This is a genomic window from Peribacillus sp. CSMR9 (assembly GCF_033141925.1).
In the GTDB taxonomy this organism is placed as follows: domain Bacteria; phylum Bacillota; class Bacilli; order Bacillales; family DSM-1321; genus Peribacillus; species Peribacillus simplex_A.
In genome coordinates this window covers 1-57,671 of the sequence record NZ_JAOPHO010000003.1, presented here as the reverse complement: position 1 = coordinate 57,671, position 57,671 = coordinate 1, and the positions used below count along the sequence as shown (strand labels likewise).

48 protein-coding genes and 6 pseudogenes (1 of these 54 running past the window's edge) are annotated in these 57,671 nt (G+C 38.6%); 41 read left to right on the top strand and 13 right to left on the bottom strand.

Annotated elements, in window-relative coordinates; translation table 11 throughout:
- Positions 1–533, top strand: partial view of a PTS fructose transporter subunit IIABC gene (locus N9I19_RS03425; RefSeq protein ID WP_317776979.1) — the 3' end only. It extends 1,360 nt beyond the left edge of the window; 533 of the gene's 1,893 nt are visible here — the last part of the coding sequence; its start codon lies beyond the left edge, outside the window; it ends in the stop codon at positions 531–533.
- Positions 534–577: 44 nt separating this feature from the next.
- On the opposite strand, the gene N9I19_RS03420 is transcribed toward N9I19_RS03425, so the two are convergent.
- Positions 578–946 (bottom strand): VOC family protein, encoded by a 369-nt coding sequence (locus N9I19_RS03420; RefSeq protein ID WP_284470483.1) that lies wholly within the window; start codon positions 944–946, stop codon positions 578–580.
- A 186-nt stretch (positions 947–1,132) separates the two neighbouring features.
- On the opposite strand from N9I19_RS03420, the gene N9I19_RS03415 reads away from it, so the two are divergent.
- From N9I19_RS03415 to N9I19_RS03405, 3 genes are all read left to right on the top strand, one after another.
- Complete coding sequence (locus N9I19_RS03415) at positions 1,133–1,537, top strand: secondary thiamine-phosphate synthase enzyme YjbQ (protein ID WP_089364853.1); 405 nt, start codon at positions 1,133–1,135, stop codon at positions 1,535–1,537.
- A 39-nt stretch (positions 1,538–1,576) separates the two neighbouring features.
- The gene (locus N9I19_RS03410) at positions 1,577–2,152 is read left to right on the top strand and encodes a GNAT family N-acetyltransferase (RefSeq protein WP_317776978.1); all 576 of its coding nucleotides are present in this window, start codon (positions 1,577–1,579) and stop codon (positions 2,150–2,152) included.
- 110 nt (positions 2,153–2,262) lie between these two features.
- A complete protein-coding gene (locus N9I19_RS03405; protein ID WP_317776977.1) occupies positions 2,263–2,862 on the top strand; it encodes a cell wall hydrolase in 600 nt (199 codons plus the stop codon).
- A gap of 64 nt (positions 2,863–2,926) precedes the next feature.
- Here the strand turns inward: N9I19_RS03405 and N9I19_RS03400 are convergent, their stop codons facing one another.
- Positions 2,927–3,514, bottom strand: a complete 588-nt coding sequence (locus tag N9I19_RS03400) for a DUF2087 domain-containing protein (protein WP_089364850.1) — start codon at positions 3,512–3,514, stop codon at positions 2,927–2,929.
- 157 nt (positions 3,515–3,671) lie between these two features.
- On the opposite strand from N9I19_RS03400, the gene trhA reads away from it, so the two are divergent.
- Both trhA and N9I19_RS03390 read left to right on the top strand, forming a co-directional pair.
- Entirely contained in the window at positions 3,672–4,316 is a 645-nt protein-coding gene (gene trhA, locus N9I19_RS03395) for a PAQR family membrane homeostasis protein TrhA (protein ID WP_061463542.1), read from the top strand.
- A gap of 120 nt (positions 4,317–4,436) precedes the next feature.
- Positions 4,437–4,922, top strand: a complete 486-nt coding sequence (locus N9I19_RS03390; protein ID WP_317776976.1) for a YusW family protein — start codon at positions 4,437–4,439, stop codon at positions 4,920–4,922.
- A 298-nt stretch (positions 4,923–5,220) separates the two neighbouring features.
- Here N9I19_RS03390 and N9I19_RS03385 read toward each other — a convergent pair whose 3' ends face one another.
- A complete protein-coding gene (locus tag N9I19_RS03385) occupies positions 5,221–5,793 on the bottom strand; it encodes a biotin transporter BioY (RefSeq protein ID WP_061463539.1) in 573 nt (190 codons plus the stop codon).
- Between the two features lie 301 nt (positions 5,794–6,094).
- On the opposite strand from N9I19_RS03385, the gene N9I19_RS03380 reads away from it, so the two are divergent.
- The 13 genes and pseudogenes from N9I19_RS03380 to N9I19_RS03320 all read left to right on the top strand — a co-directional run bounded on the left by N9I19_RS03380 (position 6,095) and on the right by N9I19_RS03320 (position 21,154).
- Positions 6,095–6,616 (top strand): NfeD family membrane protein, encoded by a 522-nt coding sequence (locus N9I19_RS03380; RefSeq protein ID WP_317776975.1) that lies wholly within the window; start codon positions 6,095–6,097, stop codon positions 6,614–6,616.
- A gap of 17 nt (positions 6,617–6,633) precedes the next feature.
- Positions 6,634–8,166 carry a flotillin lipid rafts scaffold protein FloT gene (gene floT / locus N9I19_RS03375; protein ID WP_317776974.1) on the top strand — a complete coding sequence of 511 codons (1,533 nt, stop codon included), beginning with the start codon at positions 6,634–6,636 and terminating at the stop codon, positions 8,164–8,166.
- 511 nt (positions 8,167–8,677) lie between these two features.
- Positions 8,678–8,860, top strand: coding sequence for a YolD-like family protein (locus tag N9I19_RS03370; protein ID WP_034307388.1), 183 nt, complete (start codon positions 8,678–8,680; stop codon positions 8,858–8,860).
- Between the two features lie 574 nt (positions 8,861–9,434).
- Positions 9,435–10,064 carry an NAD(P)H-binding protein gene (locus N9I19_RS03365; RefSeq protein ID WP_284470522.1) on the top strand — a complete coding sequence of 210 codons (630 nt, stop codon included), beginning with the start codon at positions 9,435–9,437 and terminating at the stop codon, positions 10,062–10,064.
- 47 nt (positions 10,065–10,111) lie between these two features.
- The gene (locus tag N9I19_RS03360) at positions 10,112–11,728 is read left to right on the top strand and encodes an FMN-binding glutamate synthase family protein (protein WP_089365034.1); all 1,617 of its coding nucleotides are present in this window, start codon (positions 10,112–10,114) and stop codon (positions 11,726–11,728) included.
- A 40-nt stretch (positions 11,729–11,768) separates the two neighbouring features.
- Positions 11,769–12,293: pseudogene (locus N9I19_RS03355) on the top strand (EamA family transporter); the annotation flags it as partial.
- Positions 12,294–12,715: 422 nt separating this feature from the next.
- Positions 12,716–12,888, top strand: a pseudogene (locus tag N9I19_RS03350) (alpha/beta fold hydrolase); the annotation flags it as partial.
- A 23-nt stretch (positions 12,889–12,911) separates the two neighbouring features.
- Positions 12,912–13,400, top strand: a pseudogene (locus N9I19_RS03345) (iron chelate uptake ABC transporter family permease subunit); the annotation flags it as partial.
- 254 nt (positions 13,401–13,654) lie between these two features.
- Positions 13,655–15,484: a cache domain-containing sensor histidine kinase gene (locus N9I19_RS03340; protein ID WP_317776973.1), complete on the top strand. Its 1,830-nt coding sequence runs from the start codon at positions 13,655–13,657 to the stop codon at positions 15,482–15,484.
- On the top strand, positions 15,462–16,628 hold the full coding sequence (locus N9I19_RS03335; RefSeq protein ID WP_317776972.1) for a response regulator transcription factor: 1,167 nt from the start codon (positions 15,462–15,464) through the stop codon (positions 16,626–16,628). The genes N9I19_RS03340 and N9I19_RS03335 overlap by 23 nt, the downstream gene beginning before the upstream one ends.
- Positions 16,628–17,902, top strand: a complete 1,275-nt coding sequence (locus N9I19_RS03330) for an ABC transporter substrate-binding protein (RefSeq protein ID WP_061463509.1) — start codon at positions 16,628–16,630, stop codon at positions 17,900–17,902. Before N9I19_RS03335 ends, N9I19_RS03330 begins: the two co-directional genes overlap by 1 nt.
- Before the next feature lie 144 nt (positions 17,903–18,046).
- The gene (locus tag N9I19_RS03325; protein WP_317776971.1) at positions 18,047–19,510 is read left to right on the top strand and encodes a glycoside hydrolase family 68 protein; all 1,464 of its coding nucleotides are present in this window, start codon (positions 18,047–18,049) and stop codon (positions 19,508–19,510) included.
- 135 nt (positions 19,511–19,645) lie between these two features.
- Positions 19,646–21,154 carry a glycoside hydrolase family 32 protein gene (locus N9I19_RS03320; protein ID WP_317777079.1) on the top strand — a complete coding sequence of 503 codons (1,509 nt, stop codon included), beginning with the start codon at positions 19,646–19,648 and terminating at the stop codon, positions 21,152–21,154.
- Between the two features lie 286 nt (positions 21,155–21,440).
- Here the strand turns inward: N9I19_RS03320 and N9I19_RS03315 are convergent.
- Positions 21,441–22,635 (bottom strand): annotated as a pseudogene (locus tag N9I19_RS03315) (IS4 family transposase); the annotation flags it as partial.
- Positions 22,636–22,688: 53 nt separating this feature from the next.
- Between N9I19_RS03315 and N9I19_RS03310 the strand changes: the two are divergent.
- The 9 genes and pseudogenes from N9I19_RS03310 (at position 22,689) to N9I19_RS25130 (ending at position 33,733) form a co-directional block, all read left to right on the top strand.
- Positions 22,689–23,842, top strand: a protein-coding gene (locus N9I19_RS03310; protein WP_411730396.1) for an IS3 family transposase whose coding sequence is annotated in 2 segments (ribosomal slippage) — positions 22,689–22,941 and positions 22,941–23,842 — 1,155 coding nt in all. Because the reading frame shifts where the segments join, the coding sequence is not laid out codon by codon here.
- A gap of 331 nt (positions 23,843–24,173) precedes the next feature.
- Positions 24,174–24,926 (top strand): DeoR/GlpR family DNA-binding transcription regulator, encoded by a 753-nt coding sequence (locus N9I19_RS03305; RefSeq protein WP_317776969.1) that lies wholly within the window; start codon positions 24,174–24,176, stop codon positions 24,924–24,926.
- A gap of 546 nt (positions 24,927–25,472) precedes the next feature.
- The gene (locus N9I19_RS03300) at positions 25,473–26,453 is read left to right on the top strand and encodes an ABC transporter substrate-binding protein (protein ID WP_317776968.1); all 981 of its coding nucleotides are present in this window, start codon (positions 25,473–25,475) and stop codon (positions 26,451–26,453) included.
- An 80-nt stretch (positions 26,454–26,533) separates the two neighbouring features.
- Entirely contained in the window at positions 26,534–28,099 is a 1,566-nt protein-coding gene (locus N9I19_RS03295; RefSeq protein WP_317776967.1) for a sugar ABC transporter ATP-binding protein, read from the top strand.
- A gap of 80 nt (positions 28,100–28,179) precedes the next feature.
- A complete protein-coding gene (locus N9I19_RS03290) occupies positions 28,180–29,082 on the top strand; it encodes an ABC transporter permease (protein ID WP_250211843.1) in 903 nt (300 codons plus the stop codon).
- Positions 29,083–29,128: 46 nt separating this feature from the next.
- Positions 29,129–30,172 (top strand): annotated as a pseudogene (locus N9I19_RS25140) (glycoside hydrolase family 32 protein); the annotation flags it as partial.
- 78 nt (positions 30,173–30,250) lie between these two features.
- The gene (locus N9I19_RS25135) at positions 30,251–32,185 is read left to right on the top strand and encodes a glycoside hydrolase family 32 protein (RefSeq protein ID WP_411730401.1); all 1,935 of its coding nucleotides are present in this window, start codon (positions 30,251–30,253) and stop codon (positions 32,183–32,185) included.
- A 116-nt stretch (positions 32,186–32,301) separates the two neighbouring features.
- Positions 32,302–33,267, top strand: coding sequence for a carbohydrate kinase family protein (locus tag N9I19_RS03280; RefSeq protein ID WP_317776966.1), 966 nt, complete (start codon positions 32,302–32,304; stop codon positions 33,265–33,267).
- 268 nt (positions 33,268–33,535) lie between these two features.
- Positions 33,536–33,733, top strand: a complete 198-nt coding sequence (locus tag N9I19_RS25130; RefSeq protein ID WP_353957977.1) for a transposase — start codon at positions 33,536–33,538, stop codon at positions 33,731–33,733.
- 823 nt (positions 33,734–34,556) lie between these two features.
- Here N9I19_RS25130 and N9I19_RS03275 read toward each other — a convergent pair.
- Positions 34,557–34,829 (bottom strand): hypothetical protein, encoded by a 273-nt coding sequence (locus N9I19_RS03275; protein ID WP_317776965.1) that lies wholly within the window; start codon positions 34,827–34,829, stop codon positions 34,557–34,559.
- A 197-nt stretch (positions 34,830–35,026) separates the two neighbouring features.
- On the bottom strand, positions 35,027–36,646 hold the full coding sequence (locus N9I19_RS03270) for an ABC-F family ATP-binding cassette domain-containing protein (RefSeq protein ID WP_061463500.1): 1,620 nt from the start codon (positions 36,644–36,646) through the stop codon (positions 35,027–35,029).
- A gap of 339 nt (positions 36,647–36,985) precedes the next feature.
- Here N9I19_RS03270 and N9I19_RS03265 point away from each other — a divergent pair, with 339 nt between their 5' ends.
- Positions 36,986–37,387, top strand: a complete 402-nt coding sequence (locus tag N9I19_RS03265; protein ID WP_317776964.1) for an RDD family protein — start codon at positions 36,986–36,988, stop codon at positions 37,385–37,387.
- Positions 37,388–37,737: 350 nt separating this feature from the next.
- Here N9I19_RS03265 and N9I19_RS03260 read toward each other — a convergent pair whose 3' ends face one another.
- Positions 37,738–37,977: a hypothetical protein gene (locus N9I19_RS03260; RefSeq protein ID WP_317776963.1), complete on the bottom strand. Its 240-nt coding sequence runs from the start codon at positions 37,975–37,977 to the stop codon at positions 37,738–37,740.
- 582 nt (positions 37,978–38,559) lie between these two features.
- Between N9I19_RS03260 and N9I19_RS03255 the strand changes: the two genes are divergently transcribed.
- A complete protein-coding gene (locus N9I19_RS03255; RefSeq protein WP_317776962.1) occupies positions 38,560–40,818 on the top strand; it encodes a HelD family protein in 2,259 nt (752 codons plus the stop codon).
- Between the two features lie 38 nt (positions 40,819–40,856).
- Here the strand turns inward: N9I19_RS03255 and N9I19_RS03250 are convergent, their stop codons facing one another.
- Positions 40,857–41,378 carry a GNAT family N-acetyltransferase gene (locus tag N9I19_RS03250; protein WP_317776961.1) on the bottom strand — a complete coding sequence of 174 codons (522 nt, stop codon included), beginning with the start codon at positions 41,376–41,378 and terminating at the stop codon, positions 40,857–40,859.
- A 139-nt stretch (positions 41,379–41,517) separates the two neighbouring features.
- On the opposite strand from N9I19_RS03250, the gene N9I19_RS03245 reads away from it, so the two are divergent.
- Together N9I19_RS03245 and N9I19_RS03240 are read left to right on the top strand one after the other, a co-directional pair.
- Positions 41,518–41,712, top strand: a complete 195-nt coding sequence (locus N9I19_RS03245; RefSeq protein WP_061463495.1) for a hypothetical protein — start codon at positions 41,518–41,520, stop codon at positions 41,710–41,712.
- Between the two features lie 79 nt (positions 41,713–41,791).
- Complete coding sequence (locus N9I19_RS03240; protein WP_061463494.1) at positions 41,792–42,205, top strand: hypothetical protein; 414 nt, start codon at positions 41,792–41,794, stop codon at positions 42,203–42,205.
- A gap of 96 nt (positions 42,206–42,301) precedes the next feature.
- Here N9I19_RS03240 and N9I19_RS03235 read toward each other — a convergent pair whose 3' ends face one another.
- Complete coding sequence (locus N9I19_RS03235) at positions 42,302–43,492, bottom strand: alanyl-tRNA editing protein (protein WP_317776960.1); 1,191 nt, start codon at positions 43,490–43,492, stop codon at positions 42,302–42,304.
- A gap of 119 nt (positions 43,493–43,611) precedes the next feature.
- On the opposite strand from N9I19_RS03235, the pseudogene N9I19_RS25125 reads away from it, so the two are divergent.
- Positions 43,612–44,115, top strand: a pseudogene (locus N9I19_RS25125) (sensor histidine kinase); the annotation flags it as partial.
- Positions 44,116–44,720: 605 nt separating this feature from the next.
- Positions 44,721–45,593, top strand: coding sequence for a CvfB family protein (locus tag N9I19_RS03215; RefSeq protein WP_317776956.1), 873 nt, complete (start codon positions 44,721–44,723; stop codon positions 45,591–45,593).
- A gap of 48 nt (positions 45,594–45,641) precedes the next feature.
- Here the strand turns inward: N9I19_RS03215 and N9I19_RS03210 are convergent, their stop codons facing one another.
- Genes N9I19_RS03210 through N9I19_RS03200 form a run of 3 tightly spaced genes read right to left on the bottom strand, consistent with a single transcriptional unit; the run spans position 45,642 to position 46,724 of the window.
- A complete protein-coding gene (locus N9I19_RS03210; RefSeq protein WP_061463490.1) occupies positions 45,642–46,211 on the bottom strand; it encodes a manganese catalase family protein in 570 nt (189 codons plus the stop codon).
- 12 nt (positions 46,212–46,223) lie between these two features.
- Entirely contained in the window at positions 46,224–46,490 is a 267-nt protein-coding gene (locus N9I19_RS03205; RefSeq protein ID WP_061463489.1) for a spore coat protein CotJB, read from the bottom strand.
- Positions 46,491–46,724, bottom strand: coding sequence for a spore coat associated protein CotJA (locus tag N9I19_RS03200; RefSeq protein ID WP_317776955.1), 234 nt, complete (start codon positions 46,722–46,724; stop codon positions 46,491–46,493). It abuts the gene before it with no gap.
- Between the two features lie 257 nt (positions 46,725–46,981).
- Here N9I19_RS03200 and N9I19_RS03195 point away from each other — a divergent pair, with 257 nt between their 5' ends.
- The 4 genes from N9I19_RS03195 to N9I19_RS03180 all read left to right on the top strand — a co-directional run bounded on the left by N9I19_RS03195 (position 46,982) and on the right by N9I19_RS03180 (position 51,596).
- Complete coding sequence (locus N9I19_RS03195; protein ID WP_317776954.1) at positions 46,982–47,905, top strand: LysM peptidoglycan-binding domain-containing protein; 924 nt, start codon at positions 46,982–46,984, stop codon at positions 47,903–47,905.
- A gap of 156 nt (positions 47,906–48,061) precedes the next feature.
- The gene (gene recQ / locus N9I19_RS03190) at positions 48,062–50,185 is read left to right on the top strand and encodes a DNA helicase RecQ (protein ID WP_089364334.1); all 2,124 of its coding nucleotides are present in this window, start codon (positions 48,062–48,064) and stop codon (positions 50,183–50,185) included.
- Positions 50,186–50,316: 131 nt separating this feature from the next.
- Positions 50,317–50,523: a cold-inducible protein YdjO-related protein gene (locus N9I19_RS03185; protein ID WP_061463486.1), complete on the top strand. Its 207-nt coding sequence runs from the start codon at positions 50,317–50,319 to the stop codon at positions 50,521–50,523.
- An 878-nt stretch (positions 50,524–51,401) separates the two neighbouring features.
- Positions 51,402–51,596 carry a cold-shock protein gene (locus tag N9I19_RS03180; RefSeq protein WP_034307294.1) on the top strand — a complete coding sequence of 65 codons (195 nt, stop codon included), beginning with the start codon at positions 51,402–51,404 and terminating at the stop codon, positions 51,594–51,596.
- Between the two features lie 87 nt (positions 51,597–51,683).
- Here the strand turns inward: N9I19_RS03180 and N9I19_RS03175 are convergent, their stop codons facing one another.
- A complete protein-coding gene (locus N9I19_RS03175; protein ID WP_250211669.1) occupies positions 51,684–52,598 on the bottom strand; it encodes a YitT family protein in 915 nt (304 codons plus the stop codon).
- Between the two features lie 370 nt (positions 52,599–52,968).
- On the opposite strand from N9I19_RS03175, the gene N9I19_RS03170 reads away from it, so the two are divergent.
- The 3 genes from N9I19_RS03170 (at position 52,969) to N9I19_RS03160 (ending at position 57,559) form a co-directional block, all read left to right on the top strand.
- Entirely contained in the window at positions 52,969–55,104 is a 2,136-nt protein-coding gene (locus N9I19_RS03170; RefSeq protein ID WP_317776953.1) for a PAS domain S-box protein, read from the top strand.
- A gap of 104 nt (positions 55,105–55,208) precedes the next feature.
- Positions 55,209–56,405, top strand: a complete 1,197-nt coding sequence (locus N9I19_RS03165) for an MFS transporter (RefSeq protein ID WP_411730395.1) — start codon at positions 55,209–55,211, stop codon at positions 56,403–56,405.
- A gap of 182 nt (positions 56,406–56,587) precedes the next feature.
- Positions 56,588–57,559, top strand: a complete 972-nt coding sequence (locus N9I19_RS03160; RefSeq protein ID WP_317776952.1) for a bile acid:sodium symporter family protein — start codon at positions 56,588–56,590, stop codon at positions 57,557–57,559.
- The last annotated feature ends 112 nt before the right edge of the window (positions 57,560–57,671 follow it).

The window sequence follows — 57,671 nt, the reverse complement described above, 5'->3', positions numbered from 1 at the left end:
CAGGCTTAACCAACTGGCTACAAGGTTTATCAGGTACGAATGCTATTTTGCTTGGATTGATTCTAGGAGGTATGATGGCTGTAGATATGGGTGGACCCCTGAATAAAGCAGCTTTCACTTTCGGACTTGCAGCTATTGAAGCTCATAGTTTCGGGCCTCATGCTGCCGTCATGGCAGGTGGAATGGTACCTCCTCTCGGGATTGCCTTTGCAACTACATTCTTTAAAAGCAAATTCAGTGAAACGGAAAGGAAATCTGGATTCACAAATTATTTCATGGGTGCTTCATTCATTACAGAAGGGGCCATTCCTTTTGCGGCGGCGGATCCATTGCGCGTTATCGTCAGCAGTGTAGTAGGGGCAGCGACAGCAGGAGCCCTGTCAATGGCTTTTGGTGTAACTCTGCCAGCACCACATGGAGGAATTTTTGTCATCCCCCTTGTCAACCATCCTTTTCTCTATTTGCTGGCCATTTTAATAGGGTCCCTCATTACCGCTTTAATGTTGGGATTCTGGAAAAAGAAACAACAATAATAAATAATGAAGAAAGCGGGTCCAATTTTATGGACCCGCTTTTATTATATCCATTCCAAAATTTCAATCCGATTGCCGAAGGGATCGGATATATAGATGCGGTTCGCCCCAGGTAACCTTTTGTCTTCTGTAAAAGAAACACGATTAGTTATTAAATGTTGTTTAAAGTCTCTAAGATTTTCTACTTCAAGCGCTGGATGGGCTTTTCTCGCGGGAATGAACTGATCTTCCGTTCCAACATGAATTTTGATCGATCCTGATTCGAACCATACTCCGCCACTTGACTTTAAGGATGCAGGCTTATCCACTTCCCGAAACATTAGAATCTCATTGAAAAACTTCCTTGATTGGTCCTCGGTATTTTTGGGAGATGCTAATTGGAAATGATCGATTGCTTTAAAAATGAAACCCATTTTTTTCTACCCCCTCTTGGCTACTTATATATCGAATATTAAAATAAAAAAATCAATAAAAATAGCTTATTTTTTAAATCGTCATCGATCGGTTTTGCTTATCGTTGGTTCTTGATTCGTTTATTAAAGCATAAATGTCATGTTTATGGGTAAAGGAGTTTTAAAAGGACAAAGGAGTGGACGTACATGCTGAAGAAAAACACCTTAAAAACAACTAAAAGGGATGATATGATTGATGTTACGGCAGAAGTGCAAGCATTCATCAATGAAAACGGGATACAACAGGGGTTAGCTCTTATATATTGTCCGCATACGACAGCAGGGATCACAATTAATGAAAATGCAGATCCCGATGTCAAAAAGGATATGCTAAGAAGATTGGATGAGCAATACCCATGGAATCATACATTGGATTTACATAAGGAAGGAAACACGGCTGCCCATTTGAAATCAAGTACGGTTGGTTCCTCACAACAGGTGATCATCCATAAGGGAAGTTTAATTCTTGGTACATGGCAAGGGATATATTTTTGTGAATTCGATGGTCCCAGAGATAGGCAATATTTTATTAAATTATGTGTCGACCGCTAAAACTGGAGGTAGATACTGGAATAAGTGGGGGGAAGAGGATTGGACGATGTTTGGATTAAAGGAAGAAAAGTAATATTGAGGAACGTTAAACAAGCCGACTTAAAACGTTTATGGAGCCTGAAATATGGAGAAGTCAATCCAGAATGGAAAAAGTGGGATGCACCTTACTATCCTCTTGAACTCATGGATTACCATACGTATATCGATAAAGAAACGAAACACAGAACCATTGATGGGAAAATGGGGGCTTACTCCGAGCTATTAATGGAAAAAGACGATCAAATAATAGGTTCTGTTGTATATTACTGGGAACATGAACCCTCACGTTGGCTGGAAATAGGGATTACGATTTTTGAGCCAAAGTATTGGAATGGCGGGTATGGAACAGAAGCGTTAATGATGTTCATAGACTATTTATTCGAAAACTTGGAGATTGAACGGGTTGGACTGACGACATGGTCAGGTAATGAACGTATGATGGCTGTTGGGGAAAAGGTAGGCATGCAAATAGAGGGAAGAATGAGAAAATGCCGTTATTATGATGGTTATTATTATGATTCAATCAGAATGGGTATACTACGTGAGGAATGGAGTGGGAATCTTCAAAATTTCTAAGTTAATTGACCCGTGAAAAATTTTCCTTGATTTCCTTGGGAAAAATTTAGCACTGTTTTCTCCCATATGGTCTGTTATCCTAGGAAGATGCTTAACGAGGAGGTTACAAGATGAAATTATCAGTATTAATAACCGTGATAATGACTCTAAGTGTCATCGTACTTGGGATAGCTATTCCTAAGGGAACGACCAGTATAGCTTCTGATGGAGCAACCAAACATGTCATTAAACAAGGTGAATCGATATGGGATATTGCAAAGCGGTATGGTGTCCCAATCAAAAAGTTAAAAGAAGTCAATAATAATGTAAATAATGTTGCAGAACCTGGTAAAACATTGATTATTCCACATGTAATGAATGAAAAAGATAAAGAATTATTAGCAAGGCTTGTGCATGCAGAAGCCAAAGGGGAGCCTTATAGAGGAAAGGTCGAGGTGGCAGGAGTAGTTTTGAATCGCCTTGATAGCAAAGAATTCCCTGATACGGTCCGGGAAGTGATCTATCAAAAAAACCAATTCTCGCCCGTTGCTGATGGCAGTATAAACAAAGCAGCCGGAAATGATGCCAAGAAGGCTGTCAATGAAGCATTGGCAATTCATGGCTACACAAATGATGCCTTGTATTTTTGGAATCCCAGTATTTCGGACAGCAAATGGATGAAACAATTAGAGGTAATCAAAATCATTGGTGGCCACCATTTTGCCATATAAACTACATTTCAAGAACCGGTCTCACCAACTAGGGAGGCCGGTTTTTCATGTTTAAAACTAACTCTTAAATGATTTCAGCCCACATCTCGCGGGGATTCAGTTCATAAATGCTGTTTTCCCGGTACATGATGCTTCCGATAATGAGTTCACGTCTTATCGTTGCGTAATCATCATGGAATGACTGGATGAATTCATTCAATTCTTTTTCTGGATATTTACGTCCCTTTTCCAAAAGGCCTGCAATATGATGAAGAACGATCATTTTCTTCTTTCTTTGTGCTGGTATGGTTTTTAGTCGACCATCTTGTGTAAAGAAGTTTTCAAGGATCTTTTTATGCTCTAAAATCAGCTTTTGTTTATCCAATTTACTGGAGTCCCCCTTATTTGAAATGATTTTAGGTAATGCTGAAGAATAATGCTCTAGGACATCTTCATTCAAAAAATAATATACCGTATTTTTTTCTCTCCGATCCTTCACTAAATTAATGTCCTTCAATTTCGTTAAATGGTGTGAAATGGTTGGGGCAGTCAATTTTAATATTCCCGCAAGAGCCTGTCCGTGTTTTGGACCGTTTGCCAGAATGGATATAATCCTAATCCTGGTCACATCACCAAGCGTTTTATGGAAAGCGACCAACTTTTCTAATTGCACTTTTATCCCCCTCACTAATTAGATTATTATCTAATTAGATGATAATCTAATTAGTAGTGTTAATCAAGCTATATTCACTTTTCTATATTGCTTGGAAAATATGATGTATAATTTAGGAGAATGTTGAAAATTTTTATCTAGATTAAGGAGCTGTAATATGGCTAATACACATGTTTATACAAAAAAAGAAGAAGTGGTCAATGCGATAACCCATGGTGTTGGTGTTTTGTTGAGTATCGTCGCTCTTGTGTTTTTAATAATATTCTCAGTCCAAAAAGGATCGCCTTGGCATGTAGTCATTTCAGTCATTTATGGCGCTTCCATGCTTCTTTTATATGTCTCATCCACATTAGTGCATAGTTTTCCAGAGGGGAAAACAAAGGATATATTCGAAATCTTTGATCATTCAGCCATATATATATTCATTGCAGGAACATACACGCCCATCATGGTCCTTGTGATTCAAGGCTCACTAGGCTGGACACTGCTTGGAATAATTTGGGGAGTTGCAATCATCGGCGTCGTCTTCAAAGCTTTCTATGTTAAAAGGTTCCTATTCCTTTCGACGCTTCTTTATATTGCGATGGGGTGGATGATCGTCATCGTTTGGGGACCTCTTACAGCAGCGATGCCCTCAGAAGGTATCCAGTTACTGATAGCAGGGGGCTTGCTTTATACGTTTGGAGCTATCTTTTATGTATGGCGCGGTTTTCCGTTTCATCACGCCGTTTGGCATGTTTTTGTGCTTGGGGGTTCTGCCACCCATTTTTTTGCAGTATTGTTTTATATCCTTCCTCTATGATCACTTCTAGTGATTCTTTACTTGATCGATCTTATGATACCTGAAAGATTCCTGTAGTTTTGAATGACCCCTTTTAGGTAATCAATAAGTATACAGATGATTAGGGAGGAATGACTAATAATGAGAAAATCAATCAAAATATTATCTGTTCCGTTTGCCGCTATGCTTGTTTTGGCCGGGTGTGGGGGAGAAAACGATGAAGTGAAAAATCCACCGGTTCAGGAGAATGAAAATCAAGCGGAAACAAATCCTGAAACAAGAGCGGATAATAATGAAAAGGTGCCTTTCACTTTCAAGGATTTTCAATTAGAAGTTGATTATGTAGGAACTGATAACGAATACGAAGCTGAATATGATACCATGGGAGCCCAAACAGAAGCTTCAATCGAAGATAAATCAAACAAACATGAAGTTCACGGTGATGAAGCAATGAAAGAATTAACACCGATTTTAGATAAATTGACATTCACCAAAGATTCAACAGATGAACAAGTCATTCAAGAAGTGACAAGTGTTTTTGATTTGAAGGATGCCTATGAAGAATTCGATTTAGAGGTCGTGTTCGATGATGGTACGAAAAAAGAATATAAAGTGAATAATAAATAACTAAATCCATTTATTATATTATCTTAAGTTATAAATGGTAGCATTTTCACGATTCTTCAATAGTTGTCAAATTGCGGTAACTATAGTAAAATGATTACGGTTAGCAAAGGGGATAACATACATTTGCTTTTCATATTCGGACTTATGGGGATAGGACCGTAATAAATACTTGTAAAAAAAGAGTCTTTTTCTAAGAGTCTTTTTTTGTGCAAGTGATTGAAAATGATGGCTGAAAAAGTAACAAGATGAAAGAGAGGGTACCGCAAGCGGCACCCTCTCTTTCATTTACCCATTTGCATCATTGGGAAAGTGGTGTATTTTTTTTTGGGAGCATATTAGCTGATGCTAACCTTGAACGGATCGTAATGCCAAGCCAAGATGCAAGGAATGCCTTTAAAATGCCTACGATTATAAATGGGGCAAAACCGCTGGCAAATGCAACTGTCCATGATAATGAGCTCATATATTTCAACCAAATCGTACCGATGATCAACGTTATGAACATCCCGATTATATTTGCAAGGAAAGCCATTGCAACTGAGAAACGTGTTTTTTCCAATATCAGCCCGGTAATATAAACTGTCGGGATATAGGATAATAAATAACCGCCAGTCGGACCGAATATCTTAGCTAGTCCTCCAGACATTTCAGCGAACACTGGTACTCCTGCAGCTCCTATGAACAAGTATAATAAAACGGAAGAGGTTCCATAACGTGAACCTAGTATAGTGGCTGCCAGCCCAACAGCTAGAGTCTGTCCTGTAATCGGTACTAACGGCAGTGGAATTGTAATTTGGGCAAGGATCCCTATAAGTGCTGCAAATAAGGCTGTAACCATCATCATTCTTAATTTCTCGTGACTTTCCCTCATCGTGCTTCCCCCTATTGTAAACCTGGTTATCAAACGAGTTAACATATAAAGAATTTTAATATGATAAGTAAACACTGTCAATGATATTATGAATTTTATTTTATAAGGGCATAGTTGTTGCCCAGGTTCGTAAAACCTGGAAAAAAATGAAACTTTCTGTAACGTCATTCGTATTAATGGTAAGTGAAGTAAATGAGGGGGGATCATTGCCATATGTCTTTCAAAAGGTAGTTAAAACGCTTATCCTAGGTCTTGATAGTAGTAAGCGGTAAAGAAAAATCAAATTAAAAGGATGAAAGAGATGGAGTTATTTGGAGTTCCATTAGAAACAGTTTATTTATATGGATTAATTATATTCGGGGGGCTAACATTCCTATTTATCTTGTTTAATGATATATTTTCTGGCCTGGAATTACCGGATATATTAAATCCAACCCTCATTTTTAGTTTTTTGACCGTATTTTTTTCGAGTGGGTTTTTGCTTGAATCGCTTACAGGACTTAATGGTGTGATGATTGCCGTGATTTCCCTGTTCATTTCATTTACAATCGTCACCCTATTGAATGTATTTGTGTTGATTCCCATCTCATCGGCGGAGGAAAGCTTAACGTTTCATGACAATGACCTGAGAGGCAGGGTTGGCAGGGTTCTGACATCAGTCCCGGTTGATGGGTTTGGGGAAGTCTTAATCGAAAGCATCAGCGGGAGCATTGCGAAGACTGCGGCCAGTTATAAGAATGAAGGAATTGTTTCGGATACAAAAGTCTTGATCATCGAAGTTAAAAATGGGGTTGTCTATGTCATGCCCCATGAGAATGAATAAGAGGTAGGAGGTCATTTATGTTTAGTTTAATTTGGATTGTTGTCGCCATTGTTGCATTTTTATTAATCGCACTTATTGCAGTGTTTGTTACGAAATACCGTACTGCTGGTCCTGATGAGGCCTTGATAGTGACTGGAAGTTACTTGGGCAGCAAGAATGTCCACATCGACGAATCAGGAAATAAAATTAAAATCGTCCGCGGTGGAGGTGCTTTCGTTTTGCCAGTGTTCCAGCAAGCGGAACCATTGAGCTTGTTGTCAAGCAAACTTGAGGTCTCGACTCCTGAAGTATATACAGAACAAGGTGTTCCTGTCATGGCAGATGGTGTATCGATCATCAAGATTGGCGGTTCAATCACCGATATCGCCACAGCAGCAGAGCAATTCCTTGGTAAATCGAAAGATGACCGTGAACAGGAAGCGCGGGAAGTATTGGAAGGACATCTTCGCTCAATCCTTGGTTCGATGACCGTCGAGGAAATTTATAAAAACCGTGAAAAGTTTTCCCAGGAAGTACAGAGGGTAGCCTCGCAGGATTTGGCTAAAATGGGACTCATCATCGTATCGTTCACGATTAAAGATGTTCGTGACAAAAATGGATATCTTGAATCGCTTGGAAAGCCAAGGATTGCTCAAGTGAAAAGGGATGCCGATATAGCTACCGCCGATGCCGAGAAAGAAACGCGCATCAAGCGAGCCGAAGCTTCGAAGGAAGCGCAGCGTGCCGAACTTGAAAGGGCAACAGAAATAGCCGAAGCCGAAAAAATCAACAAGCTAAAGGTTGCGGAATTCCGTCGTGAGCAGGATATTGCCAAGGCACGGGCTGACCAAGCTTACGATCTTGAAACTGCCAGATCTAAACAGGATGTAACCGAACAGGAAATGCAAATCAGGATTATCGAACGGCAGAAGCAGATTGAGCTGGAAGAAAAAGAAATCCTTCGCCGTGAAAAGCAATATGATTCAGAAGTGAAGAAAAAGGCGGATGCCGATCGTTATGCGGTAGAGCAGGCAGCTTCCGCAAACAAGATGAAACAGATTACAGAAGCGGATGCCGATAAGTATAAAATTGAAGCCATGGCCAAAGCGGAAGCGGAACGTGTTCGAATGGACGGTCTTGCTAAAGCGGACGCCCAAAGGGCACAAGGTACGACAGAAGCGGAAATCATCAGGTTAAAAGGGGTAGCAGAAGCAGAAGCCAAGCAGAAAATAGCTGAAGCTTTTGAACAGTTCGGGCAAGCCGCTGTAATGGACATGATTTTGAAAATGCTGCCTGAATATGCAAAACAAGTTGCTAGCCCGCTTAGTAATATAGACAAAATCACTGTAGTGGACACTGGCGGAAGCGGTGCAAAGGGCGGGGCTAATAAAGTGACAGGATATGCAACGGATTTAATGGCAACATTGCAAGAGTCATTAAAGGCATCTTCGGGAATTGATGTCAAAGACTTGCTTGAGAATTTCTCAGGAAAACGAAATTTACCATTCACCACCATCAGCCAGGAGAATGTCGAAGCGAGCATGAATATGGCATCAAGCAAGGAAGAGTAACGGTGAAGAATAAATCAAGAAAGGTAAGGGCACAAATATGCTCTTACCTTTTTTTGAATAGGAGAATATTTTATTTCCTATACTAAAGGGACAAAAAGAACGTTTAATTTTTATTATGATAAGGCTTCTTATGGAGCACCTATGGTTAGTGGAAAAGCGATTTTTTCACGCTTGTCAAAAGCCAGTTGCTGTTCTCGAAAAAATAATTGCAACTCATACATATCCACCTATGACTATACAAAAAAATTGAAATTTTATCCAACTCAGACGAGAATTTAATGCCGATTCACTTAAAATTCATTTTTTTTCATGGATTTTTACCATTTCCTAGCCTGCACTAATTTCCCTAAAATATTCCAATGTTCAAACTTTCACAAATGGTTCACAACAATAATGAAAACGCTTACGATTTTCATTGTATAATATACATATCCTAATTGATTTCATAGTATTGCACCACTTATCATACAATTTTAATAAATAATTGAATAGACAGAAGGGAGATAATCAGATGATCTTGAAATCGTTGAAAAAAAAGGGCATAACGACCATCATTTATTATAAAGAAGGAGTATTAAAAACATGCAAGGGTCAATTGCATAAACTTAACCTTAATGAACAAACTCTTTCCTTAAAAGATGAAAATCAAAAGATTTTCTCTATTCGTTTATCTCGTATTATGGAAATCTATTAATTTAATTGCTTTCATTTAACATATTAAAATTACAAAACATTTATTAATCCCGAATCTTTAGTATATTACTAGAGGTTCTTTTTTCATTTCCAGATTGATAAAAGTTTTTATACTTTATAGATGGCAGTATCCTTCGTGCGGAATTCCTCAATATGGCGTTCGTAAGAAAGTATGGGTGCGATTAACTATGGAATGTATGGAGTGATTACATAAAAAATTAATATTTTTAAGAGATAATTTTGGGTTTTGTTTCCCCAGGAAATAATCGTCTTTAATGTATAGCTTTATATAATTACCCAAATTAAACCCAATTCATTTTACAAGAGCAGAGTAGTTCGGTTTCGTTCTTATTTAATTCCAATCACTAATCTAGTTCCTACGGCTTCAGTAATAATGGATGTCAGATTATTAATTTTGAGATTACGTACGTTCAATAAAAGCCTAATTGCTTCCACTGAAGAAATTGGACTATCAAAGAATCGTTAAAATTAACGATACGGCGAAGACGCTTAATTGTTTCATTAAAATTTAAAGTGGTAAATAGATAGTATCAAACTAGCAGGGAGGTATTAAAATGAGAGTTCTGGTAATAGGAACAGAGGACATGACCGGAGAGCACGTTGTAAAACAGCTGGCAGACAGGCACCATAACCCAGTAGCACTGGTAGGGGCAGAAAATAAAGTTGAGGAAATGGTTAAACTTGGAGCACGAGATGTAGTTTCTTTGGAAAAAAGGGATTTTTCCAGTGCTTTTTCGGGCTGTGAAGCAGTGATCTACCTGAGTAGCGCCAGTCCCCGGACTGGGGAGGGCAAACCAATACTGGTTGACCATCAGTCAGTAATAGACTCAGTTGAGGCTGCTAAGAAACATGGGGTGAAGCGCTTTGTTCTGATGAACACCATGCGAGCAAAAGAAATGGAGAGCTTAGATTCTAGTACAAACGGTGTCAAGTACCACTCAGAAGAGCTATTAAGACAGGAAAAGCTTACATATACGGTCATACGGACAAGTATGCCTGTGGATAAGCCGGGAATAGGTAAAGTTGAAGCTGGACCATCAATTGTGCATGACAAAGGCGAGATACCAAAGGAGGATATTGCTTCTGTATTGGTCAAAGCGCTGGATACTAAAGAAGTATATAATAAAACGTTCCATGTAACTTCTGGAGAAATTCTGATTGATGATGCACTCCAAAGATTATAGATTACTCGAGTAACTTGCTCAAAAAATAAGAAGCAAAGGGTGATAAAATGTCCAAATTAAAACATTACCTTCCTACAGTTTTAAAAGGATCTGCCGTTTTAGGGACAGTTGCGGCCGCAGCGTACTTTTACCGAAAGGATGATACACAAAAACAACATTCAATCCTGAGGAATTTCCCCCTAATAGGCCGAATTAGATACATGACAGAGCAAATAGGACCTGAACTTAGGCAGTATTTATTTGAAAATAATAATGAAGGCACCCCTTTCTCAAGAAAGGAATTCGAGGATGTTGTAAAAGCAGGAAAATATAAGGAGCGTTTAATCGGATTTGGATCGGAACGTGACTTCAATGAGGCTGGATACTATATTCGAAATAGTATGTTTCCCAATCTCCGGGAAGAATTGAGAATAGATAATAGCCAAAAAATCAATACAAAGGTATATGAAGTAGATGAGGAAGGTCTATTGACCAGAAAGGAGAAGCGGGAAGATAGACAAATAGAACCGTACTTTTTACGAGACGAGGATGCTGTCATAATCGGAGGGGATACATGCCGGAATCCCTTTAAATTAAAGGGGCTCGTAGGACAATCTGCAATGAGCTACGGTGCACTCGGTGAGAATGCCATCACTGCACTGTCGAGAGGATTAGGTCTTGCAGGAGGAACATGGATGAATACTGGTGAAGGTGGTCTTTCCAAATATCATCTCTCCGGAAATCCCGACATCATAATGCAAATCGGTCCGGGATTGTTTGGAGTAAGGACAGCAGGTGGGGAGTTCTCATGGGAAGAATTCAAGAAGAAAAGTGAAATCGAGCAAGTAAAGGCATTTGAAATTAAGCTGGCACAAGGTGCCAAAATCAGAGGTGGGCATATTGAAGGGCAAAAGGTGACAGAAGAAATTGCCCAAATCCGCCTAGTGGAACCTGGCCAAACGATCAATAGCCCTAACCGGTTCTATGAATTCAAGAATTTTAATGAATTGTTCGAATTTGTGGAAAGAATGAGGGATGTAGGCGGAAAGCCTATCGGTATCAAAATTGTTGTGGGGGATCTTGATGCACTTGAGGAAATGACGAAAACCATGAGAGATACAGGTAAAGGGCCTGATTTTATCACGGTGGATGGCGGAGAAGGCGGAACTGGGGCAACCTATCAGGAGCTTGCAGATGCAGTCGGACTCCCAATTATGTCAGCCTTGCCACTTGTAGATGAGATGTTAAAAAAATATGGTGTACGTAACAGGGTCAAGCTGATTGCATCAGGCAAGCTGACTTCTCCAGATAAAGTGGCGGTCGCTTTAGCGATGGGGGCAGATTTAGTCAATATAGCCCGCGGTTTTATGATTAGCGTTGGCTGCATCATGGCTGAAATCTGCCATACAAACCATTGCCCTGCAGGAGTAGCCACAACTGATTCAAAGTTGCAGGATGGTCTGGTTATTGAGGAAAAACAATACCGAGTCGCCAATTACGTGATTTCCCTCCGCGAGGGGCTATTTAACCTTGCAGCTGCCGCAGGTATAGATACTCCGACCAAATTTGAACGAAAACACATCGTTCACAAGGATGAGTGGGGAAGAGTTTCCCCTGTCCGGGACATCACCCTAACTCCCGAAAAAGTGGAGAAGTTAAGAAATAAGGAAAAAGTGGAGAAATAGAAGGTTGTTTTAAAAAAAATGTTGAAGAAAAACGAAATTTGTAGCGATCATTGGTATGTTAATGATTGTAGGAAAAGGCGTGAGTGCATCCAGATCAGATGATAATATTGGAATTTCCTTTGCATTAATCGCAGCTGCATTTTATGCAGCGTTATTGCTTTTAAATAAATTTATTAAAAATATGGGAAAGTTAGAGCTGACCATCATTCAGCTTGGAACAACCACATTACTTCTAATGCCATATGTTTTCCTTACTGAAGGCTTTGGTATTTTTGAAGTATTAAGTTCTTCCATTCCTTTTATTTTAATTTTAGGGATCATCAATACAAGGATTGGATTTTGGTTATTTTTCCCTTGTATGGAAAAATAAAAAACGCAGAGTATAGCTATACTAAGTTATGTAGATCCGTTTGTAGCTATATTGATTTCTGCAATTATCTTGCTAGAACAAATGACAATCGTTCAAATGCTGGGTGGGATATTACTATTAGGCTCTACATTTGTTAGTGAAATTAGATCAGTCAACTTATCAAAACAATTAATGAAAACACCAGCTGAACGTTAGAAACAGTGGGAAGCATTCATTTCCCACTGTTTTATATTTTAGGCTCTTTTCGTAAAGATAGTTGTTTTTAAAACGAAACTATTTAAGGTTGATTGGAGCGGAAGTGCGAGACTCCTGCGGGAGCAGCGGGACAGGTGAGACCCCACAGGCGTTTACGCCGAGGAGGCTCACCGCCCGCCCCGCGGAAAGCGAGCATCTGGAGGGGAAATCAACCACAACTCACTACCTGGTAAATAGCAACAAAGTATGTGAAAACAGCCATATTTTAAAATGTTTTTAGATAAAGGGTCTAATTTTTATGGATATTTCAATATTATTTTCAAATCCTTCTTTCTTTTCCACTCATCAGTTTAATGCGATTTTCTAACAAATACTTGCTTATTCGCAGGATTTCATAATCTTTGTTTTAGGGATGATGATAGCTCGATTGTATAACGGCCTTTAGTAAAACAGATTTTAGAAAGGACTTGGAAAAGTTCAATATACCTACTCTTATTATTCACGGTGACTCTGATAAAGGGTGGGCCGCATGGATTAAACGCAACTCACCCCAAAAGAATTTAATGAAGCGTTGCTAACATTTCTAAAAGATTAATATAGAAGAAACTCGTCAAAAAAGGAGCCTTTGCCCAAAGTGACAAAGGCTTACTTTTATATTTATTTCCCATTTCCGGGCGGCCAGTCAAACTTGAATTAACCGGGGTGGGATTTTCTATGGCCCTCTCAGGTCTAATGATTGTCCTTATTTCATCTGCTGATCGCCAAAAGGTGGATTTTTATTGCAAATTGGCTGTCAGGGAACATATGGGGTGCAGACTGGCCTTTCATTTGGGCCATCTTTCCATGGGGGCTGCGCTTGCAGCAGCAGCTGTCCTTGTCACAGGAGGCATCGCCTTCGTCGGGCTCAGGGCTCCGCACTTTGCAAGAGCTCTGGTCGGATTTCGAAATCAGCTCTTCCTGCCGGTAGCGATTCTGATCCGCGCCTGGCTGCTGCTTCTGGTAGATACCATCGGAAGAAACATACTTGAACCTAAAGGTATACCTGCGGGGATTATGATCGCTTTAATAGGGGCTCCTTATATTATGTATTTGTTGATGAAGAAGTAGGAGAAAAAGCACAATTTTTGTAAAAGCTGAAGATGTCTTCAGCTTTTTTGTTTGCCTTATCTTCTTCAAATCTCTGGCGCAGATTGGAACATAATATAAGCCCGAACTGCGATATATAACGATACATGCACTTACACGAATCCTACTTAAGCATGATTGACTTGTTTTTTTGATTTGATATAGTTTTAGGATGCTAAAGTGAGAAGATAAGATCAGACTAAAAAAAGAGCCTTCTGCGAAAGGGGGTGCCTCCTGTGAAAAGTATACAAAGCCGTTTATTGATCATGCTGCTGATTTTCATCGTTCTGCCCTATTTCCTGTCCGTTTTTTTCATCTACACTTATACAAAAAACAGTGTGGAGCAGTATGAACTTGAAAACAGCCGGGAGCAGCTGCAGAAGAATGCGGATGAACTGGAGCAGTATTTTGACGACATGATTGATTTTCCATATATTCTGTACCGCAACCCTGATCTGTTTCGGATTTTTAATAATGGCTTCGAAGACTCCATTTATTTCAGCCCTATGACCATGAAAAAGAGTCTCGAAACCTTTTATCTAATGAGAAAAGAATTCCGGCAAATCCGTTTCTATATTGCTAAAAACAATGAGTCATTTACTGTCTATAATGCAATGATCAGCACACACAGGTATCAGCCGAATTTTCTTAACCAGGACCCGATCAAACAGCTGTATACATCTGACTCACAATATTTGATTGAGCCGCCCCACACTCTTGAGAATTACAATAATGCAGCCATTGTTCCAAAATCGGACAAAACGATGGTGATGACTTTTCACCACAAAATTATAGACGTTCTTTCTAAAAAGTTTCTTGGGATGATTACAATCGACATTGATTTGGGCGAGTACGCCCGCATTTGCAATAACCTTGTCCAGGGAGACGAATCTTCTGTTTTGCTTATTGATTCAAAAGATCGCGTCATGTATGCAAACGATCGTGCCCTGATTGGAAAACCTCTTCCTGCCGATGAAAAGCAACGTCTTGACGGGAATAGGAGCCGGCATGATGACGATATTATCTTATCAAAGGAGTTATCAGGGTCACTGAACGGCTGGAAATTGATTAAGGTCATGTCGAGTCAGGCTTTATTTGAAGATGTCAGGAAAACCGCCTATACCAATATCCTTGTCGGCATCGGCGTAGGAATACTGGGTTTGCTGATGATATGCATTATCTCAAATAGGATTACCCGTCCCATTACGAGGCTGAGCAGCAAAGTCCGCTCCATTGAAGGCGGAAATATGAATGTCCCCTTTGATGATACCAAAAGCGATGAAATTGGCCATTTGGAGTCACACATGAAGGACATGATGAACCGGATCAATTCCCACATTGACCGTGAATATAAGCTTGAAATTGAAAACAGGAAGAACCAGTTCAGGGCGTTAAAATCACAGGTTAATCCTCATTTTTTGTTTAACGCTTTACAATCCATCGGCGCTGTTGCCCTCAGGTCGAATGCACCAAAGGTCTATCAATTGCTGACTTCGCTGTCCAAAATGATGCGCTACTCAATGCAGGCAGATCAATGGGTACGGGTTAGGGATGAAGCTGAGTATACAAAAGCGTACCTCTCCCTTCAAACAGAGCGTTTTGGTGAAAATGTAAGTTACTCGGTCAATATCGATGAGTCCATTTTGGACATGACAATTCCAAGTATGGTTCTGCAGCCCCTAGCAGAGAATTACTTTAAACACACGTATGAGGAAGGTTACAGCAACGCTCATTTGTCCATTAATGGTGAAAAACAAGGAAACGATCTGTGCTTTACTGTAGAGAATGATGGTCCGGGTCTGACGGAACAAGAGCTTCAGACTCTACGGGAACATATCTATACACCCCCTTACGAAGGGACTTATTCGCATGAACATATAGGCCTGAAGAATATTCGTGACAGGCTGCTTCTAGGGTATGGACCAAGTGCAGAAATGAAAGTAGATTCGAATGACGGACAAGGGTTTTCCGTCAGCATGAGGATCCCGATTAAGACCCCCTTGGGGATGATAAAGACTTACTTCAGGAAAGGAGATGAACAAGGTGAAAGCACTGATTGTCGATGATGAATTCAATGTGCGGGACGTCATACGCCATTTAGGCCAGTGGGAAACTCACGGCATCACCAAGCTATTGGAAGCGAAAAATGGCCATGAGGCGAAATCACTGATTGAGAAAGAACGCCCTGAGATTATCTTTACAGACGTGAAAATGCCCGGTATGGGCGGAATCGAACTGATTGAGTGGCTGGATTCCATTTCCTATCCGGGGAAAGTTATTTTCATTACTGGATATAACGATTATTCCTATATGCGGAAAGCCATTCAGCACAGCAGCTTTGATTACCTGCTGAAGCCGATTGAGTATGAGGCGTTCAATCATACACTGGAAAAATCGGTACAAGCCTGGAAGGATGACTTTGAACATGCTGAAGTGCTGGAAGATGTGAAAAAACTGCGGAGAAACCAGTTAGCCACTGCGATATGCCTGGGGGACCGTTCAGATGCAATCAGCCTTGCCGAGTTTCTTCCTGAATCGGAGGGCTATAAGCTGACACTGCTCTCCTTTTACCAGATGCACAATCCGGATCTCTATATCCAAAAGCTTTCAGATGAACTTACGGACCGCAAATTAGGAAATGCGTTTTCCTTGCAGACGGATCTTAACCTCTGCCTTGTTATCACCATTCGCGATCAATGGCTCTCCGTTGAGGAATGGATCAGCCAGGAGTTCGATATCCCTGTAAGGCTTGTAACTGAAGAGCAGGTCGAAACTTTATCGGATATCAGGACCTCGTTTCAGGCTCTGCAGAAAAAGCTCGAGGAACAAAACTTCCGATCCATCCACCGTCTGGATGAAATAGATGCCGCTCGCCGCATGGAAGACATGGTTTCCTATGTTGACATGTATTATATGGAGGATTTGAGTCTGGAAAAGCTGTCGAATGTTTTCTTCTTAAGCCGCGAGCATATCTCAAGAAAGTATAAGCAAGAAACCGGAATGACCCTGTCTAAATACATCACGGAGCTTAGAATCAGCCAGGCAAAGTCGTGGCTGCAACAAAAAGACAAAAGCATTTACTCCATCTCGACCATGCTTGGCTATCAAGATGAAATCTACTTTTCAAAGCTATTTAAAAAGGTCGTCGGCATGACGCCTTTTGAGTTCAGGAATAAGAACGATCAACATGTATCTAAAGGGGTGACATGATGAAAAACAGGTTTTTATCCCTTTTGTTAATCGGGGCCGTCAGCCTGTCTCTTTCTGCATGTCAGGACGAAGCCCCACCAGAAAAAACGGAAAAGACAGAGCGGAAAATCACGCTGGATTTAAGGAATCCAAAAGTGGAAATCTCCACTCAATTTGAAGAAATGACGCGTGCTTATGAACGGGAAAATCCTCACGTCAATATCAGGGTACATACTGTTGGAGGCGCAATGGATGACCTCGCCGACCTAAAAGCCGAAATGGCGACCGGCACTGGTCCGGATATCTTTACAAACAGCGGCTATGAAAATGCCAAGCTATGGCGGAACTATCTGGAGGATCTCTCAGGGGAGCCCTGGATTAATCAAGCATACAAAGAAGCCCTGACGCCGGTCACATTGGACGGGAAAATTTACGGAATGCCGGTTAACCTTGAAGGGTATGGCTTTATCTATAATAAGGATCTATTTAAACAAGCAGGCATTACTGAACAGCCCGCCACTCTTTCTGAACTGACAGCAGCTGCCGAAAAGCTGCAGAATGCAGGCATTACTCCCTTTGCAACAGGCTACTATGAAGACTGGGAATTGGGCGACCATCTAATGAATGTTGCTTTTGCCCAGCAAAAGGATACTGATGCTTTTATAAGAAATTTAAATAACGGAACGGAAAAAATCAGTACCAATCAAACATTCAAGGATCTACTTGCCCTGCTGGATCTCACCATAAAGTACGGAAATGATAATCCACTGTCAACGGACTATACAATGGAAGTGAATCTGTTTACCTCCGAAAAAGCAGCCATCATTCAGCAAGGAAACTGGATTCAGCCGATGATCGATCAAGCTTCGCCTGACATGAACATTGGTTTTATGCCGATTCCGATTAATGACCGACCTTTAAAGGAGGCCCTTGTCGTCGGCGTTCCAAATTATTGGGCCGTAAATAAACAGTCCATTCCTGAAAAGAAAAAAGAAGCCAAGAAGTTTTTAAATTGGATGGTGATGTCAGAACAAGGAAAACGGTTCATGACGGAAGAATTCAAATTCATTCCTGCGTTTAAGAACATTAAAACTGATGATATAGGGCCGCTCGCAGAAGAAACTCTTCGAAATTACAAAGATGGGAACACCGTCCCATCTAACTGGTCTCACTTCCCTGTTGAAATTAGAGAGGAATTCGGAGCCGCGACTCAGCTCTATGTCGGGAAACAGCTGAACCGCCATCAGCTGCTCAATGAATATCAGAAGTCCTGGGAGAGGTTTTCGAAGGAATAGCCTCTTGCCGGGGCTTTTTTGCCTTCCGCAATTGCGATATCAATATACGACTAAATTCCAATCAATATGTGGCATACCTCTCTTTTCAGGAATCGCCTATAATTCTATTGTACTAGCAAACACATAAAACGAGGAGGAAGACTTATGAACTTTAGCAGGCTTGCCAAACAGGCAACAGCAGGAATACTCAGTACTGGCATTCTATTAAGCGGTACTGTTACCCAATCATTTGCAGCTTCAAAGGATCCGGCAGATTACAAAGAAACGTACGATACTTCACAAATCACTCGATCAGCTATGAAAGATATGATTAATCAGCACGGTGATACTAGATATGCCGTTCCTAGGTTTGACGAATCCACAATTAAAAACATCCCTTCTGCCAAAAAAGTAACGAAATCAGGCGAAACCATTGATTTAGATGTGTGGGATACATGGCCATTGCAAAACGCTGATGGAACTGTTGCAGAGTACAAAGGATATCATATCGTTTTTGGATTAGCAGGCGATCCTAAAAACGCGAGCGATACGTTCATCTACATATTCTACAAAAAAGTTGGCGACAACTCCCTTGATGCTTGGAAGAATGCTGGAAGAGTATTTGATGACAATGATAAAAACGTTCCAAATGATCCTTACCTAAAAGAGCAAGCCGAAGAGTGGTCAGGTTCTGCAACCTTCACTGAGGACGGGGAAGTTCGCTTATTCTATACAAATCGTGAACCGTATATACCTGAGTCAGGAAATTATGGGAAACAAACCTTGACAACCGCTCAAGTAAACCTTTCAGAGCCAGATTCTGAAACGTTAAAAGTGGATGGTGTTGAGGATTACAAATCCATCTATGAAGGCAAAGACAGCAAGTACTATCAAACTGTAGATAAATTTGTAGAGGACGGAAATTCCGCTGATAATCATACCTTCAGAGACCCTCACTATGTAGAAGACAACGGCCGCAAATACCTTGTATTTGAAGCAAATACGGGTACAGAATATGGCTACCAAGGCGAAGAATCGCTATACAATCGAGCTTATTATGGCAACAGCAATAATTTCTTCCAAGGTGAAAAAAACAAACTTATGCAAAGCCCTAAAAAAGAATTAGCTGAACTTGCAAACGGTGCAATTGGAATTATTGAAGTAAACGACGATTATACATTGAAAAAAGAAATGAAGCCATTGCTTGTTTCAAATACGGTCACAGATGAAATCGAACGTCCAAACATCTTTAAAAAGGACGGCAAGTGGTATTTATTCACAAGCTCAAGAGGATCAAAAATGACCATTGATGGAATCGATAATCAAGATATTTACATGTTAGGCTACACGTCAAATTCCTTGACTGGTCCATATAAACCATTAAATAAAACGGGCATCGTCCTGCATCAGGATCTAGATCCATATGACATCACTTGGAACTATGCACACTATGCGATCCCGCAGGCTGGCAGTGATAATGTTGTAGTGACTAGCTACATGACAAACAGAGGTTATTTTGAAGACAATAAATCTACCTTTGCCCCAAGCTTCCAGCTTAACATTAAAGGGGAAAAAACATCAGTAGTAAAAGACAGTATTCTTGAACAAGGCCAGATTACGGTTAAGTAATTACCAGTGAAAAGAAAAAGAAAATGTCAGGAAAACTTGGCATTTTCTTTTTTCTATTTTAAAAGAGGAAAGTGGTGAGTTTAAGTGAACAAAAAGAAATATAAGATGGTTGGATTATTCGTTCTTGGATTATGGATGGTTATTAGCACAGGAATTTTGATTCATTCATTTTATAAAACAAAAGAAGCTAATCAGCCAAATAAGGTAGAAAAGCACTCTTACCGGGCTGCCTATCATTTTACTTCTCCTGATCATTGGAAAAACGATCCACAGAAGCCCGTTTACTATGAAGGAAATTATCATTATTTTTACCTCTATAATGGAGATTACCCGGATGGCAATGGTACAGAATGGCGACATGCCACCTCTAAAGATTTGATTCACTGGAATGATGAAGGAATTGCCATTCCAAAATATACGAATCAAAATGGGGATCCATGGACAGGGTCAGTCGTTATAGACACGGAAAATACAGCTGGGTTTGGAAAAGAGGCTTTTGTGGCGATCGCAACACAACCTTCTAAGGATGGCCAGAAACAAGAACAATTTCTATGGTACAGCACGGACAAAGGAAATACGTTTACCTCTTACAGTGACGAGCCTATTATGAAAAATCCAGGAACGAAGGATTTTAGAGATCCAAAAATCATCTGGGATAACACAAATCAAAAATGGGTCATGACCTTGGCCGAAGGATCGAAAATAGGTTTTTATGAGTCTAATAACCTGAAAGATTGGCGCTATACGAGTAGCTTTTCCACTAAGAACATTGGAGTTTTAGAGTGCCCTGACCTTTACCAGATCCGCGCTGATGACGGGACAGTAAAGTGGGTGCTGGGCGTCAGTGCAAACGGAAAAGCAGCAGGGAAACCCAACACCTATGCATACTGGACAGGAACGTTTAATGGAACGGAATTTCTTCTAGATAACCATGAACCGCAATGGCTAGACTACGGTTTCGATTGGTATGGCGGAGTAACGTTTGAAGATGGCAAGGCAAGTGACAAATTAGACAAACGCTATGCCCTCGCTTGGATGAATAACTGGGCCTACGCCAACAATACGCCGACATTAAAAGAAGGGTTTAACGGAATGGATTCGATCATCCGTCAAATTGAACTAAAGCGTGAAGGAGAGAACAAGTATTATCTTTCTTCACAGCCTTCAGAAGCATTAAAAGAATTGACAAGCTCAACGAATTCTTTTGATAAAATCGAAGTGGATGGCTCGGAAACACTTGATGTTAAAGGAGGTGCCTATCAAGTAGAGGCAGATCTCTCATGGTCGGATTTTAAGACTGCAGGATTTAGGCTCAGGGAGTCAGATGATCAAAAACGCCACGTTGACGTAGGCATTTCTGCAGAAGGAAATTACTCTTATGTCAATCGGGTATTCACAGATCAACCTGACGAAACGAATCAGTTGGTTGAAAGTACTGCACCATTTGATGTCAGTAAGAAGAAGGTTCATTTAAAGATTCTCGTCGATAAAACGAGTATTGAAGTTTTTGTGGATGATGGAAAGGTTGCTTATTCAAACTTAATATTCCCTCATGCTGAAGATAAAGGAATTACTCTCTTCTCCGAGGGCGGAAAAGCGATCTTTAAGAATATGAAGGTTACACATTTTGATCCGATTAATTGAACCTCATCTTGGCAGATACCTTTCATATGGGTACACATACATTCTTTTATAAAGAAATAACTCTTCAAATATTAAAATTTACTAAAAGGGGTACCACCACATCGCCATCAAGCTAAGCGCGCAAGAGATAATATAAAAGTGTGTTCTCTTTAATTTGCTAAGGTAACACTAAAAATGCTCATGACAAAAAAAACCATCAAATAGTTTTTTAAAAAAAATATTAGGCAGCTTTAAGTTTTTGTGACAGACGTAGAAAAACTTTTGATAATTCTTTGGCGTCCTTTTATAATCCTTGATAAAACAATAAATAATAGTCTTTTATCATATAGATGGATTTATATTCACTTAACTCCTTCTTTTTCTTATCTAAAAGTAACTGACGCATTCTAAACATCGTAGATGAACAGAGTAAAATGCTAATAAGTTGCCCATACAAGTGACACTCTAAGCGTTCCCTCTTAATCTCTATGCACTTGTCAATTTGAAAGAAAGATTTCCATGTCTTAAATAGAATTTCAATCTACCAACGTAACGAATACAGTTCATGAATATGTTCCGTTGGAACGTCTTCTAAAGAAAGATTTGTAATAATATGTTCATTCCACTTAATCGTTTGCTTCGGTCTTTATAGGTAATGCCCTTCTTCTTTTCTTTTTTTGCTTGTTCTTTCAATCTTTTCTCTGTTTGTACCTCAGTTAGTCGATGAATAATCACTCGGGCGGGTAGTTTTTGATACAGTCCAATGTATGCTTCTGAAATTTCAAGTGTTTGACCAGGTTGTAATTGATTCATAAGCTCTTCCGTGTCTAACTGAATAAAGAGAGTACCTTTCTTCACAGTCCCATTCCGAAAAAACTCTGGTTCATCATTCTTACGATATATATACGAGAATTCAACTTCAAACGTGAGACAAAGTAAGCACCTTCATCATTCATTTTCTGTAAGTCGTGTAAGTCGAAATACCCTAAATCCCTTATGTATAAGTCTTTCGGTTGAATGGTTAGTAGACTTGTGGAACCGAAGGTTTTATCATTTTATCTCCCTTCTCCTACATAAACGTGGAGGAACTTCCCACTCAATAAGTCATATTCAAGTTGGATTTTAACACCTGCGGTATGGCTATTTCCGCCAGAACCTTGATAATGTGAAGCAAACTTATCTGGAAGTTGAAATGTTGTAGAATCTAGGATCCGAATACGTTTAAAAGTCGTGGAGTATGGATGAAGTATTTCTTGTGTTGAATGAATTCTTTGAGTTAAAAGATTAGCTAGAAGTTGTTAAAGAAACTGTACGGCTGAACCATTAAATCGTTGATTAAGCCCTTAGGGGCTCATGAGGACACATGTAGATGCTTCGAGACGGCTACACAATTGTATTAGTGGTGTACTCGCGGCCTGTTGACTAAGCCATACACATAAAGCAATTAATTCTTGTGCTTGATATTTACTTGTACGTTAAACAAAACCAACTTCTGGAGTTAGTATAGTTTCATGGACACATTTTAGTTAAGTCCAACAATGATTTTTGAGAGGATGTGTTCGAACGTAAGAATACATATAAAAAATATAATAATGAATTCAAGAAGACTTTTGTAGATCTTTATCACTCGGGTAATTCAGTAAGAGAATTAAGTGGCGAATATGGTGTATCAGACGTAACTATTTATAAATGGGTTAAAGAATTTACCCCTATCGGTTTAGGGAATGAGTCTATGACTCCGAAGGAATTAGCCGCCATACAGAAGGAAAACCTTCGGTTAAAGCAGGAAGTTGAAATCTTAAAAAAGGCTATGGCCATATTCGCGAAAAAATAACCGAGACAGATCTTACCGAATTTATCGAGGAAAATAGGAATCTATACCCTGTACAGAGAATGTGTGAAGTATTAGAAATCCCAAGAAGCAGCCATTATCAGTCTCTTCAACTTGTCGTATCCAATCGCGAACAGGAAAACAAAGAACTAACGAATAAAATGAATCTCATTTACCTAGAAAGCAAGGGAAGGTATGGTGCTCCTAAGATACATCAAATCCTATTAACCAAAGGATTTTCCCTCAGTCTAAAGCGTGTTCAACGCTTAATGAGCAAGGCGAGTATTCGTTCTATCACGAAGAAAAAATACCGTCCTTATCCATCTAAAGAAAAAGTTATTCAGTTAGATAATTTGCTTAAACGAGACTTTACCACCCAGACCATTAATGAGAAATGGGTAGCTGATATTACGTATATCCACACGTTAAAAGACGGATGGTGTTATTTAGCTTCTGTATTGGATCTTGATTCTAAGAAAGTAGTAGGGTATTCCTTTTCACGTTCTATGACGACAGAACTGGTCATAAAAGCTTTCGATAACGCTCACTCTTCACAAAAGCCCTCGGAGGGCTTAGTTCTTCATACGGATCTTGGCTCACAATATACAAGCAGTGAGTTTACTCAACATACCCAGAATCATCATATTAAGCAATCCTTTAGTCAGAAAGGTTGCCCGTACGATAATGCCTGTATTGAATCCTTTCATGCGATATTAAAAAAGGAAGAAGTCAACCACGTCCAGTATCTAGATTACCAAACAGCTAAATTAGCGATATTCCAATTTATTGAAGGTTGGTATAACCGAAAAAGAATTCACAGCAGCTTAGGATCTAAAACTCCACAAGCTATTGAAGACCAAATTAGAAATGCAGCTTAAGATTTAACTTTTTTGTGTCCAAAATATTGACCCAAATCCATTCTTTAGCTAATTGTTGTAGAGAAGATGGGATAATAGTTTTGAAGTTCTTGAGAAAAGAGATTCATTTCGTCTGAAACAGAAAAACTCATAGAAAACGCCATCCTTCCTGTATATTTCTACAAAAGGAATAGCGTTTTTTCGTTATGATGATACAAATTTACCTTAGCTTGTTGGCGGTACCCCTAATATAGTTCTCACATGTCACTGCAAAATTCTATATACTAAAATTAATTAAACTAGAATACACGAAGAACCTTTAAATAAAAGTGTAATACGAGGAGGAGATATCATGCTTATTACGGAACGGCATCAATTAATTTTAAAGCTGTTAAAAGAAAAGGGGAATGTTAAGATTCATGAGCTAGTAGAATTAACAAATACTTCAGAATCTACTTTGCGTCGTGATCTAGATCAATTAGAAAAGCAGAACTACTTAAAACGAGTACATGGTGGAGCTTCACTATTACATAGTAAACGAGACGAACCAAGTGTGTTTGAGAAAATAACGCAGAACCTTGAGGAAAAAGCTAAGATAGCAAAATATGCGGCAGAACTAATTTTGGACGGCGACTGTGTTTATCTTGATGCTGGAACAACAACGTATCAGATGATCAAACATTTAAGGCAAAAAGATATCGTTGTCATTACAAACGGAATTGATCATTTAGATGCATTACTTGAAAATGAAATATGTACATATTTTATTGGTGGATTTGTTAAAAAGATTACTAAAGCAACAGTTGGACGTTATGCATACGAAAGTATAAAAAAATACAGATTTGATAAGTGTTTCATGGGTGCGAACGCTATTCATTATAATTTTGGATTGACTACCCCAGATCCAGAAGAGGCGCAAATAAAAGAAAGAGCCATTTTTTTGTCACGTGAGACCTTTGTATTAGCAGATCATACAAAATTTGGAGAAGTATCATTTTCTAAGTTTGCAGATTTAAACCAAACAAAAGTTATTACGAATGAAGAAAGTACAATAACGTTAGGAAAATATAAGGAGAAAACGGAGATAATTATTGTGAGGGATTAAAAACTAAATTTGCTATCGTTGAAGGAAAGCTGGTATTCAAACTGTCTGATTCAGACAGTTTGAATACCAGCTTTTTTGAAAATTCTGAAATTATTTTATTGGAAATTCCCCCCTTTGTTTTATCAATATAATAAAGAATGCTTGATTTATTGTAATGTGATCAATTAACAATGAGGGAAAATCTGCTCCATCTATTAAACATTCCATTTGAAAGTTTAATATTTTATGTTATCAATATATTTTTTGTAATAATTGGAACCATTGACAATTACAAACAGCTTTAATATAATCAAAATCAATCAAAACCAACCAAATTCATTCAATTATAATTATAATGTGTAAAGGGTAATTATATTGTTTTACAAGGGATGAAAGCGTTATCAATAAATAGTCAATGTGAAAAAACTATCAAAATCAACCATATCTCCATTATTTCAACCAAAAATATTCATTTAAGGAGGTGATCTAGTTTAAGAGATTGAGAGCGGTAACAATTTCTCGTTCTGTAGCTAATTATTTTCATCTTCAAAAACTAGGGGGATTAATATGAAAAAATATGTAAAAATTCTAGGAATACTAGTTTTGACGTTTGTAATTGCCGCGATGACGGCATGTAGTGGGGCTAGTGAATCATCAAATGGATCAACAGACGGTAACGAAGGACAAGAAGGTAACAAACAATTAACGATCGGTGTAGCGGTGGGTAGTTTAGCAAACCCTTTCTTCGTCTCCATGGGTAAAGGTGCTGAAGAAGCAGGAAAAGAATTAGGTGCTGAAGTTCTAGTTGAAAGCGCTGAATATGATCTAGCAAAACAAGCAGCTCAAATTGAAAACTTTATTACGAAAAAGGTAGATATTATTCTTTTAAATGCTGTTGATACAAAAGGAATTGCGGCAGCTGTTCAACAGGCCAAAGCTGCTGATATTCCAGTAGTTGCTGTAGATACTAATGCTGAAGGTGGTGTCGATGCCACTGTTACTTCAGACAACTATCAAGCTGGTAAACTGGCCGGAGAATATGTGATTGAAAAATTAGGTGGAAAAGGAAAAATAGCTATTATTGATGGACCTCCTGTTTCGGCTGTATCTGATCGTATTCAAGGATTTGAAGATGCAATAAAGGATTCCGAAATTAAAGTAATCGCGAAGCAAAATGGAGAAGGGAATCGCGAAAAGGCATTAACGGTGATGGAAAGTATTTTACAAGCTAATTCATCAGGCTCTATTGACGCTGTATTTGCGATTAATGATCCAGCAGCAATTGGTGTTGAAATTGCTCAAGAGCAAGCGAATCGTAAAAATGAATTTTTCATTGTCGGAGTGGACGGTGCTCCTGAAGCCACAGAAGCAATGGCAAAGGAAGGAAGTACAATTGCTGCAACTTCAGCTCAGTCACCTAGTAACATGATCAAAAAAGCTGTTGAAATCGGAATGAAAGTGAAAAATGGTGAAGAAGTTGAGGAGCTTATTAAAGTTCCAGTTGAGATTGTAACTCAAGATACATTAGATTCTTACCAAGGTTGGTAAGAATCTTTCAATAAATAGGCTGATAAGGATTCCTCCTTTAATCTGCCTATTCAAATCAATATAAGGGGTGAGATAAAGGTATGGCTGTCAATGAAATGTCGCTTAAAGGCCAACAAATTCTAAAAAAGCCAGTGTTGAATATGGCAGGGATTAGTAAAACGTTCTCAAGTGTAACCGTATTGAACAATGTGAGAATGGAACTTTATCCAGGTGAAGTACATGCATTAATGGGAGAGAATGGCGCTGGAAAGTCAACTTTCATGAAAATCCTCGCAGGCATTCATACACCTGATGACAATGGTGGGAAAATCTACTTGAAAGGTCAACCAATTTTATGGAAGGACCCTACTGATGCAAGGAACAAAGGAATTAGTGTTATTCATCAGGAGTTAAACCTTTCTCCTAATTTAACAATAAGTGAAAATATCTTAATGGGTTCGAACTTTCCTAGAAATGGTTTAGGAATGGTGAAATGGGATGAGGTCCATGAACGTGCCCAAGAGGTGTTAGATTCAATGGGGTCGAATTTAAATCCACGCCAATTGGTTTCGACCTTAAGTGTTGCTCAACAACAAATGGTCGAGATCGCCCGAGCATTATCCTTTAATGCAGAGGTACTCATAATGGATGAACCAACCGCCTCTTTAACAGATAAAGAAATAAAAAAGCTGTTTGAAATAATTGATGATTTGAAAAAGCAGGGAGTTGCTATTGTATATATCTCTCACAGAATGGAAGAAATCTTTAAAATTTCTAATAGGTTCACTGTATTACGTGACGGCGAATGGATTGCAAGTGGGCCGATTGAAGAGACAAATCCTGATCATCTCGTAAAGCTAATGGTAGGACGGGATTTAAAGGACTTGTTTAATCGGTCAAAAGCTTTTGGTACAAAATATCCAAAGGAAGTTTCACCTGTACTTGAATTGAAAAATGTTTCTGATAACACGATTGTAAAGAATGTATCTTTAAAAATTTACCCAGGTGAAATTGTTGGTTTAGCGGGGCTTGTTGGAGCTGGCAGAACAGAATTGGTTAGGGCCATTTTCGGTTTGTCCGAGTTGAAAAGTGGCGAAATATTGGTTGATGGTCAATCTGTTAAAATCAAATCCTCAATAGATGCTATTGCTAATAGGATTGCACATGTACCTGAAAGCAGGAAAGAACAAGGGTTATTTTTATCATTGTCCGTAAAAGAGAACATCATAATGGCTGAATTGAAAAAACACGCTAAAGCAGGAATTGTTAGTTGGAAGCAAGCAAATGAAAGCGCTAACCAATATATTGAAGACTTAAATATAAAAATAGCTTCCCCAGAACAGCAAGTATCAAACTTAAGTGGTGGGAATCAACAAAAGGTAGTGATCGCTAGGTGGCTATCAATTGCACCAAAGGTATTACTACTTGATGAACCAACACGAGGGGTTGATATAGGTGCCAAGACTGAAATCCACAAAATTGTGTCAAAGCTTGCAGATGAAGGATTGGCCGTTTTAATGATATCATCTGAACTTCCTGAAGTATTGGGGGTAAGTGATCGAATACTTGTCATGAGTGAAGGAAGGTTAACAGGCGAGCTTTCGAAGGAAGAAGCTACACAGGAAAAAATTATGCGTTTAGCTACCAAAGGGGGGAGAGAGAAATGAGAGGGAATACGCAAACTATTACACATTCACAACGCCTAAATATAGGAAATGTCCTTTATTCTTTATGGAATAGGCTTGGCATGATCATGATTTTATTAGTATTGTGTGTAGTACTTTCATTTACAGCACCAAATTTTTTAGATACAGCCAATTTATTGAATGTATTAAAACAAGTTTCTATTATTGCTATTTTAGCTGCTGGGATGACAATTGTTATTTTAACTGGTGGTATTGATTTATCAGTTGGTGCAACAGTTGCTCTATCTGGCGTTATCTCAGTCATGGTCTCTTCTGCAGGAGTTAATCCTATTATTGCGATGTTATCAGGCGTACTAGTAGGGTATGCAGTAGGACTGATTAATGGTTTTCTTACAGCCAAAGCAAAGTTACCAGCATTTATTGTTACACTAGGCAGCTTCACATATGTTCGTGGACTCGCTTATGTCATTAGTGGCGGTTATCCAATTGTTTTACAAAACGAAACATTTAAATTCATCGGTGGTGGAAGTATTTTCGGAATCCCCACTCCTATTTATATCATGTCTTTAGTATATGTTGTGATGTTTTTTGTTCTTAAATATACGATGTTTGGTCGTCATATTTATGCGATTGGTGGCAATGAAGAGGCAGCTCGGTTAACTGGAATTAAGGTTGAAAAGTCTTTAATCAATGTGTATTCGATTAGTGGTTTACTAGCTGGTTTAGGAGGAGTCGTTTTAGCGGGAAGGTTGTTTTCTGGACAGCCAACTGCTGGTCAAATGTATGAATTAGACGCAATTGCTGCTGTTATTCTAGGAGGAACAAGTTTAACAGGTGGAAAAGGGAAAATAATAGGAACAATTATTGGGGTTTTAATTATGGGGGTAATCAGTAATGGGTTAACTCTAATGGATGTCAACTATTATTGGCAGTTAGTTGTAAAAGGTGGAGTCATTGTGGCAGCCGTTCTATTAGATCGATTGCGCGGAAATAGTCCAGCATAACTATCACATGTCATTTTAGATTTTAAAAAAGGGATGTGAAATAAAGGTGAAGAGGATTATTAGTACTCTACTAATATGTTCAACTGTCACTTGTTTACCATTTAATAGTGCATATGCAGAAAATCCTGGGTATTATAATGAACCATACCGTAATCAATTTCATTTTTCTCCTGAAGCTAACTGGATGAATGATCCGAATGGTATGGTTTTTTATAAAGGTGAATATCATTTGTTTTATCAATATCATCCGTATGGAACGACATGGGGACCGATGCATTGGGGGCATGCTGTCAGTAAAGATCTTGTTAATTGGGAGCATTTGCCGATTGCTTTATCGCCGGATGAAAACGGCCAGATTTTCTCGGGGAGTGCTGTTATTGATTGGAACAATACAGCTGGCTTTGGAAAAGAAGCAATGGTTGCCATCTTTACGCATTCAGGGGATAAGCAAGTCCAAAGTATAGCGTATAGCCTAGATGAAGGAAGAACTTGGGAAAAGTATAAAGGGAATCCCGTAATGCCAGACCCTCCTTTACAAGATTGGCGCGATCCTAAAGTATTTTGGCATGAAGAATCAAACCAATGGGTTATGTCGTTAGCGGCTAAGGATAAGATCATGTTTTATACCTCACCTAATTTAAAAGAGTGGGAGTATGCAAGTGAATTCGGCGAAGATGGTGGAATACAAGCAAATAGCTTAGACAGAACTTCTTATACCATGTCATCCCAGACAGGTGAATCATTTAGCTATGAGGGAGATATTACGCTTAATGAGAAGAATGGGAGAGAAGGGGCAGGCGGTTTAGTTTTTCGGTCAGATAGGAGTGCAAAGAACGGCTATGTTGCGAGCTTAGATGCCAAAAACGATGTCATAACATTAAGTAAGAATGTAGATGGAACAAATGAGGAAATTGCGAGAAAACCTTTTACCCTCAAAACTTCAACTACCTACCATGTGAAGGTTGAAACAGATGGGGATCAAATTCAAGTCTCTGTAAACGATCAATCTGTTATAAAAAAAACAGATATAGAATTCGATTATGGATACTATGGATTGTCAGCGTGGAATTCAACGGCTGCCTTTCGAAATGTGGAGTTCAAGAATACATCTAACTTTGAAACCAATTTATCAAAATGGACAGATGTAAACGGAAGCTGGGAGAACACGATGGATGGAAAAAGTGGAACCTCTACAGAGGATGCTTTTGTAATGAGTGGTCAAACAGCGGATAACTTTTTTTATGAAGCAAACATTGAGATATCTGGGGGAAAAGGTGGCAACGGAGCTGGCTCGCTCGTTTTTCGTGCAGATCCTAAAGCAACAAATGGTTATATGGCGAATATCGATGCTTTAAACGATACAATAAAAATCATGAAAATCGAAAATGGAGACATATCCATTCTAGCTGAAAAAACAATAAATCTAGATACAGATAAAAGGTACCATTTAAAAGCAAGCACCCACGGAAAAAATATTAAAATTTCTTTAGATGGAAATCTCATTCATGATGTAAATGATTCAACTTTTTCATCAGGGCATTTTGGCTTAAATGTTTGGAATTCATCCACGTTATTCCAAGATGTTCAAGTTGGTAAGAACATCATGACAAATGAGAAGGAAATTATTAATCATGATTTTGAGGCAGGTGATCTAACTGGGTGGAGTACAATCGAAGGTAATGCTTTCACAAAAGATCATGTGACAAATGTATCATCATACTGGGGAGGGGACTTCGGCCACCAAGGAAACTACCACTTATGGGGGTTTACTGATCTACAAAAGGGAGATGACGCAACAGGTGAACTGCACTCCTCATATTTTAAACTAGGTGGCTCTGGAGAAATCAACTTTCTGTTGGGCAGTGGTAATGATATCAACACCCGCTATGTTTCGTTAGTGAGAGCCTCTGATGATCAAGAATTATTTCGACAAGCCAATACCAAATTTAAAGAAGAAAAATATCAAAAATACGTCTGGGATGCGTCTAAATACATTGGAGAAGTGTTATATATTAAAGCTGTAGACCAAGCTACAGGTGGTTGGGGTCATATAAACATGGATGATGTTAATGTTTATAATGAAGGGGTCATGCCAAATGAAGTAGACCAAGTTGCCAAAGAGCCTGAGAAAGACGATTCGAAAGAAAGTGGCATCCTTACAGACTGGTCTGCTGTTTCTGGAGAGTGGATACCTTCTACTCATGGTAGTAACGGAGGGATTTGGGAATGTCCTACTCTCATCGAATTACCAATTGATGGTGACCCTTCAAAAACAAAATGGGTACTACAGGTAAGCATTAATGATGGCGCTCCTGCAGGCGGGTCAGGTATGCAATATTTTGTAGGTACCTTTGACGGGAAAACGTTTAAAAATGAAAACCCTTCCGATCAAGTGTTATGGACTGACTACGGGGCAGATTATTATGCCGCAGTAGATTGGAGCGGAATTGAAGGTAAGAATGGCGAAAAATATTGGATTGGCTGGATGAGTAATTGGCAATATGCAAATAATACACCAACTTCGACTTGGAGAAGTTCAACGACATTACCAAGAAAGATGGAGCTAACTCAGACAGAAGAAGGTTTACGTTTAAAACAAACACCAGTTTCTTTAAAAACCATTCGAGATAAGAGTGAAAAAATTTCATATAAAAATAAAGTCATATCTGGTGAAAGTAATCTCCTATCTAAACTATCAGAAGATACATTTGAAATGATAGGTGAGTTTGATGTAGATGATATAAAAGCAACTGAATTCGGCTTTCAAGTTCGTAAAGGAGCAACTGAATATACGACTATTGGCTATGATGTTGCCACCAAACAGTTATTCGTAGACCGTTCAAGTTCAGGAAGCTTTGATTATGGGAACAATGTAGTCGGTAAGCATGACGGACCGTTAAATGCATTAAATGGGACTGTGAAAATGCATATTTTCATTGACCGATCTGCTGTAGAAGTGTTTGGAAACAAAGGTGAAACGGTTATTTCTGATCAAATTTTCCCAGATCCATCAAGTAAAGGATTACAAATTTATAGCAAGGGTGGAGAAGTTACATTAAAGTCTTTGAAAATATACCCTTTAAAGAGTATATGGAAAAGATAAAGACTAAATTTCAAGCCTATTAAAGAGGGGTTGATAGTAAGAGTTTATGAAGGCTGTCGAAAATGATCGATAGCCTTTCATTTTACCTAAATCACAAGAATGGAGATGTAATGTAAATGAATAAAACAAACCGCGCAGTCATATGCGTTGGGGAGCTTTTGATCGATTTTTATTGTACAGATATTGATGTTAATTTAATGGAAGGTAATCATTTTCTAAAGAAAGCCGGGGGTGCACCAGCGAATGTCGCAGCTGCTATTTCAAGGCTAGGTGGGGAAGCGAGTCTTATTGGAAAAGTAGGAAATGACCCATTTGGATTATTTTTAATAGAAACGATGAAAGAGGTGGGGGTTGATACATCGATGATTGTTACTGACGATTTAGCACCAACTACTTTAGCATTTGTTTCTTTACAAGCAAATGGTGAAAGGGATTTTGTATTCAATAGAGGAGCGGATCGAAATTTAACAGAGGATAACTTATACCTAGATAGATTAAGTGGTGCAAAGATTATTCACTTTGGATCTGCAACTGCATTTCTGGAAAACCCTTTTAAAACAACTTATTTAAAGGCAATGGAATTTGCACAAAGTAGGGGGATATTTCTATCGTTTGACCCTAACTTCCGACATGATTTATGGAAAAATAGAGTGGCTGAATTTATTAGTTTAGCTAGAAAGGGTATATCAATGGCTGACTTTGTAAAAGTTAGCGAAGTAGAGCTTGAACTAATCACGGGAAACATGGATAAATATGATGGAATAGCAATGCTCCATCATTTAGGGGCAAAAATAGTGGCTGTTACCCTTGGATGGGAAGGCACTCTTCTTTCAAATGGAAGTGGAATGAGTGTAATAAACAGCGTCGAAGTAAATTCAATTGACTCAACTGGTGCTGGTGATGCATTTGTCGGTGCTGCTTTATTTCAATTTGCAAATCTTGAGTCCTATGACACAATTCTTAGTGATTTTAGTAAACTTAAAGAGATCATTCTTTTTGCAAATAAAGTAGGTGCCGTCGTGTGTACGAAGGTAGGAGCGATTTCTTCTCTACCAAACGAAGAGGATATATATAAGATTTAGTCTTCATCGTATTGTTTCGGAATGTGAAAAAATCGCGGTACACCTAGCTTAGGGAGTCTAGGTGCATCGCGATTTTTAGTTTATATAAGCGGTTGTTCAAGAAGGAACTAGTCTTTACACATTTAATGAGAAGTGGCGAAATAAATTACAAGACCTATTCGGCAAAAACCAATGACTGTAAAGTCTGTCCTTTCAGAGTAGAACTCTTCGGGAAAACAGCGACCAAAAGAACCATATCACGCCCCACCGCCCATGAACTATAGAAAACATGAAAAGGACAAAAACAAGTGGTTACAAACTGGTTCAAAAACTAAGAAGAATCTGGTGTGAAGGCTCATTTGGCACCATGAAAATAAAGCACAATTTATATAAGACATATAAGAGGGGCATTCAAAAAATCCATGAACAATGCCTCTTTTCGGCGTTGGCATTAAACTTAAAACGAATGATAAAAGTAATGAACTAGCTACAAAAAAGTGAAGAAAAATAATAAATAAACAGCAATTAACGATAAAAATCAAAATGGGGAAGGAGCAAAAGCTCTCCCCCCATTTTGTCAACAGCCCCCTTATCCGGGGTTTTTTATGTTTCAATAGATGTACTGAGTATGGACGGAGGGTTTCTATGAGTAAGAATATATATACTGAATTTCAGATTAAAGAACTTGAAAAGAATCCAAATACTTCCGAGCGATCTATTTCCTATAGTCCGGAATTTAAGACAAAAACTGTTTAGGAATATAAAAAGGGGAAATCTCCCTCTCAAATTTTCATTGACCAGGGATTTAATCTCGAAATAATTGGAAATAAACAACCTAAACGTTGTCTACAGCGCGGGCGTAGTACCTTTGAAAGGTTTGGTGAGGAAGGCTTCCTTACGGAACGCCGTGGAAAAGGAAGTACATCACGCCCCACTTCTAAGCCACAGTCTGTAGAGGACCAACTTAGGAAGGCCGAGGCGAGAATCAGATTCCTTGAAGCAGAAAATGACTTCCTTAAAAAAACTGGAAGAGCTAGAAAGGCAGGCTTTTTAAAAAGAAATGATTTTAACTGCTGCTGAGAAGTTCGTTGTTTAGAATTTGAAAAATTAAAGGTGGCAAGACAATTTGAAAAAATGGGAAAATGTAGCGTTTGGTAGTTCAATTTTTATTGTACTAACTTTCCTTCCTCCGTACCTTGATAAAATTGGTATTTCTCTTTGACTTAAATCAGTAAGTACTGTACTTTTTGGTGTTTTTTGAATGGTTTTCGCTAATAAAAGGCATGATCAGTTTATCTGGCCTTATATACTTAACAAATATGTTCGTCATAGTCTGTTTTCAAGTAATTCATCATCGTTTGTTTTTGGTGGGAATAATGAAAACAATTGAAGTAAAAGGAAAAGTCGTCAAAAAAGAGTGGGTTTTTATCATCGAAGCCATAAGTATGTAAAAAATCCGAAATTATTTTTTCTTGATCCACTAAGTCGAACAATCCGGATACATAAAATTGATAACTGAATTTATTATATAAAAAAAGGTATCCTGTATCCTCAAAGATATTTTTAACTAAATGACCATCCAATTTTAACTCACTCCTTTCTTACCAATATACCTTGTTATCCATTAAATTATTCAGTGTTCATATTTCGGGGAATATCATTATATTTATTGCAGACTGTTTTTTATACCTTTAATGCATTAAAGGCTGGAAACAACTGTAGGAAGATCGCAAACGAAAAAAGCACATCCCATAAGGATGTGCCGCATATAACAAACTTCTTATTTATACATTTCTGCCACTTGTTTTTGCAATTGGCTATTTTCAAGGTACTCATCATAACTAATTTGCTTATCGATTGTACCTTTTGGTGTAAGTTCAATGATACGGTTCGCCACAGTTTGGATGAACTGATGATCATGAGAGGAGAAGATCATCGATCCTTTAAAGCTGATCAAACCGTTGTTCAGCGCCGTAATCGACTCTAAGTCTAGATGGTTAGTAGGTTCATCAAGCATAAGGACGTTCGAACCGCTTAACATCATTTTAGAAAGCATACAGCGGACTTTTTCGCCCCCTGAAAGGACACTTGCCTTTTTGGTGACTTCATCACCAGAGAATAACATTCTGCCCAAGAAACCGCGCAGGAAGCTCTCGCTCTGGTCATTAGGAGAATATTGACGGAGCCAATCGACTAGTGTTAAATCGACACCTTCAAAGAATTCGGCATTATCCTTAGGGAAATATGCCTGAGAGGTCGTAACGCCCCATTTGAATGAGCCGCTATCCGGTTCAATTTCACCTGCCAAGATTTTGAACATGGTTGTTTTAGCAATCTCATCTTTACCGACAAATGCAATCTTGTCGCCTTTATTCATCGTGAAGCTGACGTTATCCAATATTTTTATGCCATCGATCGTTTTCGAGATTCCATCTACACGAAGCAGGTCGTTCCCGATTTCACGCTCAGGTGTAAAGCCGACATATGGATAGCGGCGCGAAGAAGGCTGTATGTCATCCAAGCTGATTTTGTCCAATAATTTCTTACGGGATGTCGCCTGGCTCGATTTGGATGCATTGGCACTGAAACGGGCGATGAAATTTTGAAGCTCTTTGATTTTTTCTTCTTTTTTCTTATTGGCATCTTGAGTCAGTTTAAGGGCAAGCTGGCTTGATTCATACCAGAAGTCATAGTTACCGATATAAACCTTGATTTTACCGAAATCGAGATCCGCGATATGTGTACAAACTTTGTTAAGGAAGTAACGGTCATGGGAAACTACGATAACAGTGTTTTCGAAGTTGATTAAGAACTCTTCCAGCCATTTGATCGCTTTTAAGTCCAAGTGGTTGGTAGGCTCATCCAGTAAAAGAACATCCGGTTTACCGAATAGTGCCTGGGCAAGCAATACTTTAACTTTGTCCCCACCGTTCAATTCGGCCATTTTCTTTGTATGAAGGTCTTCTGCAATGCCAAGGCCCTTTAAGAGGATGGAAGCTTCAGGTTCAGCTTCCCAGCCGTTTAATTCGGCAAATTCACCTTCAAGTTCGGCGGCTTTCATTCCATCTTCGTCCGTGAAGTTTTCCTTCATATAGATGGCATCTTTTTCTTGCATGACTTCGTATAATCTTTCATGTCCCATAATGACAACTTTAAGGACTTCTTCTTCTTCAAAAGCGAAGTGATCTTGTTTTAGAACGGCAAGGCGTTCGCCAGGCCCCATATGGACATCACCGGATTGTGCTTCAACTTCACCGGAAAGGATTTTTAAGAACGTCGATTTACCCGCCCCATTTGCACCAATCAGACCGTAGCAGTTACCAGGCGTGAATTTTATATTAACATCTTCAAACAGTTTACGATCGCCATATCGTAAACCAACATTATTTACAGTAATCATTTATTTACATTCCTCCAAAATCTTTTGTTTCAACGTTTCCAACACTTTGTTGCACTAGTTTTACGCTGATTCACTCAAACAGCAGTTATATCCATTAATTTATTAAATGCCGTTCATTAAATTGTATCTTATTTCGTAGGAAAATTAAAGTTAGATTAGCAAAAACAAACGTTTATAAGCAAAAATTACTCAGGAGTTTAATATTGAAGAACAAGTATCGGCTGTAATGTAAGTTCTATTTTTTTGCAGAAAAAAATTATGAGCACAAAAGCTCATTACATATTAACCTTATAATTGGTAATATAGGTAACTGTAACTAATGCAAAAGGAGGGGCATATATGAGCGATTCAGTAGGGTTTTGGAAACGTTTTTTAGCAGGATTTTTGGATGCCTTAATAGTATCTGCACCAGTAGCAATAATTTTCGGGTTAATTACCAGTGATTGGGAAAATGAAAACTTTTCAACGTTTGTCAACTTTCTTTACTTGCTGATTGTCCCGATACTATGGTATGGCTATACAGTGGGTAAAAGGATTTTGGGTATACGCATAGTAAGGGTGGACGGTAAAAAATTAGGCATAGGCACAATGCTAATGAGGAATTTTGTTGCTACTTTAGTTTATGCCGTTACATTAGGGATAGGGTATATTGTCAGTGCATTCATGGTTGGATTAAGAAAAGATCATAGATCCATTCATGATTTCATAGCTGGTACATACGTGACATCAAATAAACCATAAAGATTGATAAGCAGTTTAATAGCTGCTTTTTTTAATGCGAAATTACAAATTCAAACGGATATAATTTTTCATGGGAAACCCTTGAATGAACTCTAGGTGTATTTTCATCAAATATAAACAGGGCAAAGGAATTTACTGATTGTATTGGTGGGGAATTACATAATGAGGAATAAATATTACATTGGAAACCACGTTAGAATATCTAATCAATAATCAATTTAACATAATGGCAGTTAAGGTGTTTTTTAAGGTCATGAATACGATCATTAAGTACACATGTCAGTGGAGTAATCGGGTGTTGTTCATACATTGTAAATGTAAAGGAACAGAAAAGCACTTAACCTATATGGTCAAGTGCTTTGGTTATTCAGAACTTCTCTATTTTGATTAATGATGATTTTATTTCTTAAAATCATTTCCTTATTATTAAGTCCAACATTCACTTCTTTGGTATTATTCACCTTTTCTAACAGTGATACTACAGATATTTCTAATAATTCAGGGATAGACATATTTGTTTTAGATGATAAAATTTCAAGTTCATGGATTAATTTAGGGGATAGTATTGGTTGACTCTCATTTATTTCCATGACGGTACCCACTTTCGTAAGAAAATTATTTAATTGTAATCTAAGTATATAACATGAGATTCAAATGAAACATTAAATTATCGTTATTTATGTTAAGAATTGATGACCTTTGTGGAAGAAAGGTCTAGCTGGGCACTTCCCCTATTAGGGGAAGTGCTTTTTTGTGTTGACTAATTACTTGGTAAGGTCATTTCCCTGAAAATCATGATTGGCCCATTATGCATTAAACCTTAATGCACGATCAGGGATCGCCTGATTGATGGGTCTAACATCTTTTTGATATACAATAAATACACTGCATATCATAATGAATAAAGAGAAGAGAATTGTCCAGAGGAAGAAATGAAAATAAACTTCCTACTTCCAGAATGGAAATGACATTTTTAAAGATGTAATAATTAAATATGTCTATTTCGTATTTTATGAAAAGCATTCAATGATTTTCCTTCTAAAAAAGTTAAATTCAACTATATAATTCTATGTGTCCACATTTGTCAACCATTGGGTTTTCTGATAGTATAAATGTCCATTTCATCTTAGCATCGGTTTTTAAAAGTTTGATAAATAAACGAGGAAGGGAGAGTGGTTATATTGGGAAGTCACCCTGATTTTGAACTGGAACGACAGCGGCTGGATTTTACCAAACGTTATATAGATGTAGTCATCAAAACATCAGAAACAAGCAAAGATCAATTTCAGCGGAATATGCAAGAAGCTTTTGGTGATGCCGATTGGTCTGAATCCGGCTTATATTCTCAATTGTTGACGACAGCCAACTTTTTTGAAATGTCCAAAGCTGAACTTGAAAGTTTACGTAAAGCAAGTAAAAAGCCCTATTTTGCAAGAGTGGATTTTGAAAGGAATGATGGTGAAAGAGGGGAAGTGCTTTATTTCGGAAAAACGTCCCTTTATCAGAGGGAAAGCCAGGAACAGATCATCGTAGATTGGCGTTCACCAATTGCAAACCTTTACTATGAGGGACGGATTGGTGAAATTGAATATGAGGCGGAAGGGGAAACGTTTAGCGGGAACATCACTTTAAAGAGACAATTAATGATTGAAGAAGGTGTCTTGGAAGAGGTAAGGGACATTGATCTAACAACGACGGATGAATTGTTGCAGGAATCCCTCTCTAAAAGTTCCAGCAATCGGTTGACAGATATCATTACCACGATCCAGGAAGAACAAAATAAAATCATTCGTGCAGATTTGAATAAACCTATCATTGTTCAGGGCGCAGCGGGCAGTGGTAAAACGACAATTGCTTTACATAGGATCTCTTATTTCATTTACCACTATAAAGACTTGTTCGATCCGCGACAATTAATGATTCTTGCCCCGAGCCGGGTGTTCATTGATTACATATCTGAAGCATTACCTGAATTAGGTGTTGAAAAAGTAAAACAATTCACATTTTCCGAATATGTGCAGGCAGCGATAGGAAAGCAAGTGAAGCTTGTGCCTGATGATAAACTAACTCGAATGCTGGAAAAGGATGATGAAGAAATAAAGTCCGCTGTCTGGATATCAGGTCTAAAGGGCTCCCCTGTATTTAAATATATTTTGGACGAATATGTAAAGGATATTTTCAGGGGTTTTCATCCGGATGCAGATTTTTATTGTGATAAATATCGCCTCTATTCCGCTAAGAAGTTCATTAGATTATTGGAAGAGGATTATTGGTATTTACCGTTATACGGCAGGCTGGACAAACTGAAGGCCATTTTACAAAATGAAGTTAAATTGAAAAAGAAAATAATGCTTGATCGTGTTCTTGATTTTTATGAGGCTAAAATTGAGAAGGCTCTCATTAAGAATATAGATCCAGACATACGCAAGGAATTTGTTACAAAATGCCTCGATAAAAAAGAGGAAAGGATCGGACAGATCCAAAAAGCGATCCGTTCTTCTGTAAAAGGCTATTTTAAGCAATTCAAAAATAAAGATCTTCTACATTACTATCAGGAATTATATCAAGATCCGGAGCGGTTGGCCTCGTATAGTAATGGTAAACTTACTTTTGAAGATGCAAGTGTTTTATGTGAGTATAATCATAAATTATTTTCTGATAAAAGCTATGAGATGGAGGACTTAGGTGCATTATTATATCTTCAGGAGCGGCTTTTTGGTGTCGACAAAGAAAACAAAGCAAAAAATGTCGTCATTGATGAGGCTCAGGATTATAGTTTCATGCAGTTACAGGCACTCAAAACAGCAGTGGATACGGATATGTTCACACTAGTAGGTGACCTGGCACAAGGCATCCATTCATACCGAGGGTTACAAACATGGGCTGAGGTCCACCATCGTATTTTCCCGCGGGCGACGTACACTGAATTACAAAAAAGCTATAGAACCACTGTTGAAATAATGAAACAAGCTAACCGGATTCTTCAGTTGTTAACCTACGATTTCCCGGAAGTTGAACCTGTAGTCCGTCATGGCAGGGATCCAGAATTCATTTCCATTGAAAAGAAAGGTTGGGAAGAAGAGCTGATCGAACTTATTGAAAGCCTTAAAGGAGAGGGATTTAAAACGTTTGCCGTTATTGCCAAAACGATGAAAGATTGCAAACTGGCAAACGAGAAACTAAGTGCATTCCATCAAAGCTTTCATTTAATAGATGAAGCGGGAAACATTCCTAAAGATAAAACATTAATTGTTCCTTCATATCAAGCTAAAGGCCTGGAATTCGATGTCGTATTTGCAATATCCCTGGAAGAAGCGTATTGCCGTGAGAATGAGCTTGATATTAAACTGCTTTACGTAACAATGACAAGACCATTGCACCGACTTTATTTTTTAGGTAATGAGAAAAATGCTTTCTTAATTGAGACATGAGAGGTGGAAGATGGAATGTAACCATCCTCCGGGTACGCTCACAAATGCAAAAGGATATCCTTAATATCTTGCCACCCAAAACCGACCTCGATAAGCTCGATGCCAGCCATTTTAACAGTTTTTTCAGCTATTACTTGACCGCCGAGCGCCTTGTAAAAACCGCATGAAGGATTATCCTTTAATGCCCAGATTATTAAATTCTTATGTTCCATTTTAATAAGTTCATGTGTGACCGCTTTTATCATTTTTCGGCCGAATCCCTGCCGTTGATACTCTTTTAAAATATAGACGGCATATACTTCACCTTGAATATGAGGATCATTCGTTTGTTCAGGTCCACCCGCAGCGAAACCGATGATTTCCCCATGGGCATTTTCCGCAACAAAAGTGGCATTATGCAGCATCTTTAAATTTCTTAACCAGTTTTTCCTTCTGGCTTCCAGATTCAAGGAAGACAAGTATTGATCCGGGAGGATGCCTTTATAAGTCGTTTGCCAGCTGTTTATATGTACATTTGCTATTCCATTTACATCTTCTTCTATGGCTCTCCTGATTTTCATTAAAAACACCTTCTGGTTTTAGTATTTTTTTCTAGAATATCATGGAAAAAGTGAATAAGCATTTAATTTATGTTTATAACTTCATGATAAAGGATAAGAAATAAAAGAGAGATTCAAGCAGATGAAGGGAAGGATGAGAATGATGAAATTGAAAGTTGGTTTTTATTTTCCGGGAGGCAAAGAAATAGAGCATGAGGTAGAAGGAGATGACTCAACTCAAATGATTTCAAATATTCAAAAGCACCGTTATTATAATTTGGTTAAAGGCGATTGCCATTATGTCATAGATACGGAAAAAGCAGCTTATTTTTCTGTAACCGAAATATTTGATTGAGAATAAACTGCATTGGACTTTTGTTCCATTGCGGTTTATTCTTTTTGGTGTAAGGAACCGGAAAAGGGGTTAATGGACAATGAAAATCAATTTTACCAAGAAACAGTTTGAAACATTATTCAAAATGGTTCAGTACGGATATTGGGTTGCTTCCGATACTGAAAATAATAAAGAATTCAGTGAGGTTGAACAGTATCTCAATTCCTTTGCCAAAGATTTCGGCATGGAAGGAGTCCAGTTTTTGAAGGAATACGAAATATATGATTTAAGCAGGGAATTGGAGGATCAACTTCATGAAGTCATAGATGAGTATGAAGAAGGAGTATTCAGGGATAAGCTTGCCTATCATTTGGCAAGAAAAGAGTTTGCCGAAGAATCGCAAAACCATGAATATAATCAGGAAGAAGCCTTTAAACGTATCCTGGAGCTCGAAGAAAAATATCATATTCATATTGAAGAACAAGGGTTACGGAAATTAAAGATAGAAGTATAAAAAGAGAGAGGGCACAATTTGTCCTCTCTCTTCTAATTCTGAAAAAAATAAATTCTGTGTTCTTCACGAATGGGCATCACCCATATCGCAGAGGTTTTATTCACCTGAATTTTGGCCTAATCTTTCAACTGTGTATTGGTAAAATGCCATTAGGTCATTTTGTGACGCAAAACCTGCTTGTGCAGTCTGTTCGCTCCCTCCGCCTTTCCCATTATACGAACTGAGTTCAGCTTTAAAATATTTTCCGCAATGTAAGGGGAAGGACCCACTGTGCGAAAGAATCACCTTTTGCTCCTTACGTGATGCAAATAATACGGTAACCTTTTCCTTTTTTACAATCGTACCTGCAAGGTAAAGCAGATCTTTCATTGAGCTATCTTCGAATATATGAGAGATGAATCCCTCTGCATTTTCTGCAATCAGAGAGTCAGCAAGAAAGTTTGCATTTTCAAGTTTTAAGTTTTCATTTACCGATAGTAGCTTCTTATAGTCATTCTCCAGTTTCTCCACCCTATTCAATATCTCTGTACGTCCGGTATTGAATTTATTCGATAAGGCTGAAAGAATACCAAGACTTTCGGAAAATTCGTTCAATGCCCTGAAGCCGCACTTAAAATAGAGGCGGGTATAATCTTTCTGCTTCTCCGTTTTGAAAATCTTTATTAAGCCTATCTCACCGGTTCGAGCTACATGGGTTCCGCCGCAAGGGTTATACTCAATCCCTTCTATTTCAACAATACGGATATTTTCGGACACAGTAGGCATTTTAACGACAGGAAGTGTCTGTAATTGCTCCTTTGTCACGTAATATGCATGTATTTCGCGATTCTCAATAATATATTGATTAGCCTGCTTTTCAACTGCCGCCGTATGTACTTCAGTCCATTTAAATTCGGACGTTATATCGATCGTTAAATATTCCTTTCCAAGATGAAAGCTGACCGTATTCGAGTCAAACAGTTCGACACAGACTGCGGAGAGTAAATGCTGGCCGCTATGCTGTTGCATATGATCGAAGCGGCGGGGCCAATCCAGCTCACAGTGAACTATCTCTGAACTTGGCCGTCTCTCAGTCTTATGAAGGATCTTCCCATCATTGCTTTTTATAATATCCAGAACAGTGATTCCTTCTATTTTGCCAGTATCTGAAGGCTGTCCGCCCCCTTCTGGATAAAAAGCGGTTTCTTCAAGAGTGATGTAGTAAAAGCCATTTTCTTCAACGGACTCCCGGATATTGGTATCCCATTCGGAAGTCATGGTGGACGTGTAATACAATTTTTTTGTCATGAATGTTTTCTTTTTCCTTTCAGTTAATCAATAAATTATATCACCGAAATACCAAAGTGTGAAATTATGGGAGTAAAAGCTTAACCGGCTAAATAAGTAAACTTTATGACTAAGGTTTTGGGACAATTTTGGTTTATCGTGACATTACAAAAGAATATGAAGTGGATCAAATGAAGTCCGAATTTGTCAGTACAGTTAGTCATGAATTAAGAACACCGCTTGCAAGCGTCCTTAGTTTTACCGAATTGATGCTGACAAACCAATGAAACCTGAAAGACAGACAAAATATGTACAGACAATCTACATTGAAGCAAGAAGACTTACCGCACTTATCAATGATTTCCTGGATGTTCAAAGGATGGAGTCCGGTAAAGGGGCAGGATCTCTATCCGTGATATAGCTGGGACGATATGCTTTCCATTGATATCAAGGATGAGGGGCTTGGCATCCCAAAAGAATCACTGCCGCATTTATTCCAGAAATTTTATAGGGTCGATAATTCAGATCGCCGGAGGATTGGGGGAACTGGCCTTGGATTAGCCATTGTTGATGAAGTCATAAAGTCACACGGCGGATATGTTACGGTGTTTTCCAATTACGGACATGGAAGTACATTTACCATATCATTACCTAGAGTAACCCAGAAAGAAGTGGGTCTGAACAATGATGGACAGTCAAGAAAACTGAGCTATGATATTATGGTCATTGAAGATGATAATAACTTTGGCGGAACTGCTCAAATATGATTTGATGGATAGTGGCTTCTACGTTAGCTATTACAATAGTGGAAGAAAGGCATTTCAAAAGCTAAAAACCTCACCTCCGGATGCCATTGTACTAGATATCCTTCTTGAAGAGGGAGAAATGGACGGCTGGGTAATCCTGAGGAGTTAAAGGATCTAGTGACTTGAATGAGCTTCCCGTTTTTGTATCGACGGCACTTGATGAAAGGGAAAAGGGTATTTCATTGGGATTTAAGGGTTTTTTAGTTGAACCATATAAACCGAGGCAATTATCCAAAGTAATTATTGCATACCTTGTTCAGCAAAGGTAACAAAGGCAGATTCTGGTCCCTGGGATGCCTTCCACGAAGATGACAAGGGTTAAAAAATAAAAAACCGTAATGGGTATACAGAACAACAAAAAAATGATAAATTCAAATATGTTGGAAAAATAAATAATTGGGTACAATTGTAGGTAAAGGTAAGTTACAGGAGGATTTATATACATGCAAAAAATTCAGGCCGGTTTGGCTGTAGAGTTAGAAGTGGAACGTAAGGCTGATTTCGGATGGTTTTTAACTGATGGTTCAGAAGATGTCTTACTTCATCATAGTGAAATGAAGGAAGGAACGGAACTTGAGCTTGGTGATGAAGTTACTGTGTTCATCTACCACGATAAACAAGCAAGGCTAACAGCCACAATGAAGATTCCCGAAATTCAGATTGATCAGTATGGTTGGGCGGAAGTTGTCAATGTGAAAAGGAAACTTGGTGTTTTTGTGAACATCGGCCTTTCCAAAGATATACTTGTATCCCTGGACGACCTACCGAATATTGATCGTTTATGGCCTGAGGTTGGTGATCGTCTATATGTATCCCTTAAGACAGATCGCAATGACCGCCTGTTTGGTAAACTTGCTACGGAAGATGTAATCCAGGAGATTGCTGTAAAAGCTCCTTTAAAAGGAGTCCGTAACACCACTGTTAAGGGAAATGTCTATCGTTTGCTTATGGTTGGGTCTTTCTTTGTTTCCGAAGAAGGATATCGCTGCTTCATTCACGAAAGTGAACGCAAGGAGGAGCCCCGTCTTGGTGAATTAGTTGAAGGGCGCGTCATTGATAGTAAAGAAGATGGAACGCTAAACGTTTCTTTATTTCCCTTTAAACAAGATTTAATGGGGGAAGATGCTGATGTCATTTTCACTTATTTAATGAATCGTGGCGGTGCTATGCCTTATGGTGACAAAACACCACCTGATGATATCCAGTTTCATTTCGGTTTAAGCAAGGGAGCGTTCAAACGTGCTCTCGGCAAACTGATGAAAGAAGAGAAGATTTACCAGGAAGATGGATGGACATATTCTTCAGACCGTAAATGACAAAAAGGCAGCGGAAGCTTTTCCGTTGCCTTTTCTATTTGAATTTTATTAAAAAAACTTTTTTTTCCCTTTGTCCTCTTTTAGGATTTCTACAGCTTCTCTGAACCTCATGGAATGTACAATCTCTCTTTCCCTTAAAAATCTTAGTGAATCATTGATATCCGGGTCATCTGAGATGTCAATCAACCATTGATAGGTTGCACGAGCTTTCTCTTCAGCGGCAATATCTTCATATAAATCAGCAATAGGATCGCCTTTAGCTTGGATGTATGTGGCTGTCCATGGATCGCCTGCTGCATTTTGATAGAAAAGTGCACCATCATGATTCGCATAATGTTCGCCAAGACCTGCTGCAACCATCTGCTGTGGTGTGGCGTCCTTTGTAAGCTTATAAACCATGGTGGCAATCATTTCTAGGTGAGCGAATTCTTCTGTTCCGATATCCGTAAGTAATCCGATGACTTTATCGGGTATTGTATATCGTTGATTTAAGTAACGGAGTGCTGCAGCCAATTCACCATCAGCCCCCCCGTATTGTTCTATTAAATATTTTGCCAATCTAGGATTACAGTCTCTTACTTTAACTGGATATTGCAGTTTCTTTTCATACACCCACATAGATATCTCTCCTTATACCTGCCAGGGCCAAGGGCCTTGGCCCCATTCCCATTTATTTTCACCGCCTGGACTGTTTCCAAAACCCAATAAGGGACCGTATTTAGGCTCAAAAACCGATTTCAATTGTTTGGAATATTCATGAAATTGGTTGAATTGCTGTAATGCTTGCTGGTCATTAGGATGTGTATCCAAATAATGAGTCAACTCGACAAGTACGAAATCCGCAGCCTGTATTTGTTCAAGCAGCTGATAATATTCATCATCCAGTTTCTTATTCATTTACGTCTCCCTTTCCCGATATGGATTATCATAGAAATCATAAAAGAACTTCCAAAGTGTACCGTATTTCAAAGCTTCCTCCGGAGTGAACTGCTCCAAATTCGGCGGTTGAAAATTAATATACAAATTAGGAGGTGTCCTGAAATACTTTCTCCCAATAGGCGGGCACGGATTGAATTTACTATGAAAAGGTTTGTATGATTTAACTAAGGTAAAAGTCTTTTCGCGAGTCAAAAAAATACCTCCTTTGTATAGATGTAGCCTCTAATTATTATGCTTGGGTAATACATAATATGACTCCATTAGTATGATGTGGGAGATAACTGGAAAAAGATGTGTTTTCAGAATATTAAAATATCTTGTTATAGTCCCGTTATCTTACTGTGATGTTTGTCATCTATTCTTTATCTGTTTGTTCTTTGTATAGAAAAAAACTATGTTAAGATTGAACTCGTTAGCTTATAAAGCAGCTCACAAGGAGGTAACAACATATGAAAAAATCAATCTTATCGTTAGCGGCAGCGGCTGCAATATCCGGTGCTTTCACAATTCCGGTTCAAGCAGAAGATGTCAAAGTGAAAGATGGAGACACATTATGGGGGATATCTCAAACATATAAAGTATCAATAGAAGATATTAAGTCTTGGAACGATTTGTCTTCAGACATGATTTATGCCGGAGGAACCTTACATATTTCTCAAGAAGAGCATTATAAAGTCAAGTCAGGAGACACATTATCGGAAATTGCAGACATATATGATGTAGCAGTAAATGATATTAAATCCTGGAACGGTTTAAATTCAGATACAATCCATCCTGATCAAGAATTGGTCATTAAACCAGCGGCTAACAAAGTCGAAGCGGCGAGTGTTGGGCCTGAGCAAAAATCAGAGAAAGCTGCACCAGCAGAACAATCAAAGCCAGCAGAACAATCAAAGCCAGCAGAACAATCAAAGCCAGCAGAACAATCAAAGCCAGCAGAACAATCAAAGCCAGAAGAACAATCAAAGCCAGTTGAACAGTCAAAGCCAGAAGAACAATCAAAGCCAGTTGAACAGTCAAAGCCAGCAGAACAATCGGAACCAGCTGAAACAAACAATGAATCCAAGGATCAAGCAGGAATTAAAAAAGAGATAACTGTTAGAGCAACTGCCTATACGGCTGATTGTCAAGGCTGCAGCGGTACAACAGCCACAGGGGTCGACTTGAAAGCTAATCCTGATGCTAAAGTAATTTCCGTGGACCCTTCAGTCATTCCACTTGGATCGAAAGTTTATATAGAGGGTTATGGCTACGCAACGGCAGCAGATACGGGCAGTGCTATCAAAGGAAATAGAGTGGACATTTTTATACCTAACGAAAAGGATGCCGTGAATTGGGGCGTTAAAAACGTTAAATTGCAAGTCTTGAATTAATTCATCCATGCAAAACATGTTTATATATCGAAAAGAGTAGACACGGAGATTTAATGTGTCTACTCTTTTTGTCCTTTTGGTTCACGGGAAAAGCAGGTACAATGAAAGAAATAGATCCTTACCGATCCTTACAAGGTAAATAGGAGGAGTAGTAAATTGATGGAAAAAGCACGTGAATATTTACAGGAATATTTTGGTTATGAGTCATTCCGAAAGGGTCAGGAACAGATTATCGAACAGGTGTTAGGAGGAATAAACACAGCGGGAATCATGCCTACTGGCGGAGGTAAATCAATATGTTACCAAATCCCGGCCCTCTTGTTACCTGGTGTAACACTCGTGATATCCCCACTTATTTCCTTGATGAAGGATCAAGTAGATGCCCTCGAACAAAACGGGATTGATGCCACATTTCTTAATAGCTCCATTTCGGGGTTAGAATCATCCAATAGAATGAACGATATTAAGCAAGGAAGATATAAGTTGGTTTATGTGGCACCGGAACGTTTGGAAAATGCTGCATTTCAACAGGATTTATTTAATGTGGACATTTCATTGGTGGCCATTGATGAAGCCCATTGCATATCTCAATGGGGCCATGACTTCAGACCAAGCTATTTAAAAATCAAGACCTTATTGAAAAACATGCCATCAGCTCCTACTGTACTCGCATTAACGGCAACAGCCACACCGCATGTAACCGATGATATTTGTCAGTCGCTCGGAATATCAGGGCAGCATACAATATCAACGGGATTTTCAAGAGATAACTTGTTCTTTTCCGTTGTGAAAGAAGAAAACCGCGGACGTTTTTTAATGCGCTATATAGAGAAAAACAAGAATGAGTCGGGTATCATATATGCAGCCACTAGGAAAGAAGTCGATTCGTTGCATGCCAAGCTTAATAAAGCCGGATTCAAGACAGGTCGATACCACGCTGGCATGAATGAACAAGACCGTTCGGAACAGCAAGACCAATTCATTCGTGATGACGTTCCTTTAATGGTAGCGACATCTGCATTTGGGATGGGAATCGATAAGTCTAATGTCAGATACGTCATCCATTACCAAACTCCAAAGAACATGGAGAGTTATTATCAGGAAGCAGGTCGTGCAGGAAGGGATGGTTTGGAGAGTGAATGCATCCTTTTGTATTCCCCCCAGGATATGCAGATTCAGCGTTTTCTGATTGATCAATCAAACCCTTCCCAGGAGTGGCAATCACAGGAATTGAAGAAGTTGAACAAAATGAAGGATTATTGTTTTACTGAAGGGTGTTTGCAAGCCTTCATTCTTCAATACTTTGGAGAGGAAAATCCTGAGGATTGCGGTCATTGTGAAAATTGTACAGATAAACGTGACTCTATTGAAGTAACTACACAAGCACAGATGGTCCTTTCATGCATGTTGCGAATGGGTGAGCGATTCGGTAAAACGATGATCTCCCAAGTGCTTACGGGATCACGAAATAAGAAAATTGAAGAGTTCGGCTTTCAGAAGCTTTCCACCTATGGAATCATCAATAATCAATCTGCAAAGGATGTAGGTGATTTCATTGATTTCCTTACAGCAAAACAGTATATCGAAATGACCGGGGGCCAATTTCCAGTCCTTAAAGTGACCAATGCTGGCAGGGAAGTGCTGTTGGGACAGAAAAAGGTCCTGCGTAAAGAAATAAAAAAAGTAAGCAGCATCAGTGTAGATCATGGGTTATTCAATGAGTTGAGACAGTTAAGAAAAGAATTGGCAGGTAAGGAAAATGTACCTCCATTCATTATTTTTTCCGATGCATCTTTGAAAGATATGGCCGTCAAACTGCCGAAAACAGAACAGGAATTCCTAGAAGTAAAAGGGGTGGGCACCCAGAAGTTCGAACGCTTCGGCGCCGTGTTCCTAGAAGGAATTTCCCATTATGTACAGGCACATCCTGAATTAGAAACGAATATAATGGTTACTAAGGAAGCAGTAAAGAGAAGCACTACGCCATCACATTTAGAAAGCTATCGCTTATATCAGGAAGGCAAATCAATCAAGGAAATCGGGACAATGAGAGGTCTGTCTTCCATTTCAATTGAAAATCATTTATTAAAGTGTGCAGAGGAACATTTGGATATCAAATGGGAAGGGATTTTCTCGGATAAAGAGTATGACCTTGTATTGGAAACTGCGAAACAATTGGATTCTGAAAAACTAAAACCGCTAAAAGAAGCCTTACCTGAGCACTTTTCCTACTTTATGATTAAAGCAATCTTGGTTAAAGCAGGATTGGAAAACGCATAGGTGATTAGGTTTTTGGAATATTTTTTCAATGAATAAATAAGAATTTGGTTTAATGCGTATACTAGGAATGATAAAAAGGTGGATTTCGCGCCTTTAATCAGAGTCTTTATATAAAAAAGAGGAGGTTGCTCATGTATTTTGGTAAAAAGAATTCAGAGGAACCAGAAATCGTTATGGAAGATACGATAGTATATGCGTGCGGATCAGCAGATTGTAATGGTTGGATGAGAAAAGATTTTGCATCGGAAAACTATGATTGCCCAATGTGCGGTAGTCAATTAGTCGAGGAAGTCAGGGAACTCCCAAAAATTGAAAATGAGTATAATGCATTTAAATAAAAGAGGTGAATTATGCCTCTTTATTTTTTTTGCTTGAAAGAAGTATGCCGGAGTGAGTACAATCTGGTTTAATGCTTTACATATATAAATATATATGATAAGATATAATTTCAGTGTTGTTAAAAGAAAACGCTGGAGGGTAATTTAAAGTAACATTTTTATTAATAAAATAATTTTCCATCATTTTCATGATGGAGTAGAAACAAGTTAAACACATCTAGAAAAATGAAATACATCTCTAATTACCAAGTATTTTCCTCGATCCATTTCTGTTCTTCATTAACTTACTTCTATGTACCATTTATCTTTTGGAATTTAATTTTCCCAATTGGAATTACGGACGGTTTTAATTAATAAACATGTACTTACAAGCTTTTATCTGATTCTCGCAGGCACGGTCTAGGAACCGTATGGATGGGAGAGAGGCAGGGCTTTCATTGTTTTAGGTTTTGGCACTAAAATTACTCTCATGCTCGATTCGCTTTGAATTGTTTATCCGATCGAGCAGGAAGAACCATATGGAATGGATTCTTGAACAGCGCAGCCTCTATTATCTTGAAGGGTAAGTCAGGGGCTGTGTTTCATTTATTATCTGATTAAAAAAACTGAGATTTAAGGAATCATTTCTACTTTAGAATCTTTACTCAAATATAAAAAGCATATATATGATATAATGGTACTGAGATATTAAAAATTCATGTCGTAATCTTAAGTTCTTTCCACTCGGAAAATTTGGGTGTAATGAACAATAATCAATGGTTAAGCGAATGGGTATTTACTCACTATTTAGATTAATCGCCATCTATTCTTCTTTTATCTTTATGGCTTGTGATCTGTTATGCATGACGAAGTCAATTCAATTCTAAGGAGTGAGATACATGTATAGAAGAAATAATACGGAAGAAATCATTCCTGAAGAAACAAAGGTGTGGGAATGTACATCAGAAGATTGCAAAGGTTGGATTCGCGATAACTTTACAAGTAATGATGAACACGTTTGTCCGTTATGTAGCAGCGAGATGAAACCCGGCACCAGAATGCTTCAAGCAATCAACAATCCAAGAAACTATTAAGACTGTATAAAAAAAGCTGAAGGGGATTATCCCTTCAGCTTTTTTTATCTTTTTGCCAATTGTTTGAAGCAAAAAGCAGGTGAATGATTAGTGAATATCTTTTTTCTTGAATCGGCCGCCCCGAACTTCCGCGATATCCCCTACGGCAAGAAATGCAGAAGGGTCAAAGCTTTTGACTATATCTTTAAGTTTAGCTTCCTCAAGCCTGTTTATTACACAAAAGATGACTTTTTTATCATCACCAGAATAAGCACCTTCGCCAGCTAAAAATGTTACGCCGCGTCCAAGGCGATTCATTATGGCGTCGCCGATATCACCAAATTCATCACTGATAATCCAAACAAATTTGGACTCATCCAAACCAGCGATGACGATATCCATCGTTTTATAAGCTACGAAGTAAGCTATGATCGAATACATGGCGCGATCCCATGAGAAAACGAAGCCTGCACTGCCAAGGATGAATAAATTAAAAAACATGACGATCTCCCCAACGGAAAAAGGGATCTTCTTGCTAGCGAGTATAGCAAGTATTTCTGTACCATCCAATGAGCCGCCATATCGAATGACCATTCCAACACCAATGCCAAGAATCATTCCGCCAAAAGCGGATGCAAGGAGGATATCTTGAGTGAAAGCTGGTACGTGATGAAGCAATGCAGTGGTAATAGAAAGGACTAAAATCCCATACAGAGTAGATAATGCGAAGGTTTTTCCAATTTGTTTATAACCGATAAAAAAGAAAGGAAGATTCAAAACGAAAAGAAAAATACCAAGTTTCCATCCCGTAATGTAAGACAACATAATCGATATTCCCGTTATGCCTCCGTCGATTACGTTATTCGGCACTAAAAAAATCTCGAGGCCGACAGCCATTAAAACGGCACCGATCGTAATTAAAAGTCCTCTCTGTAATATTTGTCTCAGTGTTAATTTTTTATGCTGGGTCTTCTTGTGCATAATTTCTGTTGTACTTGCACCTGCCAGGTCTGACATAATCATGCCCCCCACTCCTTCTCTCTATATACGTTCTATTTAATTATAAACCTATAGGTATAATTAAATAAAGAAATTAACATTCTTAATTAATATATTTCTGAATAATTCTTTTTGTTATTGAGTATGTCATGCGATGATGAAGCAGGTTGTGAATGCTTGTCATTATCATGTATTTTTATTTTACTCTATACAAAAGAATAGTATTTCTCATTTTATTGAATTTATGAAAAAAACTCCATTTTCATGCGATGTGTGGGACACCAAAGATTTAGTGTGTAAATATATAGGAACAAGGAAATAAAAAACCTTGGAGGTACTATGAATTTCCATTACAATATAGGAGAATAGAACGGTAGAGGTGATCAAGAAAAAAATGGAACAATCAATTGTGGCATCAAATCCTGTCCTCTTTATGATTGCGGTACTTTTGTTAATAATGGCGTGTTATACGGCGTTGGATTTACTGACATCGTTACTGACGACCGAGAAATATAAACGCCTATTGTATATAGGGAGCAGCTGCTCTATGGGAGTGGCTATTTGGATGCTTAACTTTGTTGTCATATTAACCCTTGATAATTCTGGGGTGGCAGCATTCAACTTTTTTACAATAATTTTTTCATTAGTTTTAGCGATTGCTCTCGCAGGGGTTGGGTTATTGGCGATATCATATAAAACACAAATACTGCAAATCGTTTTTTGCGGTTTCATGTTTACTGTGGCAATATTATCCAATTACATTATGGGGACGTCTTCTTTAAACCACTCTTTGCAATTTAGCATATTGTTGGTCGCCAGTACGCTTTTCAGTGTCTTTAGTTTATTTGTAGCAGCCCTGGCAATATTATTTTATTTTAATAAATTAAGTCAATCCTCACTAAAGCCAGTCAGTACTCTCATGATGAGCGGGGCAATCATTGAAGGGTACTATCTTTTTTTGAGAGTGTTACCGATGGATGGTAAAAATGTAACGGGTGAATTTGTTCCGCTCACTCCTTTTATGCTTTATCTAACTTGCTTTGTCTCATTGTTCATCCTTGCCAGCTTGATTGCTTCAAGTACGATCGTAGGCCGGAGGTTGGCAAGAAGTGATAATACTGTGAGCGATATCCGTTATGCTTTAGATCAATCGGCGATCGTCGCCATCACGGATGCAAAAGGAATCATTACATATGTTAACGAAAAATTCCTGGAAATATCTCAATATGAAGAACATGAACTAATAGGGAAAAACCATTCCATCATCAATTCGGGTTATCATGCAAAAGAATTTTTCACTGACTTATGGCTAACGATCAGCCAGGGCAAAACATGGCATGGTGAAATATGCAATCGGGCTAAAGATGGTGATGTTTATTGGGTGGAAACTACAATCGTTCCTTTTATGAAAAGGGGCAAACCCTATCAATACATTTCCATCCGTTCGGATATTACCAGTCGTAAAAAAGCAGAAAATGCTTTAAAGGGTTCAATCAAGGAACTAGAGGATATGCATTATGCCATCAACCAATCCTCGATAGTGGCGATTACCGATGATAAAGGGGTCATTATTGAAGTAAATGAAAAGTTCTCGGAGGTTTCCGGCTACAAGAGAACTGAATTGATCGGCCATACTCATAATTTGGTTAATTCCGGATTCCACTCAAAGGAATTCTTTGATGAAATGTGGAAGACCATCCATCAACGCAAGGTTTGGAAAGGTGAAATTAGAAACAGGGCGAAAGATGGCAGTTTTTATTGGGTCGATACAACAATTGTTCCATTTTTCAGCGAAGAAGGTAAGCCATTTCAATTTTTGGCACTTAGACATGATATAACTGAGCGTAAACAATCGGAAGAAATGCTCCATCGGCAGGATAAATTGGCTGCCGTCGGTCAGCTTGCTGCTGGTGTTGCACATGAAATACGGAATCCGCTGACCTCCATGAAAGGGTATACAGAATTTTTGCAATTAGATGAAACAGATGAAAATAAACAAGAATATCTAGAAATTATTATGGATGAAATCAATCGTGTGAATGAGATAGTTGAAGAATTCTTACAATTGGCCAAACCACAGTCGTTGATATTGGAAACGAAGAATATTATACCAATCATTCAAAACGTGTTATCTTTGACGGAGTTTGATGCAAGAAAGAAGAAAGTCGCACTGGTTTGGGATTGTTTTTACGAAAAAATCCTCGTACAATGTGATGAGAATCGTTTAAAACAAGTCATATTGAACTTCATTAAAAATGGTATGGAAGCCATGCCTGACGGCGGGGTCATAAAAGTCATTACTGAGCTTAAAGAGGATAAAGTGCATATCTCCATAACCGACACAGGAATCGGGATGCCGCCAGAGCAGCTTAAGAGATTGGGAGAGCCATTTTTCACAACGAAAAAATCCGGTAATGGGTTAGGTCTCATGATCAGCTTTAAAATAATAGAAAGCCACTTGGGAAATGTCTTTGTCGAAAGCGAGGTTAATAGGGGTACAGCCTTTAATATTGTGCTCCCTACGAAATAAGCCTTTTCTTAGAAGGCAATGAAAAAGTTGCAGGGATATAATGAAATGCAGAATTTGTGGAGTTATATGGTGGTTTAGTAGATACAGCATGGGGGAAACTGGATTTGGAAAAACAAAAGCATGCTAATATTTTTAGCTTGAAGGTATTTTACCTATTTTCATTTTTTGCAGTGGGAAGTTTAACACCGCTATTAAGCGTTTATTTAGCCAATGAGGTAGGTTTGTCTGGTATCGAAATAGGTATGATCATGTCTGTTGGACCGATAGTGATGATCGTTTTTCAACCCTTTTGGGGAATTGTCTGTGATTGGAGCGGAAAACCAGCAAAAATACTTGCAATTACATCGTTGCTTGCTGGTGTATTAGGGTTAGGTTACTTGCTGTTTGAGCACTATTTACTTATAGTATCCGTCGCAATTGCCCTGGCTATCTTTCAAAGCGCCATTATACCAGTTTCAGACAGCATCACTCTTCAATATACAACAAGAATTAAATCGAATTATGGGAAAATCCGTTTATTCGGTTCACTCGGTTACGGTGTGGCCGTGTTTGTAATGGGAAAGTTATCGGAATCCTTCATTGGTCCTTCCGTTATATTTTATGCCTTTTTCTTCGGTCTATTGATCGCAGCTAGTCTTGCTCTTCGTTTGCCTGAAGAGGCTCCTAGAGAAAAGGGAAAACTTTTCGGTGGAATGAAAGAATTGATCACCATGAAACGTTTCCTTATCTTTCTTGCTATAACGTTCTTGATTTTTGGTCCAAACCTTGCAAATAATGTATACTATGGTTTGTTTGTAGAGGCAAGAGGCGGGACATATACAGGAATTGGCATTGCATTCCTTTTAGCTGTATTGTCGGAAATTCCATTTATGAGAATGGCAGGTACCTGGATTCATAAAATGGGCCTGCTGCCAATAACCTTATTGGCTGGAACGGCTTCATTGGTTCGCTGGGTTTTGTATTTTACGGAACCAAGTTTGGCTACCGTATATGTAACTTCGATCATTCAAGGGTTTTCACTTGGCCTATTCATTCCTGCGGCATTACAATATATTCGGGAAGTCGTCCCGGCCCGCATAACAGTTACAGCAATAACGCTCTATTCCGCCATTGGCAATGGATTGGGAAACTGGTTCAGTACCTTCAGCGGCGGTATAATCTTGGATAAATCAGGGATATATGCAGTGTATTTATTTTACGGTTTACTTACACTGATTGGGATGCTGCTCACGGTATGGCTCATGAGGTTAGATAAAAACCTAAAAGTAATGAAGAAAACCACTGGTATATTAGAAAAATAATAGTATTAAATTTTTCCCTTATTGAAAGCGAGAGACCTTTTCATCTTAAATGGTGAAGAGGTCTTTTTTGCTCGTCCATGAGAGGGAGGCCTCCAATTCGCTAATTGTCAGAATTAATTGTCATTTTCCGAATATGAAGTATAATCTAATTATAAATTAGAAAAGGTGGTCTACTAGGGATTATGGATAAGTTAGCGAAAATAAGTAAGGCAGCTGGAAACTCTTTTGCCATTTGGGTTCTCCTATTTGCTGTGTTAGCAATGATTTTTCTGGATGCATTTAAATGGATTGCTCCATACATATCCATTTTACTTGGAATAATAATGTTTGGGATGGGACTCACTCTCTCGTTTAGTGATTTTAAAGCTGTATTGAAGCAGCCGATATCCGTTTTTATCGGTGTGGCTGCACAATTCATCATCATGCCTGGTGTGGCATATCTCCTGGCAACAAGCTTGGAACTTTCACCTGAAGTGGCTGTCGGAGTGATCCTTGTTGGATGTTGTCCGGGAGGTACAGCGTCAAATGTAATGACATTTTTAGCTAAAGGAAATACGGCATTATCAGTGGCGGTCACTTCTGTATCCACTTTGCTTGCACCGTTTTTAACGCCGGCACTAACCTATTTACTTGCTAGTAAATGGCTGCCGGTTTCAGGAAAAGATATGCTATTTTCTATCTTCCAGATAGTTTTGGTCCCTATTTTATTAGGGCTCGTTGTAAAATTCATTTTTAAAGAGAAAATAAGTCAGGGAACTAAAGCACTTCCATTGATATCCGTTGTGACAATCGTGGCAGTCGTCGCTGCAGTTGTCAGTTCAAATAAAGAAAAGATACTTGAATCAGGGCTGGCTATATTCGGGGTGGTTGTCCTGCATAATTCATTTGGATTATTACTTGGTTTTCTTGCAGCTAAAGTGTTAAAACTTCCATACGAAGATCAAAAAGCGATTTCAATTGAAGTGGGCATGCAAAACTCAGGTTTAGGTGCTGCATTAGCCACAGCTCACTTTTCGCCACTGGCGGCCGTCCCGAGCGCAATCTTCAGTGTTTGGCATAATATATCCGGTCCTTTGCTTGCGACCTACTGGTCAAAAAGAGCACACAAAATCAAAGGGAGTTCCATGGCGGGGCAGGAATCGTTGAAACAGTAATACAAAAAAAGGCAGAATGGGATAAATGAATCCCGCAGTTTGTAGACAAAAGGGGTTCGGAATTAAAAAATTCCGAACCCCTTTTTGAGATTCCCTTTGAATTTTTGCCTGA

What these genes read in the sequence shown, in the direction of transcription:
- N9I19_RS03195 (WP_317776954.1), top strand. Translation starts at nt 46,982, where the DNA reads ATGAAAAAATCAATCTTATCGTTAGCGGCAGCGGCTGCAATATCCGGT.
- N9I19_RS03420 (WP_284470483.1), bottom strand. Translation starts at nt 946, where the DNA reads ATGGGTTTCATTTTTAAAGCAATCGATCATTTCCAATTAGCATCTCCC.
- N9I19_RS03250 (WP_317776961.1), bottom strand. Translation starts at nt 41,378, where the DNA reads ATGAAAATCAGGAGAGCCATAGAAGAAGATGTAAATGGAATAGCAAAT.
- N9I19_RS03185 (WP_061463486.1), top strand. Translation starts at nt 50,317, where the DNA reads ATGTATTTTGGTAAAAAGAATTCAGAGGAACCAGAAATCGTTATGGAA.
- N9I19_RS03305 (WP_317776969.1), top strand. Translation starts at nt 24,174, where the DNA reads ATGCTTATTACGGAACGGCATCAATTAATTTTAAAGCTGTTAAAAGAA.
- N9I19_RS03405 (WP_317776977.1), top strand. Translation starts at nt 2,263, where the DNA reads ATGAAATTATCAGTATTAATAACCGTGATAATGACTCTAAGTGTCATC.
- N9I19_RS03265 (WP_317776964.1), top strand. Translation starts at nt 36,986, where the DNA reads ATGAGCGATTCAGTAGGGTTTTGGAAACGTTTTTTAGCAGGATTTTTG.
- N9I19_RS03260 (WP_317776963.1), bottom strand. Translation starts at nt 37,977, where the DNA reads ATGGAAATAAATGAGAGTCAACCAATACTATCCCCTAAATTAATCCAT.
- N9I19_RS03215 (WP_317776956.1), top strand. Translation starts at nt 44,721, where the DNA reads ATGCAAAAAATTCAGGCCGGTTTGGCTGTAGAGTTAGAAGTGGAACGT.
- N9I19_RS03325 (WP_317776971.1), top strand. Translation starts at nt 18,047, where the DNA reads ATGAACTTTAGCAGGCTTGCCAAACAGGCAACAGCAGGAATACTCAGT.
- N9I19_RS03210 (WP_061463490.1), bottom strand. Translation starts at nt 46,211, where the DNA reads ATGTGGGTGTATGAAAAGAAACTGCAATATCCAGTTAAAGTAAGAGAC.
- N9I19_RS03320 (WP_317777079.1), top strand. Translation starts at nt 19,646, where the DNA reads ATGGTTATTAGCACAGGAATTTTGATTCATTCATTTTATAAAACAAAA.
- N9I19_RS03380 (WP_317776975.1), top strand. Translation starts at nt 6,095, where the DNA reads ATGGAGTTATTTGGAGTTCCATTAGAAACAGTTTATTTATATGGATTA.
- N9I19_RS03360 (WP_089365034.1), top strand. Translation starts at nt 10,112, where the DNA reads ATGTCCAAATTAAAACATTACCTTCCTACAGTTTTAAAAGGATCTGCC.
- N9I19_RS03245 (WP_061463495.1), top strand. Translation starts at nt 41,518, where the DNA reads ATGATGAAATTGAAAGTTGGTTTTTATTTTCCGGGAGGCAAAGAAATA.
- N9I19_RS03235 (WP_317776960.1), bottom strand. Translation starts at nt 43,492, where the DNA reads ATGACAAAAAAATTGTATTACACGTCCACCATGACTTCCGAATGGGAT.
- N9I19_RS03270 (WP_061463500.1), bottom strand. Translation starts at nt 36,646, where the DNA reads ATGATTACTGTAAATAATGTTGGTTTACGATATGGCGATCGTAAACTG.
- N9I19_RS03240 (WP_061463494.1), top strand. Translation starts at nt 41,792, where the DNA reads ATGAAAATCAATTTTACCAAGAAACAGTTTGAAACATTATTCAAAATG.
- N9I19_RS03370 (WP_034307388.1), top strand. Translation starts at nt 8,678, where the DNA reads ATGATCTTGAAATCGTTGAAAAAAAAGGGCATAACGACCATCATTTAT.
- N9I19_RS03365 (WP_284470522.1), top strand. Translation starts at nt 9,435, where the DNA reads ATGAGAGTTCTGGTAATAGGAACAGAGGACATGACCGGAGAGCACGTT.
- N9I19_RS03280 (WP_317776966.1), top strand. Translation starts at nt 32,302, where the DNA reads ATGAATAAAACAAACCGCGCAGTCATATGCGTTGGGGAGCTTTTGATC.
- N9I19_RS03390 (WP_317776976.1), top strand. Translation starts at nt 4,437, where the DNA reads ATGAGAAAATCAATCAAAATATTATCTGTTCCGTTTGCCGCTATGCTT.
- N9I19_RS25135 (WP_411730401.1), top strand. Translation starts at nt 30,251, where the DNA reads ATGGATGGAAAAAGTGGAACCTCTACAGAGGATGCTTTTGTAATGAGT.
- N9I19_RS03330 (WP_061463509.1), top strand. Translation starts at nt 16,628, where the DNA reads ATGAAAAACAGGTTTTTATCCCTTTTGTTAATCGGGGCCGTCAGCCTG.
- N9I19_RS03205 (WP_061463489.1), bottom strand. Translation starts at nt 46,490, where the DNA reads ATGAATAAGAAACTGGATGATGAATATTATCAGCTGCTTGAACAAATA.
- floT (WP_317776974.1), top strand. Translation starts at nt 6,634, where the DNA reads ATGTTTAGTTTAATTTGGATTGTTGTCGCCATTGTTGCATTTTTATTA.
- N9I19_RS03385 (WP_061463539.1), bottom strand. Translation starts at nt 5,793, where the DNA reads ATGAGGGAAAGTCACGAGAAATTAAGAATGATGATGGTTACAGCCTTA.
- N9I19_RS03415 (WP_089364853.1), top strand. Translation starts at nt 1,133, where the DNA reads ATGCTGAAGAAAAACACCTTAAAAACAACTAAAAGGGATGATATGATT.
- N9I19_RS25130 (WP_353957977.1), top strand. Translation starts at nt 33,536, where the DNA reads ATGAAAAGGACAAAAACAAGTGGTTACAAACTGGTTCAAAAACTAAGA.
- N9I19_RS03160 (WP_317776952.1), top strand. Translation starts at nt 56,588, where the DNA reads ATGGATAAGTTAGCGAAAATAAGTAAGGCAGCTGGAAACTCTTTTGCC.
- N9I19_RS03300 (WP_317776968.1), top strand. Translation starts at nt 25,473, where the DNA reads ATGAAAAAATATGTAAAAATTCTAGGAATACTAGTTTTGACGTTTGTA.
- N9I19_RS03290 (WP_250211843.1), top strand. Translation starts at nt 28,180, where the DNA reads ATGATCATGATTTTATTAGTATTGTGTGTAGTACTTTCATTTACAGCA.
- trhA (WP_061463542.1), top strand. Translation starts at nt 3,672, where the DNA reads ATGGCTAATACACATGTTTATACAAAAAAAGAAGAAGTGGTCAATGCG.
- N9I19_RS03180 (WP_034307294.1), top strand. Translation starts at nt 51,402, where the DNA reads ATGTATAGAAGAAATAATACGGAAGAAATCATTCCTGAAGAAACAAAG.
- N9I19_RS03170 (WP_317776953.1), top strand. Translation starts at nt 52,969, where the DNA reads ATGGAACAATCAATTGTGGCATCAAATCCTGTCCTCTTTATGATTGCG.
- N9I19_RS03175 (WP_250211669.1), bottom strand. Translation starts at nt 52,598, where the DNA reads ATGATTATGTCAGACCTGGCAGGTGCAAGTACAACAGAAATTATGCAC.
- N9I19_RS03295 (WP_317776967.1), top strand. Translation starts at nt 26,534, where the DNA reads ATGGCTGTCAATGAAATGTCGCTTAAAGGCCAACAAATTCTAAAAAAG.